57 protein-coding genes, 2 pseudogenes and 1 other annotated feature (1 of these 60 running past the window's edge) are annotated in these 55,054 nt (G+C 62.2%); of the genes and pseudogenes, 34 read left to right on the top strand and 25 right to left on the bottom strand.

The window, feature by feature from the left end:
• The first annotated feature begins 40 nt into the window (after positions 1-40).
• From RWK44_RS08315 to RWK44_RS08305, 3 genes are all read left to right on the top strand, one after another.
• A complete protein-coding gene (locus RWK44_RS08315; protein WP_020050471.1) occupies positions 41-382 on the top strand; it encodes a hypothetical protein in 342 nt (113 codons plus the stop codon).
• Positions 383-555: 173 nt separating this feature from the next.
• Positions 556-849, top strand: a complete 294-nt coding sequence (locus RWK44_RS08310; RefSeq protein ID WP_312883552.1) for a DUF982 domain-containing protein — start codon at positions 556-558, stop codon at positions 847-849.
• Positions 850-985: 136 nt separating this feature from the next.
• Positions 986-1,363: a hypothetical protein gene (locus tag RWK44_RS08305; RefSeq protein WP_316028652.1), complete on the top strand. Its 378-nt coding sequence runs from the start codon at positions 986-988 to the stop codon at positions 1,361-1,363.
• 97 nt (positions 1,364-1,460) lie between these two features.
• Here RWK44_RS08305 and RWK44_RS08300 read toward each other — a convergent pair whose 3' ends face one another.
• Together RWK44_RS08300 and RWK44_RS08295 are read right to left on the bottom strand one after the other, a co-directional pair.
• Entirely contained in the window at positions 1,461-1,934 is a 474-nt protein-coding gene (locus RWK44_RS08300; protein WP_206116898.1) for a DUF805 domain-containing protein, read from the bottom strand.
• A gap of 139 nt (positions 1,935-2,073) precedes the next feature.
• Positions 2,074-2,841 carry an adenylate/guanylate cyclase domain-containing protein gene (locus RWK44_RS08295; RefSeq protein ID WP_168284374.1) on the bottom strand — a complete coding sequence of 256 codons (768 nt, stop codon included), beginning with the start codon at positions 2,839-2,841 and terminating at the stop codon, positions 2,074-2,076.
• A 233-nt stretch (positions 2,842-3,074) separates the two neighbouring features.
• On the opposite strand from RWK44_RS08295, the gene RWK44_RS08290 reads away from it, so the two are divergent.
• Positions 3,075-5,291: an adenylate/guanylate cyclase domain-containing protein gene (locus RWK44_RS08290; protein WP_168284373.1), complete on the top strand. Its 2,217-nt coding sequence runs from the start codon at positions 3,075-3,077 to the stop codon at positions 5,289-5,291.
• 18 nt (positions 5,292-5,309) lie between these two features.
• On the opposite strand, the gene RWK44_RS08285 is transcribed toward RWK44_RS08290, so the two are convergent.
• Positions 5,310-5,801, bottom strand: coding sequence for a YHS domain-containing (seleno)protein (locus RWK44_RS08285; RefSeq protein WP_077978517.1), 492 nt, complete (start codon positions 5,799-5,801; stop codon positions 5,310-5,312).
• 77 nt (positions 5,802-5,878) lie between these two features.
• Positions 5,879-6,526: an ankyrin repeat domain-containing protein gene (locus RWK44_RS08280; RefSeq protein WP_170268656.1), complete on the bottom strand. Its 648-nt coding sequence runs from the start codon at positions 6,524-6,526 to the stop codon at positions 5,879-5,881.
• A 210-nt stretch (positions 6,527-6,736) separates the two neighbouring features.
• Between RWK44_RS08280 and RWK44_RS08275 the strand changes: the two genes are divergently transcribed.
• The 5 genes and pseudogenes from RWK44_RS08275 (at position 6,737) to RWK44_RS08255 (ending at position 12,171) form a co-directional block, all read left to right on the top strand.
• A complete protein-coding gene (locus RWK44_RS08275; protein ID WP_020050463.1) occupies positions 6,737-7,525 on the top strand; it encodes a DUF899 domain-containing protein in 789 nt (262 codons plus the stop codon).
• Between the two features lie 250 nt (positions 7,526-7,775).
• Positions 7,776-9,528, top strand: a pseudogene (locus RWK44_RS08270) (phospholipase D-like domain-containing protein).
• A 205-nt stretch (positions 9,529-9,733) separates the two neighbouring features.
• Positions 9,734-10,111, top strand: coding sequence for a response regulator (locus RWK44_RS08265; protein ID WP_131663618.1), 378 nt, complete (start codon positions 9,734-9,736; stop codon positions 10,109-10,111).
• Positions 10,112-10,188: 77 nt separating this feature from the next.
• Complete coding sequence (locus RWK44_RS08260; protein ID WP_131663617.1) at positions 10,189-10,440, top strand: hypothetical protein; 252 nt, start codon at positions 10,189-10,191, stop codon at positions 10,438-10,440.
• A 139-nt stretch (positions 10,441-10,579) separates the two neighbouring features.
• Positions 10,580-10,635: a sequence feature (sul1 is cis-regulatory element that is thought to sense ions involved in sulfur or methionine metabolism; They are found in Alphaproteobacteria), on the top strand.
• A 69-nt stretch (positions 10,636-10,704) separates the two neighbouring features.
• Complete coding sequence (locus RWK44_RS08255; RefSeq protein WP_131663616.1) at positions 10,705-12,171, top strand: SulP family inorganic anion transporter; 1,467 nt, start codon at positions 10,705-10,707, stop codon at positions 12,169-12,171.
• Between the two features lie 239 nt (positions 12,172-12,410).
• Here the strand turns inward: RWK44_RS08255 and RWK44_RS08250 are convergent, their stop codons facing one another.
• Positions 12,411-13,490: a GlxA family transcriptional regulator gene (locus tag RWK44_RS08250; protein WP_077978512.1), complete on the bottom strand. Its 1,080-nt coding sequence runs from the start codon at positions 13,488-13,490 to the stop codon at positions 12,411-12,413.
• A gap of 98 nt (positions 13,491-13,588) precedes the next feature.
• Between RWK44_RS08250 and RWK44_RS08245 the strand changes: the two genes are divergently transcribed.
• The 7 genes from RWK44_RS08245 to RWK44_RS08215 all read left to right on the top strand — a co-directional run bounded on the left by RWK44_RS08245 (position 13,589) and on the right by RWK44_RS08215 (position 22,103).
• On the top strand, positions 13,589-14,638 hold the full coding sequence (locus RWK44_RS08245) for a class I SAM-dependent methyltransferase (RefSeq protein WP_132609898.1): 1,050 nt from the start codon (positions 13,589-13,591) through the stop codon (positions 14,636-14,638).
• Between the two features lie 185 nt (positions 14,639-14,823).
• Positions 14,824-15,633, top strand: a complete 810-nt coding sequence (locus RWK44_RS08240) for a class I SAM-dependent methyltransferase (protein WP_131642564.1) — start codon at positions 14,824-14,826, stop codon at positions 15,631-15,633.
• A 434-nt stretch (positions 15,634-16,067) separates the two neighbouring features.
• A complete protein-coding gene (locus RWK44_RS08235; protein ID WP_131663613.1) occupies positions 16,068-17,318 on the top strand; it encodes an MFS transporter in 1,251 nt (416 codons plus the stop codon).
• 216 nt (positions 17,319-17,534) lie between these two features.
• Positions 17,535-18,722 (top strand): GGDEF domain-containing protein, encoded by a 1,188-nt coding sequence (locus RWK44_RS08230; protein ID WP_131663612.1) that lies wholly within the window; start codon positions 17,535-17,537, stop codon positions 18,720-18,722.
• A gap of 119 nt (positions 18,723-18,841) precedes the next feature.
• Positions 18,842-19,189, top strand: a complete 348-nt coding sequence (locus RWK44_RS08225) for a DMT family protein (RefSeq protein WP_017960930.1) — start codon at positions 18,842-18,844, stop codon at positions 19,187-19,189.
• A 218-nt stretch (positions 19,190-19,407) separates the two neighbouring features.
• Positions 19,408-20,919 (top strand): DUF1800 domain-containing protein, encoded by a 1,512-nt coding sequence (locus tag RWK44_RS08220; RefSeq protein ID WP_316028651.1) that lies wholly within the window; start codon positions 19,408-19,410, stop codon positions 20,917-20,919.
• Positions 20,920-20,930: 11 nt separating this feature from the next.
• Positions 20,931-22,103 carry a DUF1501 domain-containing protein gene (locus RWK44_RS08215; RefSeq protein WP_316028650.1) on the top strand — a complete coding sequence of 391 codons (1,173 nt, stop codon included), beginning with the start codon at positions 20,931-20,933 and terminating at the stop codon, positions 22,101-22,103.
• A 153-nt stretch (positions 22,104-22,256) separates the two neighbouring features.
• Here RWK44_RS08215 and RWK44_RS08210 read toward each other — a convergent pair whose 3' ends face one another.
• Together RWK44_RS08210 and RWK44_RS08205 are read right to left on the bottom strand one after the other, a co-directional pair.
• The gene (locus RWK44_RS08210; RefSeq protein ID WP_011652453.1) at positions 22,257-22,844 is read right to left on the bottom strand and encodes a hypothetical protein; all 588 of its coding nucleotides are present in this window, start codon (positions 22,842-22,844) and stop codon (positions 22,257-22,259) included.
• A gap of 19 nt (positions 22,845-22,863) precedes the next feature.
• The gene (locus RWK44_RS08205; RefSeq protein WP_131663609.1) at positions 22,864-23,250 is read right to left on the bottom strand and encodes an acyl-CoA thioesterase; all 387 of its coding nucleotides are present in this window, start codon (positions 23,248-23,250) and stop codon (positions 22,864-22,866) included.
• A gap of 290 nt (positions 23,251-23,540) precedes the next feature.
• Here RWK44_RS08205 and RWK44_RS08200 point away from each other — a divergent pair, with 290 nt between their 5' ends.
• The 3 genes from RWK44_RS08200 (at position 23,541) to RWK44_RS08190 (ending at position 27,282) form a co-directional block, all read left to right on the top strand.
• Positions 23,541-25,358, top strand: coding sequence for a methyl-accepting chemotaxis protein (locus tag RWK44_RS08200; RefSeq protein WP_316028649.1), 1,818 nt, complete (start codon positions 23,541-23,543; stop codon positions 25,356-25,358).
• A 151-nt stretch (positions 25,359-25,509) separates the two neighbouring features.
• A complete protein-coding gene (locus RWK44_RS08195) occupies positions 25,510-26,823 on the top strand; it encodes an extensin-like domain-containing protein (RefSeq protein ID WP_316028648.1) in 1,314 nt (437 codons plus the stop codon).
• A 111-nt stretch (positions 26,824-26,934) separates the two neighbouring features.
• The gene (locus RWK44_RS08190) at positions 26,935-27,282 is read left to right on the top strand and encodes a CAP-Gly domain protein (protein WP_316028647.1); all 348 of its coding nucleotides are present in this window, start codon (positions 26,935-26,937) and stop codon (positions 27,280-27,282) included.
• A 17-nt stretch (positions 27,283-27,299) separates the two neighbouring features.
• On the opposite strand, the gene RWK44_RS08185 is transcribed toward RWK44_RS08190, so the two are convergent.
• Positions 27,300-28,097, bottom strand: coding sequence for a class I SAM-dependent methyltransferase (locus RWK44_RS08185; RefSeq protein WP_131663606.1), 798 nt, complete (start codon positions 28,095-28,097; stop codon positions 27,300-27,302).
• 281 nt (positions 28,098-28,378) lie between these two features.
• On the opposite strand from RWK44_RS08185, the gene RWK44_RS08180 reads away from it, so the two are divergent.
• Positions 28,379-28,774: an Ohr family peroxiredoxin gene (locus RWK44_RS08180; RefSeq protein WP_025394996.1), complete on the top strand. Its 396-nt coding sequence runs from the start codon at positions 28,379-28,381 to the stop codon at positions 28,772-28,774.
• Positions 28,775-28,892: 118 nt separating this feature from the next.
• Positions 28,893-29,984, top strand: coding sequence for a DUF3095 family protein (locus tag RWK44_RS08175; protein WP_131642556.1), 1,092 nt, complete (start codon positions 28,893-28,895; stop codon positions 29,982-29,984).
• Here the strand turns inward: RWK44_RS08175 and RWK44_RS08170 are convergent.
• The 3 genes from RWK44_RS08170 to RWK44_RS08160 all read right to left on the bottom strand — a co-directional run bounded on the left by RWK44_RS08170 (position 29,981) and on the right by RWK44_RS08160 (position 32,102).
• Positions 29,981-30,397, bottom strand: a complete 417-nt coding sequence (locus RWK44_RS08170) for an NUDIX hydrolase (protein WP_025394994.1) — start codon at positions 30,395-30,397, stop codon at positions 29,981-29,983. The two genes, RWK44_RS08175 and RWK44_RS08170, sit on opposite strands and share 4 nt — an antisense overlap.
• A 32-nt stretch (positions 30,398-30,429) precedes the next feature.
• Positions 30,430-30,930: a MarR family winged helix-turn-helix transcriptional regulator gene (locus tag RWK44_RS08165; protein ID WP_131663603.1), complete on the bottom strand. Its 501-nt coding sequence runs from the start codon at positions 30,928-30,930 to the stop codon at positions 30,430-30,432.
• Between the two features lie 116 nt (positions 30,931-31,046).
• Positions 31,047-32,102 carry a GlxA family transcriptional regulator gene (locus RWK44_RS08160; protein ID WP_131663778.1) on the bottom strand — a complete coding sequence of 352 codons (1,056 nt, stop codon included), beginning with the start codon at positions 32,100-32,102 and terminating at the stop codon, positions 31,047-31,049.
• Between the two features lie 162 nt (positions 32,103-32,264).
• Between RWK44_RS08160 and RWK44_RS08155 the strand changes: the two genes are divergently transcribed.
• The 6 genes from RWK44_RS08155 (at position 32,265) to RWK44_RS08130 (ending at position 37,784) form a co-directional block, all read left to right on the top strand.
• Positions 32,265-33,143 carry an ABC transporter substrate-binding protein gene (locus RWK44_RS08155; RefSeq protein WP_168284361.1) on the top strand — a complete coding sequence of 293 codons (879 nt, stop codon included), beginning with the start codon at positions 32,265-32,267 and terminating at the stop codon, positions 33,141-33,143.
• 69 nt (positions 33,144-33,212) lie between these two features.
• Complete coding sequence (locus RWK44_RS08150) at positions 33,213-33,965, top strand: amino acid ABC transporter ATP-binding protein (RefSeq protein ID WP_131663601.1); 753 nt, start codon at positions 33,213-33,215, stop codon at positions 33,963-33,965.
• A gap of 7 nt (positions 33,966-33,972) precedes the next feature.
• A complete protein-coding gene (locus RWK44_RS08145) occupies positions 33,973-34,632 on the top strand; it encodes an amino acid ABC transporter permease (RefSeq protein ID WP_131663600.1) in 660 nt (219 codons plus the stop codon).
• Positions 34,629-35,291 (top strand): amino acid ABC transporter permease, encoded by a 663-nt coding sequence (locus tag RWK44_RS08140; protein WP_316028646.1) that lies wholly within the window; start codon positions 34,629-34,631, stop codon positions 35,289-35,291. The genes RWK44_RS08145 and RWK44_RS08140 overlap by 4 nt, the downstream gene beginning before the upstream one ends.
• 23 nt (positions 35,292-35,314) lie before the next feature.
• Positions 35,315-36,541: an Atu1372/SO_1960 family protein gene (locus tag RWK44_RS08135; RefSeq protein WP_316028645.1), complete on the top strand. Its 1,227-nt coding sequence runs from the start codon at positions 35,315-35,317 to the stop codon at positions 36,539-36,541.
• Position 36,542: 1 nt separating this feature from the next.
• Positions 36,543-37,784 (top strand): FAD-dependent oxidoreductase, encoded by a 1,242-nt coding sequence (locus RWK44_RS08130; protein ID WP_221943951.1) that lies wholly within the window; start codon positions 36,543-36,545, stop codon positions 37,782-37,784.
• A gap of 152 nt (positions 37,785-37,936) precedes the next feature.
• On the opposite strand, the gene RWK44_RS08125 is transcribed toward RWK44_RS08130, so the two are convergent.
• On the bottom strand, positions 37,937-38,707 hold the full coding sequence (locus RWK44_RS08125) for a siderophore-interacting protein (RefSeq protein ID WP_168284357.1): 771 nt from the start codon (positions 38,705-38,707) through the stop codon (positions 37,937-37,939).
• A gap of 262 nt (positions 38,708-38,969) precedes the next feature.
• Here RWK44_RS08125 and RWK44_RS08120 point away from each other — a divergent pair, with 262 nt between their 5' ends.
• Positions 38,970-39,587 (top strand): O-methyltransferase, encoded by a 618-nt coding sequence (locus RWK44_RS08120; protein ID WP_222011378.1) that lies wholly within the window; start codon positions 38,970-38,972, stop codon positions 39,585-39,587.
• Between the two features lie 114 nt (positions 39,588-39,701).
• Positions 39,702-40,097: a hypothetical protein gene (locus tag RWK44_RS08115; RefSeq protein ID WP_003540671.1), complete on the top strand. Its 396-nt coding sequence runs from the start codon at positions 39,702-39,704 to the stop codon at positions 40,095-40,097.
• A 5-nt stretch (positions 40,098-40,102) separates the two neighbouring features.
• Here RWK44_RS08115 and RWK44_RS08110 read toward each other — a convergent pair whose 3' ends face one another.
• The gene (locus RWK44_RS08110) at positions 40,103-40,795 is read right to left on the bottom strand and encodes a GntR family transcriptional regulator (protein WP_168284355.1); all 693 of its coding nucleotides are present in this window, start codon (positions 40,793-40,795) and stop codon (positions 40,103-40,105) included.
• Positions 40,796-41,162: 367 nt separating this feature from the next.
• Here RWK44_RS08110 and RWK44_RS08105 point away from each other — a divergent pair, with 367 nt between their 5' ends.
• A complete protein-coding gene (locus tag RWK44_RS08105) occupies positions 41,163-41,945 on the top strand; it encodes an alpha/beta fold hydrolase (RefSeq protein ID WP_222011377.1) in 783 nt (260 codons plus the stop codon).
• A gap of 128 nt (positions 41,946-42,073) precedes the next feature.
• On the opposite strand, the gene RWK44_RS08100 is transcribed toward RWK44_RS08105, so the two are convergent.
• Entirely contained in the window at positions 42,074-42,556 is a 483-nt protein-coding gene (locus RWK44_RS08100) for a methyltransferase family protein (protein ID WP_168284353.1), read from the bottom strand.
• Positions 42,557-42,775: 219 nt separating this feature from the next.
• Between RWK44_RS08100 and RWK44_RS08095 the strand changes: the two genes are divergently transcribed.
• Positions 42,776-43,168, top strand: a complete 393-nt coding sequence (locus RWK44_RS08095) for a VOC family protein (RefSeq protein ID WP_020050431.1) — start codon at positions 42,776-42,778, stop codon at positions 43,166-43,168.
• Positions 43,169-43,259: 91 nt separating this feature from the next.
• Here RWK44_RS08095 and RWK44_RS08090 read toward each other — a convergent pair whose 3' ends face one another.
• From RWK44_RS08090 to RWK44_RS08080, 3 genes and pseudogenes are all read right to left on the bottom strand, one after another.
• Positions 43,260-44,606 carry an epoxide hydrolase family protein gene (locus RWK44_RS08090; RefSeq protein WP_316028644.1) on the bottom strand — a complete coding sequence of 449 codons (1,347 nt, stop codon included), beginning with the start codon at positions 44,604-44,606 and terminating at the stop codon, positions 43,260-43,262.
• Positions 44,603-44,811, bottom strand: a pseudogene (locus RWK44_RS08085) (isochorismatase family protein); the annotation flags it as partial. The pseudogene RWK44_RS08085 and the gene RWK44_RS08090, both read right to left, overlap by 4 nt.
• Positions 44,812-44,820: 9 nt before the next feature.
• On the bottom strand, positions 44,821-45,492 hold the full coding sequence (locus tag RWK44_RS08080) for a TetR/AcrR family transcriptional regulator (RefSeq protein ID WP_316028643.1): 672 nt from the start codon (positions 45,490-45,492) through the stop codon (positions 44,821-44,823).
• A gap of 93 nt (positions 45,493-45,585) precedes the next feature.
• On the opposite strand from RWK44_RS08080, the gene RWK44_RS08075 reads away from it, so the two are divergent.
• The 3 genes from RWK44_RS08075 (at position 45,586) to RWK44_RS08065 (ending at position 47,974) form a co-directional block, all read left to right on the top strand.
• Complete coding sequence (locus RWK44_RS08075) at positions 45,586-46,206, top strand: NAD(P)H-dependent oxidoreductase (protein WP_168335973.1); 621 nt, start codon at positions 45,586-45,588, stop codon at positions 46,204-46,206.
• Between the two features lie 83 nt (positions 46,207-46,289).
• On the top strand, positions 46,290-47,249 hold the full coding sequence (locus tag RWK44_RS08070; protein ID WP_077978488.1) for an acetylxylan esterase: 960 nt from the start codon (positions 46,290-46,292) through the stop codon (positions 47,247-47,249).
• A complete protein-coding gene (locus RWK44_RS08065) occupies positions 47,246-47,974 on the top strand; it encodes an esterase family protein (RefSeq protein WP_168284350.1) in 729 nt (242 codons plus the stop codon). The genes RWK44_RS08070 and RWK44_RS08065 overlap by 4 nt, the downstream gene beginning before the upstream one ends.
• 19 nt (positions 47,975-47,993) lie before the next feature.
• On the opposite strand, the gene RWK44_RS08060 is transcribed toward RWK44_RS08065, so the two are convergent.
• The 8 genes in view from RWK44_RS08060 to RWK44_RS08025 are tightly spaced (at most 52 nt apart) and all read right to left on the bottom strand, a layout consistent with a single transcriptional unit that may run on beyond the window.
• Complete coding sequence (locus tag RWK44_RS08060; protein WP_316028642.1) at positions 47,994-48,986, bottom strand: dihydroxyacetone kinase subunit DhaK; 993 nt, start codon at positions 48,984-48,986, stop codon at positions 47,994-47,996.
• A 51-nt stretch (positions 48,987-49,037) separates the two neighbouring features.
• Positions 49,038-49,445: a hypothetical protein gene (locus tag RWK44_RS08055; protein ID WP_020050423.1), complete on the bottom strand. Its 408-nt coding sequence runs from the start codon at positions 49,443-49,445 to the stop codon at positions 49,038-49,040.
• 1 nt (position 49,446) lies between these two features.
• On the bottom strand, positions 49,447-51,051 hold the full coding sequence (locus RWK44_RS08050; protein WP_168284348.1) for a putative PEP-binding protein: 1,605 nt from the start codon (positions 51,049-51,051) through the stop codon (positions 49,447-49,449).
• Positions 51,035-51,391, bottom strand: a complete 357-nt coding sequence (locus RWK44_RS08045) for an HPr family phosphocarrier protein (protein WP_168284347.1) — start codon at positions 51,389-51,391, stop codon at positions 51,035-51,037. Before RWK44_RS08045 ends, RWK44_RS08050 begins: the two co-directional genes overlap by 17 nt.
• Positions 51,391-51,789, bottom strand: a complete 399-nt coding sequence (gene dhaM / locus RWK44_RS08040) for a dihydroxyacetone kinase phosphoryl donor subunit DhaM (RefSeq protein ID WP_168284346.1) — start codon at positions 51,787-51,789, stop codon at positions 51,391-51,393. The genes RWK44_RS08045 and dhaM overlap by 1 nt, the downstream gene beginning before the upstream one ends.
• Complete coding sequence (gene dhaL / locus RWK44_RS08035) at positions 51,786-52,400, bottom strand: dihydroxyacetone kinase subunit DhaL (RefSeq protein ID WP_168335978.1); 615 nt, start codon at positions 52,398-52,400, stop codon at positions 51,786-51,788. Before dhaL ends, dhaM begins: the two co-directional genes overlap by 4 nt.
• A 52-nt stretch (positions 52,401-52,452) precedes the next feature.
• Positions 52,453-54,093 (bottom strand): dihydroxyacetone kinase subunit DhaK, encoded by a 1,641-nt coding sequence (locus RWK44_RS08030; RefSeq protein ID WP_316028641.1) that lies wholly within the window; start codon positions 54,091-54,093, stop codon positions 52,453-52,455.
• Positions 54,094-54,144: 51 nt separating this feature from the next.
• Positions 54,145-55,054: the 3' portion of an ABC transporter ATP-binding protein gene (locus RWK44_RS08025; RefSeq protein ID WP_316028640.1), read on the bottom strand. Its footprint extends 98 nt past the window's final position; 910 of the gene's 1,008 nt are visible here — the last part of the coding sequence; its start codon lies beyond the right edge, outside the window; it ends in the stop codon at positions 54,145-54,147.

Here is a 55,054-nt window from a genome sequence, read left to right as displayed (position 1 = left end):
GCGGCGATGTTAAAGCTGCTACGGGAATTGGGGACCTTTCATGAACAAAATAATCATTGCATTCGCGGTGGCCGCGGCAGTGGCCGGCTGCGCCAAACGTCCTGACGCCATCGTCCAGGTCGATATTCCGATGGCCGCCTATACGAACCTCAGTTGCGAGGCGCTCGCAGTGGAACATAAGAAAGAGAAGGCCAAGCTCGACGACCTGTCCAAGCAGCAGATCAGCGCAGCGAACGGCGATGCTTTCGGTGTCTTCCTCGTCGGCGTCCCCATCGGCAGCGTCGCCGGGGGAGACAAGGAAGGCGAAATTGCTGCGTCCAAAGGCAAGGTTTCGGCCATGCAGTCCGCTGGAATGAGCAAGGGCTGCAAGCTGCCCGGCTGACAGCCGGGGGCAGCAACCATCGAAATCGGGCCGACCAAAAGTGAGCATTGGCCGGCGATCCCGCTTTCAATATCTATTCGGCGCCCGCAGCGATTGTCCGCACCCCCGTATCGGAACCGAAATCGGCCCTCCGCAGTTAGTTTCCTGTGACTTAAGCTTCAGGTGCAACTGCCATTAGCGACCATTCTGCCTTCTGGGAAACCCCCATCTCGATCGACCTTGATACCGGCGAGCGGCTGGTTCTGCGCTCACCGCAGGATGCGCTTTATGCACTCGTCTCCGACTGGCCAGTCAATGGCGGCGTCCACCAGCAGAGAGCGATCGATTTCTGCCGCGCCTGGCTTGCCGGGCGGATGCCGGCCGAGACGGTGCGGCAGGCTTTCATCCTGGCCGCGCTGGAAGCCGGCGTTACGATCAATGATGATGAAGACGGCGCAGAAGCCTCCGCCTTGAACCCTGCGGTATAGCTGGAGCGACGCCGGCTATATCCACGCGTCACGCGGCGTCAACATGTTCTTTTCATGTATTGCAAATATTATTCCCGCTATGTTTGTAGGAAATACGCCACGTTACGGCGCTCTGATTCTTTGGAGATTCATCTGAATGAAAATCAAATTCCTTGTTTGCGCTGTCCTGCTGGCACTGGTTGGCTGCCAGACTCCGGCGCCGCAGTCCGTTCTAGATTCCCAGCGGCCGCCTTCCAGCGCGGTTCGACGCGAGTACGTCGAGGCTCTGCGGGGAACCATCAAACCGGGGAACTTCGTAAAGGCCGAGATTTCCAGCGTGGTTCTGCTTAATCCGGAGAAGCAGATATATGCTTATTGTACGCGCACGACGGAACGTGCCAACCCGAACTGGTCCTATTTAGGCCTGGGCTTGCAATACAACATGATATTGTACCTGAAAAAGAACGACCATCGCTGCCACGACGAACGGCTGCGTTACTATGATTTTCCTGAATTGCGTAAGATGAAATACTGAGAGAGAGGCGAGGCGCCTGGCAGCCTCGCGATCACCTTCCGGACGTGGTCCTGCTCAAACCGTGAGAACCATTCCCACGCTCGCCGGCACACCATTCTCAAAAGACGGACGCACTGGAGTGATCCGCAGCCGGCGCTCTGCAATACCACACGATGACGGCAATCGTCCCAATGGGAAACAGAATCCCAAGAAGCTGGTGCCATCCGCTTCGGTTGATGTCGTGAAAACGCCGAGCGGCCATGGCGATTGAGGGAAGAAACGTCGCCAGCGACCAGATCCAGTTCAATGTTGCGGTTCGATCAACAAGGTACAAAGCGATGCTGACGAGAGCGACAAAGACCGCCGAAAACCAGAATTCCGATCGGCTGGCTCTGCCGGTGAAATCCACATATTTCTTGAAGTAGCTGCTGATCGCTTGGCCGAAACCCATTGCCTGCGGCAGGCCGCCGAAGCGGTTCGGGCCGGCGGGTGGTTTTCTGAAAATGAAGAACAATGGCACTGTTAGCGGGATCAAGACGACCAGCCAGTGAAAGAGAGAAAAACTGAGATACCCCAACGATTTGAATGGCATAGAGATAAGCAATGTTCGTTGCCGGAAGATTAATTGGCTTGCAATCTGACGCGTTCGGCAATCACAGCGTGAGAAACGGCGGCTGCCACGTTGAGGACAGTATAGACGCTTGGAAGAGGTTGGCAGCGCGGCTGGCAGCTCAGGGCTTGGCCAGCACCCGTGCCTGCACCGGCTGCTCGATGCCCTTGAGCACAAGCATGCGGGTTTCGGCGCCTGCGGCGAGATCGGCAGCCTTCGCCGCCGTTTCGGAGGAGATCAGGATCTCGCCGGCGGCGGCCTGGGATTCGAGCCTTGCGGCCTGATTGACGACGCCGCCGATGGCGGTGAAATCGCTGCGGAAGCTCGAGAATTCGCCGATCTGGACCTCACCGGAATGGATGCCGACGCCGACGCCGAGGGTGCGGCCGGGCAATGCCTCGAGCGTCAGGCCGTTCAGTGCTGTGGCGCAGTTTCGCTGGATCTCCTGCGCGGCCAGGATCGCGGCGCCGGCGTGATCCTTTCTGACGATCGGAAAATTGAAGATCGCCATCAGGCCGTCGCCCATCTGCTTGTTGACGATGCCGTCATGTGCCCAGATCGCCTGCGCGCAGCGATCCTGAAACAGGCTGACGATCTCGCTCAGCTGTACAGCCTCGATGCGCTCCGACAGATCCGTGAAGCCCCTGATATCGGCAAACAGGATGGTGGCGTCGACGGTGATCTGGCGCTGCTTCTTGACATATTGGAAAGAGCGCTCGCAGATCGTGCAGATATCGGGGTTCATCTTGCTGCGGGTGATGCCGAAGGCGCGGAAGGGCAAGGCGAGCGGGCCGCCGATCGGGATCGGCATGTGCATCTGGTCCCAGCAGCCGCGGCAGATCCGGGCGCTGCCGTGCCTGGTTGGCTCCGTAGAGGAGGCTGTCGTCATATCTCGCAATCCATCGCCTGATAGCAAAAAAATGAGCTTCCGATACTTGCCTGCTTTTGGCAACTCTGCCGACCGTCGAGGGTGACGATGGCTCGAACTATTTCGTCCAGGCCCCATTCTTCTGGGACACGTCGCCACTAAGTTGAATATCGCGCGGTACGGCGATAGCATCGCGGTGGGACATACTGTAGAATATTGTTAGTAATACATTCGCTCTCCAGGAAAGACCGGGGATGGAGCGCCGTCTTGCAGCAATCCTGATCGCTGATGTCGTCGGTTACAGTCGATTGAGCCAGATCGACGAAGAGGGCACCCGTGCGCGCTTTCAGGCGGACCAGAACGATGTCTTCGAGCCGGCGATCGAGCGTCACCACGGCCGGCTGGTCAAAACCATGGGCGATGGTCTGCTGGTCGAATTTCAGAGTGTCGTCGATGCCTTGCGCTGCGCGGTGGAGGTTCAGCAGCTGAAAGCCACGCAGAGTGCCGCGGCGCTGCCGGAGCATCGGCTCGAGTTCCGGATCGGCATCAATCTCGGCGATATCATCGTCGAGGGCGAAGACATCCAGGGCGACGGCGTCAATATCGCCGATCGAATACAGGCGCTGGCCGAACCGGGCGGTATCGCCATATCGGGCACGACATACGACCAGGTGAAATCGAAAGTCCCGGTCGGTTTCGCTTCGCTCGGCGAACAGCGATTGAAGAGCATCACCGAACCGATCCGGGTCTATCGCGTCCTGCTTGACCCGACTGCCGCCGGCAAAACCCTCAAGACCCGCAGGCGCCTACCGAGACGCCGGCTCGTCGCGGGCATCGCAGCGGCCGTCTTCCTCGCGCTTGCGGGCGCAGCACTCTGGTGGCAGCCATGGATGCCGGCAAAACCACCGGGGCCTGGCGAACGTTTCGCCTATCCTCTGCCGGACAGGCCCTCTGTCGCGGTTCTGCCCTTCATCAATGTCAGCGGCAACACCGAGCACGACCATCTCGCAGAGGGGTTGACGGACGATCTGATCACCGAGTTGTCCAAAGTATCGGGTCTTTTCGTCATCGCCCGCCACTCGGTCTTCGCCATCCGGGACTCCGTCGGCAAGATCCAGGACGTGGCCGCCGAACTCGGCGTCAAATATGTGCTCGAAGGAACCTTGCAGCGCGCCGGGCCGCGTCTGCGGATCAATGTCAAACTGATCGATGCGGTCACCGGCCTGTCGCTCTGGGCCGAGCGCTACGACCGCCAGTATGCCGACCTCTTTGCGGTGCAGGACGATGTGATCGGCAAGATCATCTTGGCCCTGTCGGTCAAGCTCAGCGCCCGCGAGCGCGACCAACTGGCCCGAATCCCGACCGAAAATCTCGAAGCCTATGATTATTACATGCGGGCCGAGCAGGAGGGCTTCATCTTGAGGGATGTCGACACCTATCGTCGGACGCTGTCCTTCTACCAGAAAGCGATCGATCTCGATCCGGGCTTTGCCAATGCCCATGCGGGAATCGCGCGCGTGGCCGTCGATGTCTGGCGCAACGACTATAATTACCTCTGGTCGGCCGCCGTCGCCCGCAAGATCGCCTATGACGCCGCTGGGCAAGCCCTGAAGCTCGATCCCAACAATGCCAGGGCGCACACGGTGCTTGCCCTGCTGCAATGGGTGGATGGACGCGAGACGGAGGCCAAAAATTCCGCCAACATGGCGGTTGCGATGGAGCCGAACGATGCTGAGGCCGCCGCCAACCTCGCTCTCATTCTGGTCCATACCGGAAGCAGCGGGCAGGCGATCACGGAGATGGAAAAGGCTTTGCGACTCGACCCTTCGCCGGCGTCGAGCTTTCAACTGCTGGCGGGGATCGTCTTTTATACCGCGGGCGATGATCAGCGCGCGATCTCGCTGATAGAGCCGACGCTCGACAGCCTGCCGAAGGTCGAGCCGGCACGCGAATACCTGGCGGCCGCCTATGCCGACCAGGGCAATGAGACCAAGGCTGCAGCGGAGACGGCAAAGCTGCTGGAGCTCTTCCCAGAAAGCAATCTCACCTATTACGGCTATCTCTATGATTACTGGCGGGACGGCGATCTGCAGCGCCATCTGGCCGCATTGCGAAAGGCCGGCATTCCCGAATGGCCCTTCGGTTTTACAGGCAGTCAGGCCGACAGGCTGGGCGAGGCAGACCTGCGCAATCTTGTCGATGGCAAGAGCTGGACCGGCAAGCACAAGAATGGCACGGATTTCACCCAATATTTCGACAAGGCTGGAAACACTGCCTATCGCAGCGCGAATACCAACATCACCGGTATCGTCGAGGTGCGAGGCGACAGTCTCTGCGAAAAATTCGACGGCTATTTCCTAGACAGGATGGTGTGCGGATATGTTTACCGCAACACGTCAGGTGAACAGCGCGACAGGCCATACGTCCATGTCACGCCGCGCGCCTTGACCTTCTTTTCACCCACACCCTGACGGGTGGGCGTTGCCGCTTCATTTCGTATCCGGTTGCTGCCAGACGGTATGCATCTTCTCCGAAATCAGCGTCTGCTGAACTTCGGACCAATGCTTCTTCGAGTCGGTCACCTTGGTCGGATTTTTCTCCATGCCTTCGGCTGCCCCGGGATCATAGCTCAGGTACAGTTTGCCATCGATGATCCGCCAGGCTTTCGGATCGATATTGGTGGTCACCGTCCCGAAAGACACGCCGTCGGCGCAATAGCCGCCATATTGCGGCGCATATTTGGATGGATCGCCCTTAAAGAGGTCGCGATTTTTAGCGCTGGCGAAATACCAAGTCGCGCCAAGCCAGTGGTGGGAATATGTCTCGGATCCTTCGACGGCCTGGTTTTCAGTGAAATAGGCGACCGGGTCGTAGCCCTTGATCGCGACATCGCCAAAATAGCCGGTATTGACGAGTTCCTCGGCCCCCGCAGGCTGAAGGAAGGAAAGCAACATCACCGCAGCGCCAACAGCCACGCCCATCCGCGTTCCGCATTTTTGCACATGATAAGACATAACAAGCTCCGTTCCCGGACGCGGTCCGTTACTCCAGCGAAATGCTATTGCCGTTTGGTGCATTCCTTGTAGAGCGGTTCGCCCACAAGCTCGGCTTTCTGGCAAACAGCACCGGCTTCCATGAGTAATTTGGCCGTATCCCAATGCGCCCGCCACCCGGCTTGAGTGAGAGGCGTGTACCCGTTTCTTTCCGTCGCTTCGACATCCGCGCTCTTCGTCAGCAGAAAAGCGACCACGTCGGTGCGGCCCTCTTCGGCGGCGCCGTGCAGCGGCGACATCTGATAGAAATTCTTCCTGTCGTTGACATCAGCTCCCTCGGCGACAAGCCGTTTCACCACCTCCAGATTTCCTGCATAGGCTGCTGCATGCAGCGCCGTCAGCCCACCCTTGTTGCGAATTTCGATGTCGGCGCCGCGATCCAGCAAAAGAACGACGACATCGGCATGGCCCGCCAATGACGCGATAATCAACGCCGGCTCGCCCGCCTCATCGAGCTCCGACAGATCGGAGCCCTGGTCCAGCAACTGTGTGACGCGGGCGATATCGCCGTCCTTGGCCGCCTGATGCAAAGGACCTGCCCATGCCGGCAGGACGCCAATGACAAGCGTAGCAACAGTCGCGATAAATATATTCACGGGCACGATCTCGGTTTGATCAGGGTTCGTATGCGCCGTTTTGTTGCGTTTTAGCACGTGTGCAATTCGTAAACAAGATTGCGCTAATGGACACGCTTCCGGCCAACCCCACTTGCGCGCTACGGCTGCGACCGGCGGTTTCAGGGAATACGGTCACACTTGTTACTCCCCCTGTTCGATTTCCGATGCGAAACTATCTCAAACCAATGCGCGATGAACGGGGCTTCCAAGCCCCGCGAAATCACCCCAATGAGGAGATTGAAAGCCATGACTGCTTCAGCCGAGAATGGAAAAAGCGGACAAGCCATGCACAAACCGCCGGTCGTGTCGCCGCAAGCCTGGGAAGCGGCCCGCGCGCAACTGCTCGTGAAGGAGAAGGCTGAGACGCGTGCCCGCGACGCGCTGGCCGCCGAGCGCCGGCGCATGCCGTGGATGGCGGTGGAGAAGGCCTATGCGTTTGAGGGCCCTCAGGGCAAGGTCAGCCTGCTCGACCTGTTCGAGGGCAGACACCAGCTCATCCTCTACCGCGCCTTCTATGAGCCCGGCGTGTTCGGCTGGCCCGAACATGCCTGCCGCGGCTGCTCGATGGTGGCCGATCAGGTTGCCCATGTCGCCCATCTCAACGCCCGCGACACGACGCTGGTCTTCGCCTCCCGCGCCCCGCAGGCCGACATTGCACGGCTGAAGGCGCGGATGGGCTGGACGATGCCGTGGGTGACGATCACCGACAGTTTTGACAAGGACTTCGGCGTCGACGAGTGGCACGGCACCAATGTCTTCTACCGCGACGGCGAGCGCATCTTCCGCACCTATTTCATCAACAACCGCGGCGACGAGCAGATGGGCGGCACCTGGAACTACCTCGACATCACGCCGCTCGGCCGCCAGGAAGTCTGGGAGGATTCGCCCGAGGGCTATCCGCAGACCCCGACCTACAAGTGGTGGAACTGGCACGACAGCTACGTGCCGGACGCCGAGCCCGACAAGAAATGGGTCGAGGTCTCCGACGCCGGCGAGGCGGCGTTCAGGGCCGAGAGCGCAAACGAGAAACCGTAGGTTCGGTCCGGCCGTATCCTCCGTCCCGCCGGGGCAGGAGGGTACGGCGGTCCGTCTGAAAGTCTGGCGAACTGGCGGTCGTCGACAATCGGGTCAATGATTGACGGCTGGGCGACGCGGCAGTGTCCCAGAACGCGCTTGCGCCGTAGCTTCGCCTCCCTGCACCTTCTGCGCGCAGAATTTCAGCGACATATCTCCTTACTGTCACGGAACCATGCTAGATTTCGCCCGATTTCCAGGGGAGGCGGGCATGGATACGGATTTTCGTGTGACCGGCAGGAATGCGGCTGCGCCTTTTGCGCTGACCATCCATCGCGGTGACGGCATGGTGCTGCTCGGCATGGATTGGAAGAATGGCCGGCCGCCGATCGATTTCGTCGGTTTCGCCATCCAGTATCGCGAGCCGGGTGCTGACTTCTTCAAGAACGTGCGCAACCGTATCGGCTTTCCCGGCCAGCCGGTTCCAGACGACGGCATCCGCACGACAGAGGCGCCGATCCAGAAATTCCGCTGGGTGCATTTTCCCTTCAATGCCGATCTGCCCGGCAAGTTTCTCTATCGAGTCACGCCGAAGTTCATGGATGCAGCCGGCGCGCTGACGGCGGGCGAGGCGCAGGAGGCGGAGCTGGCGCTGATGCGCGAGACCATTCCCGGCAAGCTCAACGTCGCCTTCACCCGCGGCTTCGTCTCGTCGCAGGCCTTCGTGCGCAATTTTGCCGCCGACGGACCCATCATCACGCTGGTGCCACCGGATGGCGACCAGGGGCTGGACTTCGTGCCGACCCATGCCGATGCCGAGCGGGCGCTCGCCTGGATGGGCTTCGAGGCGCGGGCCGAAACGCTCGATCTGCTCGACAAAGCGCGCGAGGCCGGCGCCGAGGTGCGCGCCATCGCCTATGACCTCAATCTGCCCGAGGTGGTCACCCGGCTGGAAGCGCTGGGGCCGAAGCTCAAGATCATCATCGACGACAGCGCCCGCACCAAGGGCCACGGCCGCCCGAATTCGCCGGAGACGAGGGCGGCGGAGCGGCTGATCGCCTCGGCGGGTGTTGCCAACGTCAAGCGCCAGCACATGGCCAACCTGCAGCATCAGAAGTCGATCGCGGTCCGCGGCGGCGGCATTTCGACCGTGCTTTACGGCTCGACCAATCTCAGCTGGCGCGGGCTCTATGTGCAGTCGAACAACAGCCTTGCCGTCCACAGCGACAAGGCGATCGAGGATTATTTCACCGCCTTCGAGAGTTATTTCACCGCCAAACGCGCCGAAGACTTCCGCGACTCGCCAAGTTCCGCCGGCTGGATCGATCTCGGCCTTGACGGCGTCGACGCCAAGGTCGCTTTCTCGCCACACAGCGATGCCAATGGCCGGCTCGACGAGATCGGCGCCGATATCGATACCGCCCATTCCAGCGTGCTGTTCTCGCTGGCTTTCCTCGGTCAGATGACCAGGGGAGCGATCGGTCCGGCGCTCGGCCGCGCGCTCGAACGCCCCCATGTGCATGTCATGGGTATCGCCGATGCCGAGGTGCGCGCCGGCAATCTCGGCCTCAACGTGCTGACGCCGGACAATCGCCGCAGGGTGGTGCGGGCGGCCGCGTTGACGGGCAACGTGCCGCCGCCCTTCCTGACGGAACCCTCAGGCCTGTCAGGCGTCGACGGCAACCAGCGCGGCACGCGCATGCACCATAAATTCGTCGTGCTCGACTTCGACAAACCGACGGCGCGCGTCTATCTCGGCTCCTACAATTTCTCGAACCCCGCCGATGACGAGAACGGCGAAAACCTCGTCGTCGTGCGCGACCGGACGGTTGCGACCAGCTACATGATCGAGGCGCTCCGGATGTACGACCACTACATCTTCCGCGTCGCCTCCGAAGCGAGCGACGGCCCGTCCGCTGGAGCTCAAACGCCCGCCTCAGCCCGGCGGCACGCCCTGGTTCGAACGCGACTGGACCGACCCCATCCGCGCCCGGGACCGGGAGTTGTTTGCCCGGGCGGAGTAATGTCGCTGGTCACGACCGCTGCGGCACAGGCCGGAGCGACCTCGCTATTGGCTGGTTCCTCCACAAGGATCGGTAGCGGGAAAACGCGGCGCTGCCCGTCGATCGCCAACATATTCTTCTCAAAGTGGAAACATTCCTGGGACGGTTGGCGTTGTAGCCGCTACCGGCAGTGCGCCTGACAGGCCGTCTATGAGGAGGCTTATCCATGAAGGTGATGATCGTTGAAGATGAGAATTTTATCGCTCTGGAACTTGAACGCATTGCGCAAGAGGCTGGACACCAGACCATCGGGCCGGTTTCGACGGTGGAGCAGGCACTCGCCCACGCTCAAAGAAGCGATGTTGCGCTCGTCGATCTCAGTCTCTCCGATGGGCTGAGCGGCGCCCAGCTGGCGCGCCGGCTGATCGACCGCCATGGCGTTGACGTCATCTTCGTGACCGGCAGTCCCGAAAATGTTGGCCACGGTATCGAAGGCGCGCTCGATGTGATCTCCAAGCCCTTCACCGACGAGAGGATCGCCGGCGCGCTCTCGCGGGCGGAGGCCCGACGCAACGACTTCAACAGCAGCAAAGCTGCGTTGTGAACAGCAGCAGCGCTGCGTGTTATAAGAAGGAAATCGACGTCGTCAGGCCGCTGCTGCCTGCCCGAGGAGAAGTCCGGATGAAACACGCGCTCATTGCCGTTCTCTTCGCTCTCTCGGCCTGCGCCAGCGCAGGGGATCCGCAGCCTCTTCCCGGCAGCCTCACCTATGGTGGAAAGGTTCTCCGTTCGCCCTATCGTCCGGGAACGGTGGTCAAGAATACCTTTCTTGGCGATTTCGGTTACCGTGTGTTCGAGACCTATGTCGTCCAGCCGGACGGGACGCTGAAGCTTACCTCACAGAGCACGGGGCCGGACTTCCTCTGGCAGTGAGGACTTCGGTTCCTCAGCGCCCAAGCGAAGGGGTGAGCAGCCGGCCGGCGAGAGGCGGACGGCGCGTGCGTTTTTGCTTTCGTCCTTCGCAATTGAATGTTGCGCTGCAGTAAAGATCGTCTATACCGCAGGCATTCACCACGGACCCGGTGAGATCCCGGGTGGCTCTTCTGGCCGCCGATCCGCCAGACAACGCAAAACCTGCATGCCATCACGCGACCACTCGACAGAGTGGTCCGGCCATGCTTTGCGAGAATCCATTATATGCTGCTTTCCTCCATCCGTCGTGATTGGTCCGCCAATCCCATGCGCGAAATGCTTGCCGGAGCGGTAGCGACCTTCGCTCTCATCCCGGAGGTGATCGCCTTTTCATTCGTGGCGGGGGTCGATCCCGAGGTCGGTCTGTTCGCCTCTTTCGTTATCGGCATCGTCATTGCGTTCACCGGCGGACGCGCGGCGATGATTTCGGCCGCCGCCGGATCGGTGGCGCTGGTCGCGGCACCGCTGGTGCATGCTCACGGCTTGCCCTATCTCTTTGCGGCCGGGCTGTTGGCGGGACTGCTGCAGATCACTTTCGGCCTGCTGCGGCTTGGCGTGCTGATGCGTTTCGTGTCGAAATCCGTCCGCACCGGCTTCGTCAATGCACTCGCCATCCTGATCTTTGCCGCGCAGATGCCACACATCATCGGCGCCGGCTGGATGGAATATGCCGTGCTGACCGCAGGGCTCGCGATCATCTATCTCACGCCGCGGATCACCACCGCAATCCCGTCGCCGCTGATCTGCATCCTGATCCTGACCGTCGCCTCGATTGCGCTTGGGCTTCCGGTTCTCACCGTCGCCGATCTCGGCAAGCTGCCGGATTCGCTGCCGGTGTTCGGCTGGCCGGCCGTGCCGCTGACGCTGGAAACGCTTCGGATCATTGCAGCACCTGCACTTGCCATTGCCATGGTCGGGCTGCTGGAATCGATGATGACGGCGAGCGTCGTCGACGATCTCACCGATACGCCGAGTTCGAAGAACCGCGAATGCACCGGTCTCGGCCTTGCCAACGCGGCCGCCAGCCTGTTCGGCGGCATCGCCGGCTGCGGCATGATCGGCCAGACGGTGAGCAATGTGAAATATGGCGGGCGCGGCCGGCTCTCGACGCTGTTTGCCGGCGCGTTTCTGCTGATCCTGATGGTGCTCCTGAAGCCGTGGGTCTCCGAGGTTCCAGTCGCCGCGCTGGTGGCGATCATGGTCATGGTGTCGATCGACACGTTCGACTGGTCGTCGCTGAGAGCGGTTATCGTCCATCCCCGGATGTCGAGCGCCGTCATGGTGGCAACCGTCCTCGTCACCGTCTTCACCGCCAACCTGGCGCTCGGGGTAACGGTCGGCGTGCTGCTCAGCGGCGTGTTCTTTACCTTCAAGGTCGCCCGCCTGCTGCGCGTCGACGTGGCGCCCGACCAAGCCGCCGGGCGGCTGATCTATCGCGTGTCCGGCCAGGTGTTCTTTGCCTCCGCGGACGTCTTCGTCGAAGCCTTCGACGTTCAGGACGCGGTCGGCAAGTCCGTGCTGATCGACGTGTCCGAAGCGCATTTCTGGGACATCACCGCCGTTGCCGCACTCGACAAGGTCGTGCATCGGTTCGGAGCGCACGGCATTGGCGTGGAGGTCGCGGGCCTCAACCAGGCCAGCGCGACCTTGATCGGAAGCCTTGACAGCAAGGTGGTGCTGAAAGAGGTGTGAGGGGCGGGAGAGCTACCGCGAGACGATCGCGAAATCCTCGCTGCCGCCGGTTCCCGTGGCGTTCAGCCGTCTGATGGCCAGTTAACCAAAGGCGGCACAGCTATACCGAATGAGCGAAGGGCTTCAACTGGAGTGCTCGACAAGACCGGATGAGTCGCAGCGAGGTCACCGAGTGGTGACATTCTGTGGAGGTGGCCGGTCGAGTCCGCTTCCCGATGTCGTCGAGCGAGGCATCGTGCTCAGGCACGCGCCGTCGGCGCCACTGCCTGTAGCGCCGCCTCGACATTGGCGGGCAGCCGGAAGCGGCGGCGATATTCGCCGGGCGTCAGGCCTGCCAGCTTGCGGAATAGGCGGCGGAACGAGGCGAGGTCGGAATAGCCGACTTCGAGCGCGATCTCCTCGATCGGTCCATCCTCCATCTCGAGCATCTGCTTGGCTTCCTCGACCCGGAGCCACTGGACATATTCGAGCGGCGAATAACCCGTCGCCTTCCTGAAGCGGCGGTCGAAGGACCGCTTCGGCAGCCCGGAAAGCCTGAGCAGCTCGGCGACGATATCCGCCGACTGGTAGTGCAGGGGGGCATATTCCTGGCATTTCTTCACCACGGCGTCGCCGTGATCGGCATTGGCGATCATCGAGGCGTAGGGCAGCTGGCCATCGCGATGCCATTGATAGAGGAAGATCTTCGATATGCGGATGGCTTCCGCCGTTCCGGCATGCCGGGCGATGAGAAAGAGCGTCAGGTCCTGCCAGGAGGATGCGCCGCCGGCGCAGACGATAGAATGACCAGCGCCGGCCTGGACCAGGATGCGCTCTTCCTTAAGCTCCACATTCGGAAACTGGCTGCGAAACAGCGGCGCATACATCCAGTGCGTCGTTGCCGACTGCCCTTCCAGCAGCCCCGCCTCGGCCAGCACGATCGAGCCGCCGCAGGCGGCCAGCAGGCGCGCGCCGCGCTGGTGCATCTCGACAATCCAGTTCAGCAGCCGCCGGTCGAGTGCCCTGATGGTTTCTGGCGTGTCGACAAGCACGTTCGGAACGAGGACGTAGTCAGTCTCTTCGATGTCATCGATCGTTTCCTGCGGCATGATCGTCACGCCTGTTATCAGCCTCAGCGGGCCGGGCTCGGCGGCGACCAGGCGCGGCGCGAACATCACCTCGCTCGTCGGCTCGTTCGAGCTGCTCTTCCAGTTGGCGCCTGCGATCCACAGCGTGTCGAAGATGCCGTACATGATCGAGGGGTCGCACTCCGGAAATGCGACGATGCTAACCCGCAAGGGGCGCTTCACATTGGCGGAATGTGGCTCTATCGGCTTCATAGCGGCCATCCTGCCTCTGCTGCCAACCATTAGCAACACGTAAAAGGCGCTTCGAAACGGGTGGCATGTCGCTGCCTGATGGAGAGGGTATCGCATCAATGGAACTGAATATCGAGAAGTTGCAGACGCTGCTCGGCGTCATGGTCAATGAGCTCGGGGCGGCGCAGAACTCCGCCCTTGTCATCATCGGCGAGGAGTTGGGTCTTTATCGCAAGATGGCGGAGAGGGGAGCGATCTCATCGATCGAACTTGCCGAAGCGACCGACACAAAAGAGCGCTACGTGAGGGAATGGCTCGCCGCCCAGGCAGCGTCGGGATTTGTCGACTATGACGCAGCGACCGGCAGGTTTACGCTTTCGCCTGAACAGGCGGCGGTCTTTGCCGTCGAGGACAGCCCGGTCAACATGATCGGCGGCTTTGTCGCCCTCGACGCCATCTATGCCGATCGCGCCAAGCTCACCCATGCCTTCCGCCATGGCGGCGGCGTGTCGTGGACGGATAGGTGCAACTGCATGTTCTGCGGCACCGATCGCTTCTTCCGGCCGGGCTACAAGGCCAATCTCGTCGAGAGCTGGCTTCCGTCGCTGGAAGGTGTCGTCGAGAAGCTGGAGCGCGGCGCGCAGGTCGCCGATATAGGCTGTGGCTTCGGCTCGTCGACCCTGCTGATGGCCAGGGCGTTTCCGAAGTCGCAGTTTACAGGCCTCGACTTCCACGCCCATTCGATCGAGCATGCGAGCCGCCACGCAAAGGGCATGAGCAATGTCCGGTTCGAAACCGCCCGGGCGCAGGATTTCGAAGGGGCGGGCTTCGACCTCGTCACCATCTTCGACGCGTTGCACGACATGGGAGATCCGGTCGGCGCCGTCAGACATATCGCCAGGGCCTTGAAGCCGGAAGGCACGCTGATGCTGGTCGAGCCGATGGCGGGCGACAGCCTGGCCGAAAACCTCAACCCCGTCGGCCGCGTCTTCTATGCCGCCTCGGCCAACACCTGCGTCCCGGCCTCGCTCGGCCAGGAAGTGGGTGCCGCCCTCGGCGCGCAGGCCGGCCAGGCAAAGCTGACTGAGGTGCTCAAGGCGGGTGGCTTTTCGAAGGTGCGGCGTGCAACGGAGACCCCGTTCAACATGGTGCTGGAGGCTCGGCTCTGACGTCAGCGGGGGGCAATTCGAGACGCGGGTGGCCGATGGCCACCCGCCGCCGACTGCACGCTCTCGTCTGTGCGGTCGGACGGATGACGATGTAGACTAAGCCTGGCACGGCTGTTCCGCTTGCGACCGTCGCCGTGACACCTTATTGTTTGGCGGCAGACCAGCGTTCTTGAGGGGAGGCTTCGATGCCGTCGAGTTTCAATGTCGAAAGTGCGGATGGTTACGAACGGCTGATGGGGCGGTGGAGCAGGAAGCTCGCGCCGATGCTGATCGATTTCGTCGGTCTTGCAGACGGCGATCGCGTGCTCGATGTCGGCTGCGGCACCGGTAGTCTGGCGTTCACGCTGGCGGAAACGCCGGGCCTGCAGGAGATCGCAGCCGTCGACTATTCGCCGGTCTTCGTCGAGGCGGCAACGCGGCGCAACACCGATCCGCGCGTATCGATCCGGCAGGCCGATGCCTGCGCGCTTCCCTTCGAGGATAACCGCTTCGACAGGGCGATGTCGCTGCTCGTGCTGCATTTCGTGCCGGAAGCGGGAAAGGCGGTATCCGAGATGCGCCGTGTGGTGCGCCCGGGCGGCACAGTCGCAGCAGCCGTCTGGGATCATTATGGCGGCATGTCCGGCATGCGGATGATGTGGGATACGGTGGTGATGCTTGATGAGGGCGCGCTGCCCCTGCGCCGCAAATATTGTTTCCAGCCGATGATGCGGCCGGGGGAAATGAAGGAGAGCTTCATCGCGCAGGGCTTTGCCGATGTCGAGGAAACCTCGCTGCTGATCCGGATGGAATACCTCTCCTTCGCGGACTACTGGGAGCCGATCGCCGCCGGCGAGGGACCGCTCGGCAAATATGTCGCGGGGCTAGATCCGGCGAAGCGAAAAGCGGTCGATGCCGCCGTCAGGGCCGCTTACGAGGCCGGCGAGTCGGATGGGCCGCGGTCGTTCGCATCGGTGGCATGGGCGTGCCGGGGCAGGGTGCCGGGCGGTGGATAGCGGTGTGTGATGCCGCCTACGGTTGATAGACAGCGAGTTTGCGCCACGCCCAAGAGAGCCTCATCCTGCGGCGCCCGAAGGGGCCTCGAAGGGCGGGGCGGCGCGCCGGCGTCAAATGGACGCGAGGAGCGGCGTTGCGACGTGTCCTTCGAGGCTTCGCCCCGTGGGCTACGCGCCTCAGGATGAGGGGCGTTGAAGGATGCCGCGCCAAGATTATGGCGCCGGGGAAAGTGCCATTCCTTCAATGGTGGCGCTGAGGGGCGTGCGGATCACGGCAATTGTGATGGAACACGGGCACCATTGCTGACGTTGTTGCCCGCTGACTCCGACTGCAAACGCTGCCGCAACAGCATCACTCGCCCGTTTCGGGCACCCCTTCCGACGGCATCCGGAATTGCCCGCCTCGCCGCCGCTTTCGGACGGAGGAATATCAGATGTCCGCTTTGGAAAGCCTGCGCCGGCTGACGCCGCAGCAGCGCAACACTGTCATCGCCAGCTATCTCGGCTGGACGCTCGACGCTTTCGATTTCTTCATTCTCGTCTTCGTTCTCAAATATATCGCCGAGGAATTCCATACCGACGTTCCCGCCGTCTCGGTGGCGATCTTCCTGACGCTTGCCATGCGGGCGCTCGGCGCGCTGGTCTTCGGGCTTGCCGCCGACCGCTACGGGCGGCGCATCACGCTGATGGCCGATGTGCTGCTCTATTCGATATTCGAATTTCTGACCGGCTTTTCCACCGGGCTCACCATGTTCCTTGTGCTCAGGGCGCTCTACGGCATCGCCATGGGCGGCGAATGGGGCGTCGGCGCCTCGCTGGTCATGGAGACGGTGCCGGAGCAGAGCCGCGGCATCGTTTCCGGCATCCTGCAGGCCGGCTATCCCTCGGGCTATCTGATCGCCTCGATCGTGTTCTTCCTGCTTTTTCCCGTCATCGGCTGGCGCGGCATGTTCTTTGTCGGCGCCGTGCCGGCTCTGCTGGTGCTCTACATCAGGCGCAACGTCGAGGAAAGTCCGGCCTTCCTGAAGCGGCAGGCCGAGGGGCGCCGGCCGTTCCTGACGGTCTTGCGCGAAAACATTCCGTTGTTCATCTGGGCGGTCCTCCTGATGACGGCGTTCAACTTCTTCAGCCATGGCACGCAGGATATCTACCCGACCTTCCTCGAGACCCAGCGCAACTATTCGAGCTATACGGTCGGCGCCATCGCCGTCGTCTACAATATCGGGGCGATCTGCGGCGGGCTGTTCTTCGGCGCACTGTCGCAGCGGATCGGCCGGAAGAAGGCAATCGTCATCGCCGCGCTGATCGCCGTGCCCGTCGCGCCGCTCTGGGCCTATGCGCCCGGGCCGGTGCTGCTCGCCATCGGCGCCTTCCTGATGCAGTTCTTCGTCCAGGGCGCCTGGGGCATCGTGCCGGTGCATCTGAACGAGCTGTCGCCGGACGAGGTGCGCGGCACATTCCCCGGCTTTGCCTATCAGCTCGGCAACCTGCTCGCCTCGGGCAATGCGACGCTGCAGGCCGGGTTTGCCGCTCGCTGGGACGGCGACTATGCCTATGCGCTCCTGATCGTCGCGGCAGTCGTAGCTCTCATCGTCGCGGCCCTTGCCGGCTTCGGCTACGAGAAAAAGGATGTCCGCTTCGGCTCGGAGGAGGCCGAGGAACCGCATGGCGCGATGCGAATCTAGCGCTGCCTGCGGCTATGAAGGCCGGCGGCTGACGTCGCCGGCCTTTCCTTGCGTCCTGCCGCGCCATCTGGCCTTGAATGCTAAATTCCGGTGCAATTTCTGTACCCCGCCGGTTTCTTTTTTTTAAGGTCGTTGTCTTAAGTGTTTAGTCCCGGGACTAAACACTTGGCCTATTCCTCGCGTGGGTCATGTCTTGCGTCTCGCAGCGAGGAGCGTATGGGTTCGACGGATAATTTCGCCTTCCTCTTGCCAGCAATCATGCTGATTTTCGGCTGCACCTTTTTGGTGGTCAGGCGGCAGGGTTTGCGCGACGCCGGTTATTGGGCGGCGGCCTATTTCCTCGGCGTGGCGGCCTTCTCGATGCCGCTGCTTTCAGACCTCGTTTCGGATTCCATCCTGTCGCCGATCGCCGACGCGCTGTTCGTTTCAGCCTTCTACTTCTATAGCGGCGCGCTGCTCTTCCGCTTCGGGCGGCCGGGTTTCGTGCGGGGACGGCTGGTCTTCTGCGGTCTCTCCGTCGCGGTGACCAGCTATGCGGCCCTTGTCGCGGGGAACCTGCCGGCCGAGCTCGTCATCAACGATCTCTCCTGTTCCGTGCTGCTCGCCTTCGCAGTTGCCCTGAGCATCAGGCACGCCCGTCATCTTGCCGACAGGCTACTGCTTGTCATCGCCGGGCTGATCGTGCTCGATACGGTCGGGCGCAATATCATGCTGGTCTTCGTGATGCCCTCCTATGGCGGCACGGCCGAAGGGTTCCTCTCGTCGAATTATGATTTCATGATGCAGGCGACCGCGTCGATCCTGTCGCTGCTCTTCGGGCTTTCGGCGCTCGGCGCGGTCGCGCTCGACCTCATCGCGCGTTATCGCGACGCCGCCGATCACGATCCGCTGACGGGCCTTCTCAACAGGCGCGGCTTCGACCGGGTGGTTGCCGATCGGGCGACCGGAGCGAAGGCTGCGACCGGCGCCGTCATCATCTGCGACATCGACGATTTCAAGCGGGTGAACGACAGGTTCGGCCATGCTTGCGGCGACCTGGTCATCCGCTGCCTTGCCGAGCAGCTTTCGGCGCGGCTGCCCAAGGGTGCTTTTGCGGCGCGCTTCGGCGGCGAGGAGTTCGTCGCCTTCCTGCCTGACGTGGGGATCGCGCAGGCGGCGGCCATCGCCAACGCCATTCGGCTGGACTTTGCAGCCACCGACCGCAGCGCGCTCGGCGCCGACCAGGCGATCACGGCAAGCTTCGGCGTTGCGGAGCACCGCCAGGGCGACCGGTCCTTGCACGAACAGATCGGCCGCGCCGATATCGCGCTCTATGCGGCAAAGGGGGCCGGCCGCAACAGGGTGATGCTGGAAGGCGAACCGCCGCGCGACCTGCCTGGTATCCGCATCGCCTCGGCGGTGTGAGGCTATCGCGACCGATCTCGGGCGTCGCAGGGCTTGCCGCCGAATGGCGGCGTGCTAGGTAAGGGCTGCCGGTATCTCCCTGCCGGATCGGTTCCTCCCTTCACAGCCCGAGTTACCCCATGTCCTTTTCCCCTGCGGCCGTCTGGCCTGTCGTCATGCTGTTTGCCTCCAACATCTTCATGACCTTTGCCTGGTATGGGCATCTCAAGCACAAGAGCAGCGCGATTTTCCTCGCCATCATCGTCAGCTGGGGCATCGCCTTCTTCGAATATTGCTTGGCGGTGCCGGCGAACCGCATCGGGTCGGCGGTCTATACGACGGCGCAGCTGAAGACGATGCAGGAGGTGATCACGCTGATCGTCTTTGCCGGCTTTTCGATCTTCTGGCTCGGCGAGAACCTGACCTGGAACCATGCGATCGGTTTCGCCCTGATTGCAATTGGTGCATCTTTCATCTTCCGTGCATAAACTTTAGCCTTTTCAATAGATTACAAATCGTCCATGTCTAGATATCGTCACATTTCCTACAGATTGGCGTCGCAATCGGCTGGCAGCCTGTCACCTCAAGCATTTCCGTTTTTTTCGAGTCACTAAATGCTCTGACTTTTTGTTTGCGCAATTCCGGACGCAAAACCGCGACGCACTTTTGCTGGGATTGCTTAGCAGTGATCAGGAGGTGACCGGCCATGAGCCTCTCTTTCCCGACGATGGCGGCGATCCGCTTCGGTTATGGCTTGCGGCCGGGCGAGGCGCCGCCGCAGAGCAAGGATGAGCTGATCGCCAAAATCGCCGAGGGCGTGGCGGAAACGCCGGATTTTCCCCTCGGCGGGCCCGACATGCGCCACCAGGCAATTCTCAGCCTGCAGGCGCAGTTGAAGCAGATCCGGCAGGACGCCAAGACGGTGACCGACGATACAACGCAGCGCGAGATACGCAAAGCGGTCCAGCGCCAGGCGCAGCAGCAGTTTCAACATGATGCGAACCTGCGGCTGATGCAGGCGGTGCTATCGCCGTACGGCTTCTACGAGAGGCTTTCGACCTTCTGGACCGATCACTTCTCCACCAGCGCCAACAAGAGCCTGCCGATGCGTCTCATCGTGCCGCTCTACGAGGCCGAGGCGATCCGGCCGTTCATATCAGGCAGGTTCGGCGATCTCTTGCGCAATGCCACCGCCCATCCGGCCATGCTGATCTATCTCGACCAGGCGGATTCGCTCGGGCCGGATTCGGCCGGCGGCATGAAGCGCAACAAGGGGCTGAACGAAAATCTCGGCCGCGAGCTGCTGGAGCTGCACACGCTCGGCGCCGGCAGCGGCTATAGCCAGGCGGATGTGACCGCGGCAGCCATGGTGCTGACGGGGCTCACCATCGACCGCAAGGAGATGGACATCGCCTTCCGGCCGAATATTTCGGAGCCCGGCGCACATGAGGTGCTCGGCGTCAGCTATGGCGGGCGCCGGCGTTCGCGCGACGATTATCTCGACATGCTCGACGATCTCGCCGTCCACCCAAAGACAGCGGCGCATATCAGCCGCAAGCTCGCGGTGCATTTCATCGCCGACCAGCCTGACGAGGGCATGGTGTCCGATATGGCCGAGGCCTGGAAGAAGACGGATGGCGATCTGACTGCCGTCTACACAGCCATGCTCGATCATCCCGCCGCCTGGCGCGACGAGGGCGCCAAGGCGCGCCAGCCCTTCGACTATGTCGTCGCCGGACTGAGGGCGTTGAATGCGGGACCGGTCAACGGCGTCGTCGGCAGTTTCCTGGCGGCGAACCAGCAGGGTACGGACGAGGGCGACATGGCGGCGAACACGCCTGGCATGGCAGGATCGCCAATGCCGACGGATCCCGCCGGCGAGGCGAGGGAGAAGCGCCTCAAAGCCTTCCGGACAGCGCGGGCGCTGGGGCAGGGGGCACTCAGGCGCATGGGGCAACCGACCTGGCTGCCGCCGAGCCCGGCCGGTTTCGAGGAAGGCTTCTCCGCCTGGATCACCGGCAGCCAGCTCGCCGAGCGGCTGGCCTGGGCAAGGCGGGCCGCAGCGCAGTTCGGCCGGGACGAGGATCCGCGCGAATTCCTGAAATCGACGCTTGCCGATGCCGCCCGCGACGAGACGATCCGCGTGGTGTCGCAGGCGCCGAACAAGGTCAGCGGGCTGACGCTGGTGCTGGCATCGCCCGAATTCAATCGCCGATAGGAGCCTCTGTCATGAACCAGATCTCGCTTTCCCGCCGCGGCTTCCTGACGTCGGCCTGCTGTCTCGCCGCCGCCCCCATCTTTACGCCTGTCACTTTCGCGGCGATGCCGGGGGACAACCGTTTCGTCACCATCGTGCTGCGCGGCGCGATGGACGGGCTGGATCTGGTGCAGCCCTATGGCGATGCCGGCTTTGCGGCGCTCAGGCCGACATTGGCGCTGACGCCCGATACCGGGCTTGTCGATCTCGACGGGCATTTCGGCCTCAATCCGGCGGCCGCCGAGATGCTGCCGCTCTGGAAGAGCCGCGAGCTCGCCTTCGTGAATGCGGTGTCGACGCCTTATCGCGACCAGCGCAGCCATTTCGACGGGCAGGACATGCTGGAATCCGGCGGCGAATATGTCGCCGAGGAAAAGACCGGATGGCTGAACCGGGCGCTCGCCGTCATTCCGCGCTCGGATGCGCGCAAGGCAATCGACATCAACACCTCGACGGAGCTGATCCTCTCCGGACCGAACAATGTCGACGTCTGGGCGTCGGATTCCAATCTGGCGCCGGCGCGCGACGAGATGCAGTTCCTGGCGCGGCTCTATGCCGGCGATCCGCCGTTCGCAGAGGCGATGGCCGAGGCGACACGGGCCAACAGCGCCTCGATGATGGTCGAGCCGGAGGGTCAGCGCGGCGCAAAGATCGCCGATGTGGCGGCGCTCGCGGCCAACATGCTGAAGGGCGATTATCGCATCGCCAGCTTCTCGATATCAGGCTGGGACACGCATATCGGCCAGGCCGGCCAGTTCAAGCGGCCAGTGCAGGACCTCGCCCAGGCGATCAATACGCTGAAGGCGACACTCGGGCCCGAGATCTGGTCGAAGACCGTGGTGCTTGCCATGACCGAATTCGGCCGCACCGTGCGTCAGAACGGTTCAGCCGGCACCGACCACGGCACCGGCGGCTGCGCGCTGCTATCAGGCGGCGCCATCAACGGCGGCCGCATCCTCGGCCGTTGGCCGGGCATCGGCGACGGCCAGCTGCTCGACGACCGCGACCTGATGCCGACCGCCGACGTGCGCGAGCTTGCCGCGGCGATGCTCTACCGGCAGTTCGATGTGTCTGCGGATGATTTGACGGGGAAGATCTTCCCGGGGCTGGGGTTCGACAAGGGATCGCAGTTTTTGAGGGGGTGAGCGAATGCACGAAGCGTAAGCGAAGGGCAAGAATAAGGTCGTCTCTTGGCTAGCCAGGGAGCTTGCCGCTACCCGGCCCTTCGCCTGGCTCAGGGCGTTCGACGTTGCAATCGATTCACTGGATCGATTGCTCCCGCTTCGCGGAACCGCGTCTCACCCCAACACATCATAAAGCCGGAAGATGAAGCTGATCTGGTAGATCAGGTTGGCGATGATGAAGGCTGTGTGGAAGCGGCGGTTGGGGGTCCAGGCAGCGATGGCGCAGAGGAGGATGTAGATGATGTTGCGAGCTGGGTATTCCCAGCCGAGCGAGAGGATGCGCTCATGGCCCTTGATCGCCGTGTCGAGAATATCGACGGCGTAGGTGAGGCCGAGGATGCCGAAGAACCATTTGCGCCGCGAGATGAAATATTCCTCGTAGCCGCCATATTCGTCGAGCGAGGCCGGAAAGAGTAGGGCGCAGAGCAGGAAGAACAGGCTGCAGAAGCAGATGAGGAAGAGATAGATGCCGAAGCCGATCGCCGGCACCGCCTGCAGGCGATATTCCCACCACCAGATATGGATGATGAACAGGAACATCGACAGCGCCCAGCCGAGATGGATGGGATAGACCTTGGCCTTGGCGGGATGCTGGACGATGCCGGCAAGGCCGGTGAGCACTCTCGCAAGTGAAAGGCTGATGACCATGCCCATCACCACCTTGATGTGAAGGAAGACCTCCGGCGAGCTGACCGTTTCCATGCTGTCGATCCTTAGGCTGTCACTCCTCGGGGACCTGCTTCGTTTTGCCCTCTTCGTCGAGCGCCACCATGATGAAGGTGCCAGCTGTGACCTTTTCCATCTTGGCGTAACGTGCGCGGTGCGCCCACGCTTCGACGCAGAGCGTGATCGAGGTGCGGCCGACACGGTCGATATCGGTATAGACGGAAAGCGTATCACCGATCTTGACCGGCAGCTCGAAGGCCATCTCCTTGACGGCGGCGGTGACGACGCGGCCCTTGGCGCGCTCTGCCGCGCGGATGCCGGAGGCAAGGTCCATCTGCGCCATAACCCAGCCGCCGAAGATATCGCCGGCCGGGTTGGCGTCTCCGGGCATGGCAAGCGTCCTCAGCGTCAATTCGCCTCTCGGCTTGGCGGCATCGGTCATCAAGTCTTCTCCATCTGGTGCGGGCCATGGGCCGGCGATTCACTGGAGAGCACCCTAGTGCAAAGGCCGAGGGCTGTAAAAGACGGCAAGACCAAGCGCTAGAGACGGCCGATGAGAAAAATGTTGCTGCCGTTGCCGGTTGAAATCTCATTTGATTTCAAATGGTTGAATTTTACAGCTTTCATCTGACCTTACGTTATTTAATTGTCTTCTAATTAAGCTTTACGCTCCAGTAATTCCGGCAATTCAGAATGCGATCGATCTCAAACATAAGAATCGCCGGGAACCTCATGCGCAACGTCAAGATTTCCACCCGACTTTACTGCCTCGTCGCATTCACGCTTGCCGTGCTCGCGGCGACGATGGTCTTCTTTCTGAACTATTCCTATTCCGAGCTGGAAGCGGAGCGGAAGGCGGGGCTGGCGCAGTTGGATGCGACGGCGCTCGGCATCTTCGACAAATATTACAAGATGGAGCAGGCGGGCACGATGACCCGCGAGCAGGCGCAGGCGGCGGCCAAGGATGTGATCGGCGCTATGCGCTACGGCGCCGACGGTTACTTCTGGATCAACGACATGCATCCCAAAATGGTGATGCACCCGATCAAGCCGGCGCTTGATGGCACCGATATCTCGCAGATGAAGGATCCGAACGGCAAGTTCCTGTTCATCGAGTTCGTCAACAAGGTGAAGAAGGACGGCAAGGGTTTCGTCGATTATTACTGGCCGAAGCCGGGTGCCGATGAGCCGGTGCTGAAATATTCCTATGTCGCCGGCTTCGAGCCCTGGGGCTGGATCGTCGGCACCGGTGTCTATGCGGATGACCTTGCCGCGCTCTATCGCCAGAACGCGATGTGGGCCGCACTGCTCTGCCTGCTTGGCGCCGCCGCCACGATTGCCATTGCCTATGCCATCGTGCGCAGCGTGACAGCGCCGATCGTCCGGCTGAAGGCGGCGATGAACGCGATTGCGGCCGAAGAAGCATCGGTGGAGATCGCCGGCAGCGACCGTCGCGACGAGATCGGCCAGATGGCCAAGGCGCTGCTGGTGCTGCGCGATTCCGTCGACGAGCGCAGCGCGCTGCGCGGGCGGGAAGACGAAAGACAGCAGCAGATCGAGGAAGAGCGCCGCGGCAACGAGGCAAGCCTGCGTTCCGCCTCCGAACGGCAGAACCGCGCGATGCAGGCGCTTGGCGTCGGCCTGGAGAAGCTTGCGGGCGGTGACTTGACGGTTGCGATCGGCGATATCGGAGAGGATTACGCCAAGCTGAGGGGCGATTTCAACGCCGCCGTCGACGCGCTGAACGGCGTCATCCATGCGATCGCCGAATCGAGCCGCGTCGTCAACGACAGCGCTTCCGACATCAGCGAGGCGACCGGCAATCTGTCGAAGCGGACGGAGCAGCAGGCAGCCGCACTCGAAGAAACGGCGGCAGCGCTCGACGAGATCACCGCGACGGTCAAGACGGCATCCGAACGGGCGAACGAGGCACGCGAGATGGTGGCCGAGACCAAGGCGAGTGCCGGAAAATCCGGCGAGATCGTCCGCAACGCGGTGACAGCGATGGGCCGGATTGAGGATTCGTCCAACCGCATCGGCCAGATCATCTCGGTCATCGACGAAATCGCCTTCCAGACGAACCTTCTGGCGCTGAATGCCGGCGTCGAGGCTGCGCGGGCGGGCGAGGCGGGCCGCGGCTTTGCGGTCGTCGCCCAGGAAGTGCGCGAACTTGCCCAGCGTTCCGCCAATGCGGCCAAGGAGATCAAGGAACTGATCAGCCGGTCCGCAACGGAGGTCCAGGGCGGGGTGGCGCTGGTGCGTTCGACGGGCGAGGCGCTGCTGGAAATCGAGGCACTGGTCAACCAGGTCAACGATCACGTCGCCTCGATCGCGACGGCGGCGCGCGAGCAGTCGACAGGGTTAAACGAGATCAACGGTTCCGTCAATCACATGGACCAGATGACCCAGCAGAATGCCGCGATGGTCGAGGAGACGACGGCGGCAAGCCGCACGCTCGCCGACGAGAGCACTCAGCTGAAGACGCTGCTTTCGAATTTCCGCCTGCGCGGGGAGCCGCCGCCGGTGACCCGATACACACGGGCAGCGTGAAGAAACGTAGAAATGAAAGGCCGGGAAACCGGCCTTTTTCCTTTCCGTCGCGTTCAGATTGTGCCGGTAAGTTTTCATTCACCGTTTTTAATTAAAATTGGAGTGAGTTTTTTCGGTCACTGCCCAGCCAGCCTGCGGAAGCGATAAGAGTATGGCGTTTGTTTCCTTTCCTCGGCGATCCCTTTTGCCCATGCTGCTCTCAGTGGCGCTGACGACCTGTTCGATCAGTGACGGGCTGGTGCCGCCGGCCAATGTCGACAACGGCACCAGGGTCAGTTCGATCTCGCCGTCGCGGGGGGCAGCGCGCATGGCGCCTGCCGTGCGCATGGCGCCGGTGGAGAGCCAGGCCTCCTATCCGGTTTCCAGCGCGCCCGTCGGCAATGGCCAGGGCTCCGTCGATTATCTCGATACGCCAAACCTTGCCGGCACCGGCCATGCCTCCCAAGCCGCGCCACAGGCGCGGCGGGGCAAGCTGCCGATGATCGACAGCGACGAGGCACTGGCGGCAGGCCAAACGAGCGGCAACTGGGGCGGCACGCAGGCGCTTGCGATCCCGTCCGGCGGCGTCAACATGGATGACGATCTCGGGGCGGAGCCGGTCGTCGGGCTGGCGCAGGAACAACAGCAGCAGATCGCCGAGGGCAACGCCACCGAGCCGGTTGTCGACGGCATCGGTACCGATAATCCAACGCAGCTCAACCAGCCCATGCGCCAGCCCGCGCAGCAGCCAATGCCGCAGCCGGCGGCCGAGGCACAGATGAGCCGGGCGCCCGCCTGGAACGACGGCAGCCCTGTGGTGGCGCCGACCCGTATTCCCGAAGAGGACGAGAGCGAAGAGGTCGCGATGCTGCGGCCGAACAATCCGATGATGAGCGAACCGGCAGCACCCGTCGATCCCAGCGTCATGCCGTCCTCCGAGCTTGCCTGCCGGCGTGAGCTGAAGCGCATGGGCGTCCTCTTCGACGACAAGCCGCCGATCTCGAACGGGCCGGCCTGCCAGGTGCCTTATCCGGTGTCGCTGAAGGGGCTTTCCGGCAATATCGGCGTGCGCCCGGCCGTGACGCTGAACTGCCAGGTGACGCTCGCTTTCGCCAAATGGGTGAAGAACGAGCTGGCACCGTCCGCTCGCTACCGTTACTGGTCCGGCATCAAGACGATCCAGCCGCTCGGCGGATATTCCTGCCGACGCATGAACAATAGCCGGCAGAAATACAATCCGATGTCGGAACACGCCCGTGGCAACGCCATCGACGTCGGCAAGTTCGTGCTGAAGAACGGCCATGAGATCGACGTGCGCAAGAAGGGCCTGTTCTCGCTGCGCGAGGGGCGGCTTTTGAAGGCGGTGCGCAGCGACAGCTGCCGCTATTTCAACACCGTGCTCGGCCCCGGCAGCAACCCGGAGCATTGGAACCACTTCCACTTCGATCTTCGCTCCCGCAAGAGCGGCAAGGCCTATTGCGATTAGGCCGGGAGCTGTAGCCGACGCAATCAAGCCCGAACGTCAAAAAAGGGTTCATCCGCGCGGCCGGGCGCGCTATAGATCGGCGCAGCGGATATGCGCCTAAGAGTTTGATCCATGAGCTATGATTTCCATGTCGGCCAGAAGGTCGTCTGCATCAACGACACCTTCAAGCATGTCAGCATCGACCAGCTGATCCGCAAGGGCGAGATCTATACGATCCGCTGGGTGGGTGAATATACCCATTATATCGACGGCACCTTCATCGGGGTGAAGCTCGTGGAGATCAACCGCGGCAATGATGACGGGCCGGAAGGTTACGGAGCGGCCGACATGCCCTATCGCGCCACGCGTTTCCGGCCACTGGTGAAGGACAAGATCTCGTCACTGCGCAAGCTGTTGGCGCCGACGCCCGATGCACCGGTCGAACCGAAGGAAAAAATCAGGAAGAAAGAGAAGGTCTGAACACCCCGAGACACCGATCAGGCCGTCTTTCTGCTCAGGAACAGCGCAGTCTCTTTGCGGACCTCAAGCACGCCGCTGCGTTGGCTGAACGCATCGGCAATGGCTTGACGGAAGCTGATGAGTTGAGTTTCGCCGGCGCCATCGCCGGGCGGATAGGAGGTGAGCGCCAGGAAGACATCCTCGGGCTCGGTGATCCGCAGGCTTGCCGGATGCTGCGACATGGTCACGTTTCCAAACTGCGACCGCATCGATCGTTCGGCAGCGTCATATCCGAAGGCTTCGGCAGCGGGATCGGAAGGGGCACTGCCGAATACGGTCGTCAGCGCGTAGATCTCCCGCATATTGCCGGCACCGTTGGTTGTGACCGCAAGTAAGCCGCCCGGCCTCAGCACTCTCGACATATCCGCGATACCCGCGGCTGGGTCTGGCAGGTGATAGAGCATATGCATCGCGACCACCGCATCGAAGGCGCCATCTTCGAAGGGGAGCGCGGCGGCGTCGGCCTGGCAGCCCCGGACGGAGCCGAATGGCAGTGCGCCGCAACGCGCCACTGCCTCGTCGACCATGCCGGGTGAAAGGTCGGCAAGCGTCAGGTCGAGGTCCGCCGGCAGCAGGCCTGCCGTTGCCGCCCAGAACCATGCCGGTCCGCAGCCGACGTCGAGGACACGATCGCCCGGTTTCAGGGACAATTGCGCTGCAACCCATGGAAACCAGGCCGTCTCGGCGATGGTGTATTGGCGATGCAGTCGAGCCCGGGCAGCGAGCTTCCGGCTGTCGCCATACTGCCCGGCATTGTCTGCTGTTATCGAGGACATATCATCTCTCTGGGTTTCTTCGCAGGATGCGCCCCGCCTCTAATTTGTCGGCAGAGCCTATAGATGGCCCCATTCCCGGACAAGACGTGACCTTGCGCAGCGGGCCTGCTTGTTCGCATAGCTGCCGCTGAGGGGTGCCCGGATATGGCGTGTTTCCGCCTATAGAAACAAATCGCATCCGATTAAATCGGAATGGTGTTGACATCGGTTTTGGCCGGACGTATTAAAGCGCAGCCGATTTAATCGGATGCGAATAAAACTTAAACCGAAAGGATATCACCATGACCGAGAAGCTTCTCTTTACCGGCAAAACCCACATCTCCGGCGGCCGCGACGGCTCTGCGCGCAGCAGCGACGGCACGATCGACATCAAACTGCCGCAGCCGCATCCGGCCGCCGAAAACCTGTTCGGCATCGCCTGGTCGGCCTGCTACATCGGCGCCATCGAACTTGCCGCTGCCCAGAGAAAGATCACGCTGCCTGATGGTCCCGAGGTCGATGCGGAAATTACTCTCAACGCCGACAACGGCTCCTTCTTCCTGAGGGCGCGGCTCAATGTCAGCCTGTCCGGCATTGATCGCGACATCGCGCAGGAACTGATCGAGGCAGCCCATGGCATCTGCCCTTATTCCAAGGCGACACACGGCAATATCGACGTCGAGACCAAGCTTGTCTGAGCGGGCGAGGGCAGACCTCATCGCCGGAGGATTTGATGCGGAGGGCCTGCCGGTCGGCCGGCAGACCTCTTTCTGAGGTAGCAGGCACGGGAAACCTTGCCGATCTGGAGAGCAAGCGATGATCAATAGCCACGGCCAGTCGCACCAGGCCTTTGACGAGTTTTCACATGTGCTCGACCCTGATGTCTATGAGCCGTTGCCCGATGACTGGCTGGTCGGCATCACTGATGTCGTCAACTCGACCACGGCGATCCGGTCGGGGCGCTATGAAGACGTCAACTATGCCGGCGCATCTGTTATCGCCGCCCTCGGCAATGCCTGGGGATCGTTCGATTTCCCCTTCGTGTTTCGCGGAGACGGGGCAGCATTCGCCTTGCCGCCGCAGGGCATCATGGCGGCGACATCGGCATTGCGGCAGGTCGCAGGCTTTGCAAGAGCCGATCTCGATCTAACCCTTCGTATCGGGCTGCTGACCGTACGCGAAATCCGCACCAGTGGGCGCGACGTCAGAATTGCCCGTTATGCCGCCTCCGAGAACGCGACCTATGCGATGTTTACAGGGGGCGGGCTCAAATGGGCGGAGCAGCAGATCAAGAACGGCCGGTATCTGGTCAAGCCGGGCCGCTACGCGACGAAGCCCGACCTGACCGGTCTCAGCTGTGACTGGACCCCGTTCCCAAGCCAGCGGGGCGAGATACTGTCGCTGCTGGTCGAGCCTCGCGATCATCTCAGTCCCGAGGTCTTTGCCGCCATGGCAAAACGCGTTCTTGCGGTTTTCGATGCCGCGCCGCGCCAATCTCATCCGCTTCCCGGTGGCATTCCCACCGATGGAGACAGCGGGAAGCAGGTCGATGCGAAAGGCTGGTCGGAGGTCGCCGCCAATTCGGATTTCCGCAAGTTCGATGATGGTTTGCGTTTGACGCTGGACTGTACGCGCGAACAGATCGACAAGGTCGAAGCGATCCTCGTTCCGGCGAGGGCGCGCGGTGAGATCAACTTCGGACTGCACCGCCAGTCGCATGCGCTGATGACCTGTCTTGTGCCATCGGACAGGCCGGATTCGCACCTGCATTTCCTCGATGGAATGGGCGGCGGCTATGCCAGCGCCGCCGAGAAGATGGAGGAAGGCGCGCTTGGCGATGTCGTCCGGCATCATGCGCCGTCGCTCAGGACCCAGCCGGCGCGGGATCATCGCCGCCAAGAGATCTAAGCGGGCTTCCCCGTTTCCCGGCTGACAAGGTTTGCGAGCATTTCGCCGAGCTGAGGCGGCGCCAGCTCGGCTTCACCTTCTATCGCGGCGAGGCTAAACCATCTAAGCTCGGTGTGTTCGTCATCGACCAGCTGCGGATAGCCATGCCACTGATCGATGCGATAGACATGGAAGGTGGCGGATGCCTCAGGCAGGCCCTCCGATGCGAACTTTCCCGCAAACTGCCAGCGCTGCGGCATCACGCCTATTTCTTCCATCAATTCCCGGCGCAATGCCGTCTCGGCGTCTTCGCCGTCTTCGATATGGCCGCCCGGCAGGCTCCAGCGATCCCGGTGCACCTTGCGCCTGGAACTGCGTCTGGCCAGGAGAACGGTCCCATTCTGAATCAAGGCGCCCATCGCGATCTCGGGCATCTCGTCTTCTCCGTTATGTCATGATGCCGGGATCACGATTTTTCCGGCTCGGGTTGCGTCGATCGCAGGAGGTTGTCGCGCAGCCGCGTCACCGATTTTTGCACGACGGGAAAGTCGTCGCCGAGCCCGGTGGCGGCAATCATGGGAGCGACGGGATCGCCGTCAAGAAGAGTGCGCCCTGCCGGCGTCAGGCTCACCCGCACCTGCCGCTCGTCTGCGGGATCGCGACGACGCGTGATGTAGCCAACCGATTCCAGCTTCTTGAGGATGGGCGTCAGCGTATTGGATTCGAGAAACATCTTTTCTCCCAACGCCCCGACCGTCTGATCGTCCTCTTCGGAAAGGGCGACGATGACGATATATTGGGTGTAGGTCAGGCCAAGCTGATCCAGGATCGGCTTATAGGCGCGGCCGAAGGCAAGATTGGCCGAATAGACCGCGAAGCAGAGGAAATTGGAAAGCTTGCGGCCGCCCTTGCCCGCCTGCGGAGAGGTGGGCATATTCGGCCCCTTAGCTGCTTTAGATGTCGGCATCGGTCCATCCTGTCCAAGCTTTCTGACAATAAGATCTATATAAATCGCATCCGATTAAATCGCAATAGTGTCGAAGTCGGTTTTCGATCCCGCCGTTTGTGGTGACTCGACAAAGATCAGCGGAAACTCCTGGGAGGCTTCCCATACTTCTTGCGAAAAGCGGTCGCGAAATGGGCGGAGTCGGAGAACCCGATTTCAAAGGCGATCGCCGTCATGGGCAGTGTGCTGTTTTCGACCAGAAACCGGCCATAGCGCAATCTCGTTTCAACGATAAAACGCTTCGGAGTCATGCCGATATTGTCCTGGAACAGACGCGCGAACTGACGTGGTGACAGGCCGACCAGAGAGGCCACCTGTTCCGGTGAGACATCGCGGCCTTTCCGACTCTCGATGAGAACGACGGCTCGCTGAATACGCGAATCTTCCGTGCGGCGAAATGTTGTGGCGCGGCCGTGATCGAAGGCGCTCATGTGCTTCTGCTCCGTGAGCGAAAGCTGGTGCACGGCTTTGGCCGCCCGATCCGGCCCGCAATGCGTGCGGATGAGCTCCGTCATCAGCGACAGGATCGATACGCCGCCAGGCACGGTAATGCGGCCGTTTTCGATCAGGAAGTCATCGCGCGTGGAGAAGGCAAGACGCGGGAAGGCAATGCGGAAATCCTCCGCGTGAAAGGGATGGACGCACGCCTTGCGCCCGGCAAGCAGGCCCTCCTGCGCCAAGACGAAGGCGCCCGTGCAAACGCCAATGACCGGGACACCCGCCGATGCCGCCACCCTGAGATAGTCGCGATGCTTGCTGGGTGCGGCGCGCAGATGTGGCAGGAGGCCACCGATAACCACGACGTAGTCGAAGTCGGTCGGGTTAATGTAGGGCGCATCGGCGTGAACCCGGATGCCGCAGCTGGCGACCGCCGCATGGCCCGGAGCCCCCATGATCGACCAGCGACAATGCAATGGACGGGAATTGTCGGCAAAGTCCGCCGCATGCCTGAGAGGCTCGACGATACCCGTCAGCGACATCATCGGGAATGTCGGCCAGAGGAGAATGCCGACGGAGAGATCGGCCTTTCGGTCGCGTGCGACCAGAAGCCGCTCGGCCCAAAGATCATCGAGCCAGCGCACATAGTCCGGCTCGTTGGCAGATATTTCGGACGGTTCCTCGGATGTGATCATGGTGTGTGGCGATGATAGAGTCATCATGTCCTTTTTTCAAAGAAAATGTCCGATTTATAAAATTCAGTAGCAGCCTTCAGTGTCAAGTTTCCTCTCGTCGAACGCGACATCCGGGGACAGAAACCACCGGACCGGGGAACCAACAAATCAAGGATCAGAACAATGGCACTTTCTCTTTCGAGAAGGATGGTGACGTGCGCTCTGCTGGCAGGCAGCTTCATGTCCCTTTCATCTATCGCCAATGCTTTCGAACTTGCCGAGCAGGGCAAGCTTACGGTTGCCTTCACCGGCGACATGCCCGGCTCCGGCTGGCAGGACGGGAAGCTGGTAGGCTATGACGGTGAAATCATGCAGCGCATTGCCGACAAGCTCGGCCTCAAGATTCAGCCTGCGCTCATGGAATGGTCGGGTACGATCGCCTCCGTTCAGTCAGGCCGCGTCGACGTCATGCTCGGCACCATGGGCTGGACCGAAAAGCGCACGAAGATCATGACGCTGTCCGAGCCGATCCACTACTTCAAGAACGGCATCATGCAATCGACGAAGACGAGCTGGGACAAGCTTTCTGATCTGGAAGGCAAGAAGATCGGCACGATCACCGGCTTTTCGTTCGTCCCGGAATTGAAGAGCGTCAAGGATCTCCAACTCTCGCTCTACGACACGTCCGACGCGGCCGTGCGCGATCTTATCGCCGGGCGCATCGACGCTGTCATCGGCGATCCGCCGGTGATCTCCTACGCCATCAAGCAGAACCCCGATTGGAATATGCACTTCCTCGCCTTCACCGATAACAGTCCGGATTTTCCGCTGCTGACCGGTCTCGGCCAGGTCGTCTATGGCCTCAACCAGAAGAACGACGATCTGCGCCAGAAGATGGACGCCATCATCGCCGACATGTGGAAGACTTGCGAGATGAAGGAAATCGGCGCCCGCTACGGATTGTCCTCGGATGTCTGGTTCAAGCCTGTGGGTCAAAATTTCCGCGCCGGCGTCGATCGCCCCGCAGATTACAAGCTGCCGTCCTGCGCAGCTGGCGGCTGAACGAGCGTGCGGACGGAAGCTGCAATCGGCGGCTTTTCGTCCACCCTCTAATCGCATAAGGAAACGGCGATGAATGCGCTTCTGAGCGTTGCGGGCCTGCGCAAGAGCTATGGTCCTATCGAAGTTCTCAAAGGCATCGATTTCGATGTCGCGCCAGGTGAGAAGATTGCCCTGATCGGCCCATCCGGGTCTGGGAAATCCACCTGTCTGCGCTGCATGAATTTTCTCGAAAAGCCCAGTGCCGGCGAGATCCACCTCGATGGCGAGCGGATCGGTGCGCGCAACGGCCGTATCATGAGCGATCGGCAACTTGCACCGCAGCGCGCCGAGATGGGCATGGTCTTCCAGCTCTTCAATCTCTGGCCGCATCTGTCGGTGACGGAAAACGTCGCGATCGCGGCGCGCAAGGTGCGCGGTCTGCCTGCCGCCGAGGCACGCGAACTGGCTTTGGAAATGCTGGCCAAAGTCCATATGACGCACCGCGCCGACGCCTCACCGCTCGAGCTGTCCGGCGGCCAGCAGCAGCGTGTCGCGATTGCGCGAGCGCTTGCCCAGAAGCCAAAGCTCATGCTGTTCGACGAACCGACATCCGCACTCGATCCCGAACTGGTCCAGGAGGTTCTGAAAGTGATGGAGGAGTTGGCAGCCGAAGGGCGCACGATGCTGATCGTCACGCACGAGATCGCGTTTGCGCGCGACATTGCCGATCGCGTCCTGTTTCTTGACGGCGGCACGATCGTGGAATCCGGCCCGGCACGCCAGGTCATAGCCGCTCCCCGCGAGGCGCGCACGCAAGCGTTTCTCAACAAGATCCGGCACTAGGCGTGTGATGATTGGATTTTCCGTATTCTTCTCGGTCGTCCAAGGGCTCGTCGCCGGGCTTGGCGTAACCGTTTTCGTCACGATCGCCTCGCTCGTGTTCGCAGCCGCCTTCGGGTTCCTTCTCGCTCTGCTCAGACAATTTGTCGGGATCAAGTTCATCAATCTCGCGATCGATGCCTGCTGCGAGATTCTCTGCAATGTGCCGGCCTTGACGCATCTGTTCATCCTCTACTTCGGGCTTGCCAGCCTCGGCGTGAAATTGACGTCAATCACGGCGGCCATCCTGGGCCTCGGGCTCATCGGGGCGGCGATCACCTGTGCAATCTTTCGCGCCGGTTTCGCCGCGCTGCCGAGCGGGCAGGCGGAGGCGGCTCTTGCTGCAGGGCTGACCCCACTCCAGACCATCTTTGAGATTCTGACGCCGCAGGCCATGCGGATAGCGCTTCCGGGGCTCGGAAACTACGCGGTGCAACTTCTCAAGGACACGTCCGTCGTCTCGGCCATTGCGGCGCCTGAAATCATGTTCTTCGCCCGTTCAATGGTGACGTCGTCCTTCCAGACAACAATGATCTATGCGACGGCGGCGGCACTCTACCTGTTGCTGAGCCTGCCATTGATGCAGGCAACGCAGTTCCTCGAAAGACGTTACGGGAGATTGAAAGGATGAGTGCTTTCCTGGCGCCCTATGGCGATTATGGTGCCGAATGGCTGCCTCTGCTGCTGCGGGCGATGGTGAATACGGCGCTGCTTTCCGTTTGTGCCTTTGCCCTGGCATTCGTTTTCGGCCTGCTGCTTTCGCTCTGCCAGAAATCCGGTTTCGCAGCGCTGCGGCATTTTGCGGCTCTTTATGTGACGATGGTGCGGGGCGTGCCGCTATTGGCGGTTCTGTTTCTGCTTTATTTCGGCTTGCCGGGCATCGGGGTCGTCTTCGATGCTTTCGGTGCGGCGATCGCCGGCCTGGCTTTGTGTTTCGCGGCCCAGGTCGCCGAGCTTTTCCGCGCCGGTCTGAAGGCTATACCGGCGGGGCAGAGCGAGGCAGCGCTGGCCGCGGGCTTCACTCCGGCCCAGAGCTTCGTCTGGATCATCCTGCCGCAGGTCGCGCGTGTCATCCTGGCGCCGATGATCGTCACCTTCGTCTCGCTGCTCAAGGATTCTTCGCTCGCTTCGCTGATTACCGTCGACGAACTGGTCCTCACCGGGCGGTCCATGGCGACGGAGTATTTCCTGCCCTTGCAAATCTACATTGCCGTCGGCCTCTGCTATTTCGCGATAGCCTGGCCGTTCTCGGTCCTCTCGCGCCGGCTAGCCCTTCCGGCCGCCCGCTAACTCGTCATCACAAGGCCAAGACCATGACCACTGAAACGACCGTTGCCACGGGCAACGCACGTCGGCATGCAACGCAATCGCATGAACCTCGTTGGCCGGTGATCCTCATGACGCCCGACGTCAGCGAGGCGCCCGATGCGCCGACCGAGACGGAGTATGTGGTGCGCGCCAACTATGCGGATGCCATAGCCGAGGCAGGGGGAATTCCTTTGATCCTGCCTTACAACACGCGGAACCTGGCATCGGCGTTGGCACTCGCCGATGGGATCGTTCTCACCGGTGCGCGGCCGGGGACCGAGGTGACAGGCGCGCGCAGACAGTTCGAAATTCAGCTGGTCGAACAGGTCTTGAAAACGGGCAAGCCGCTTCTCGGCATATGCCACGGCATGCAACTGATCGGTGAATACCTTGGGGGCGAATTTCAAAAGCTGCCGGCCGCCGCCGTATCCCACATCCCGCAACATATCCCCGACGTTTTGGCGCACGAGATCACGATCGAGCAAGACAGCGTGCTGATCGATTGGGTGGGGAAGGGGCCGGCACGCGTCAACAGCCTGCACCGGCATGCTTTGGCCGGCCAAGGACGCTTCCGTGTCGCCGCGCGGGCGCCGGACGGAACCATCGAAGCATTCGAAGGGGACACGGACGGCTTTTGCCTCGGCATCCAGTGGCACCCCGAATACCGGCTGAGCGAACTCGACAGGAATATCATGAGGGCCTTCGTCGACCGCAGCGCAGAAGCAGCAGTCCGTAAGGCACGCAGTGCTTCATCGGCTGGAAGCAATCGTGTGCGCGAACGGCTGGCACAGCTTGAGCTTGCTCTGCCTGAAGCATCCTCGCCGCCAGGCGCATTTTCGGGTGCTGTGCTGACCGGCAGTATCATCACCGTTTCAGGTCAGGTGCCATTGCAGGACGGTGTGGTGCTGCGGACGGGACATCTCGGAGCATGCGTCTCCATCGAAGAGGGGCGAGAATGCGCGCGCTGGGCGCTTCTCAATGCGCTTGCACAGCTGGAAGGGGCTGCGGGCGGCTTTGACAACATCCTGGGCTTCGTCCGGCTCGCGGGCTATGTCGCGGCGGATGCTGCTTTCGAGCGCCACGGCGCCGTCATCGATGGAGCTTCCGAATTGCTCCGAGAGCTCTTCCCGGATCGATGGGCGCATGCCCGCATCGCAATCGGCGTAACATCCCTGCCGCGCGGGGTTCCTGTTGAAGTCGAGTTGACGGCCGTCGTCGGCGACGAGGCTTGAGATGGCACGCGTTGCGGTGATCGGCGCCGGCGTCATAGGGGTATCGTCGGCCTATCTTCTGGCCCGGGCGGGGCATGATGTGACACTTATCGATGCGGCAAGCGAGCCTGGCATGGGGGCGAGCGCCGGCAACGCCGCGCAGCTGTCCTGGGCCTACGGTGACGCAATGGCATCACCAGCCCTGCTGAAGCATCTGCCAGCGATTGCGATGGGCCGCGATCCAGCCTTCCGAATCCACTGGCAACTCGATCGGGACTTTCTCTGCTGGGGGCTGAAATTCCTTGCCAATACACCGTTCAGACGTTGGTGGAGCAATACGCAGGAGATCCTGCGCCTTGCCGAGCAATCCCGTCACGAGCTCGCAATCCTGCTTAAGGAAACCGACATCGAATTCGACTATCGTGTCGCCGGAAAACTGCACCTCTATGCCGACCGGCAAAGTTTTGCTGCCGCCGATTCCAGTGTCGCGCGCAAGAATGCTCTCGGCTTCGAACAGCGCCTGCTGACGCGGGTGGAGGCGGAAGACGTCGAGCCTGCGCTCGCCGCATATCAGGGAGAGATTGCCGGGGCCGTTTACACTCCCGGTGATGCCCTTGGCGATGCGGCCGGATTTTGCCGCCAGCTCACCGCCTGGATGATCGAGCGCCGGCAGGTCTCGGTGCTCTTCGGCAAGAGGGTCTCGAGCTTCGTCCAAATGGGAGGCGTGCTGACAGGATTGAGGTTTGAAGACCGCGATGAGCTTCGCATCGACGCGGCCATCGTTGCGGCAGGACCGCAGATCCGTTCCCTTATATCCGATTTGCCCGAGGCTCGCGACATACGCCCCATCAGAGGCTATTCGTTCACCGTTCCAAGAACTGGCCTTGCACCAAGTATCAGCCTGACAGACGTCAAACGAAAGCTTGCCTTTGCGGCAATTGGCGACCGTTTTCGTGTCGCCGGACTGGCAGATATCGAGCGTCCAGGGGCCGGTTTTGATGCCAGACGTTTCGACACGCTCAAGCTGGCCGCGTCTGCAGTGCTGCCCGACCTTTTCGAGCGATCGAACGAACTGATGAGATGGTCGGGCGAGAGGCCTATGACACCGACCTCCAGGCCCGTTATCGCCGGTTCCCGACACATCAAAGGTCTCTACATCAATGCCGGTCACGGCATGCTGGGTTGGACACTCGCATTAGGCTCTGCCCGCCGCGTGGTCGATCTCGTTCAACAAGTCGGTGGCTGGCGCCGCCCGGTGCTATAGTAGCGGACGCCATTCCGCCTGTCGCAGTGTGGATTGACCTTAGAACAGGATGATTTTAGGCCGGGTCGGCCTAAAATCTGAATCCTGTTCTAAATTAAAGAGTTAGAGCATGATGTCGCCCGAAAACCGCTCACACTTTTCGGCATCATGCACTAGCCGAATTTCTCCGTCGTATCGGCCTTGCCGAACACCCAGTAGCCGGAAGCCTTGATCCAGCCGAGCGGGCAACCTCGTTCCAGCAGGTAGGCGCGGATATCGCGTGTCACCGAGGCTTCCGCCGCGACCCAGATGAAGGTTTCCGGTTTGATATCGACCGCACTCAAGAGTTTCAGCAGCGCTGCGGCATCGGTTGCCTGAGAGAGAGGCCGGTGCGCCCAGTTGAGGTGCAGCTCGGCTGATGTCTCGAAGGTCTGCTCTTCCAACGGGCCGGTGACGGCTGCGATTGTGGTGATAACGGTTCCGGCGCCGCTTTCCTCGATCCGGCGGCCGATCGCCGGCAGTGCTGTTTCGTCGCCGATCAGCAGCCATCGTTTGACAGTCTTCGACACTACGGCGGAGCCTCTAGGTCCGCCGATCTCGAGTTCGTCGCCTGGGCCGGCGTCGATCGCCCATTGCGTCACCGGACCTGCCTCATGCAAGGCAAAGTCGATGGTCAATCTCCGCTCGGCATTGTCATAGCGGCGCGGCGTGTAGTCACGGCGCTCTTTTCCACCGCCGGCAGTGGGAATGAAGATCTTGATGTGGTCGTCAGCACCGAGACTGATGAAATCGGCGAGATCGTCACCTGCCAATACGACCCGGCGCATGCTCGGAGTGATATCGACGACGCTTTCGACTGTCAGCAAGCGCCGCCGCGTGTCGTGGCGAATCCGCTCTATGCCAGGGATCGATGAAGCTTGATCTTTGAATTGATTGTTATCCATGTGTCCTTCCGGGGCTTCTGAAGCTCGATCCGCAGGACACAGTCGCGCAGATCGAAGCCGCAAAGCCGTTCGATCATACGCGTTGAGTGACGTTAACGCTTACGTGGCCGGGTGACCCGACCATTGACGGCATGATGTAGCCGACGGCGGCGGCATGTGCAACCGCAAGGTGGTCAACAAGGGCGATGATTGCCAAAGTTTAACTTTCCGGTGCCGTTCCGGTTGGGCAATGATCGGCCGATCAGCGGTTATGGAGAAGACGATGGACAGCAGAATCCAGGACGTGCTCGACATCTATCACGCGATGATCGAGACGGAGCATAACAGCCCGCGCGAGCTGCCTCACGGGGGGCGCGATGGAGGACAGGATCAGCGGCTGCGCGCGGTCGGGCCCGCGACCGGGCAGTTCATCAATATTCTCGCCAAGAGCCTCAAGAGCCCGACCATTCTCGAACTCGGCACCTCCTTCGGCTATTCCGGGATTTGGCTGGCGGAAGCCGCGCGCGCCTCGGGCGGCCGGCTGATCACCATGGAAATGCACGGCTACAAGTCGGCCTACGCATGCGACATGGCCGTCAAGGCAGGGCTCGCAGAGCATGTGGAATTCAAGGTGGGGGATGCGGTCCTGATGATCGGCGAGCTTTCCCAGGGCATCGACTTCGTTCTGGTGGATCTCGGGAAGGATCTCTACGTTCCCTGCCTCGAAGCCTTCTACCCCAAGCTCAATCCGGGCGCGATCATTGTCGCCGACAACATGCTGCGCCCGGGGGGCGATGATCTCAAACGCTACGGCGAGGCTGTCCGTGCCAAGCCAGGGATGTCAAGCGTGCTGCTGCCGGTCGGCAGCGGGCTTGAGGTCAGTCGGTTCGATGGAGGCTGAGGTGAGATCAGCGGCCATTTTGTTTTTAGTTGCAGCAAAAAAGATGACACGTTTGAAGCTAATTTCCGACACTTTCCCGATCAAAACTCCGCCATCGCGAGCTTTGGAGATGTGATGTCGGGCATTCTGATCGCCACCCTGTTGGCAACGGTTTCAGCAAAGATTCCTGCCGGATTTTCCAGCGGTGACCTGCTCTATTCTGACTGCGGCGGCTCCCGGCAGTTTGTCGTCGGATATGTCGCGGGTTGGTTGGACAAGTGGAACCGGGACGAGTATTTGGCCCGCCGTATTTTCACCGAAGTCGTTCCTGCGCCGAAAGCAATGGTGAACTCGGCGTATTTCGCCAACTCCGTTGGGGTAAACGTCTGTGTGCCGGTTGGAACGACCGCGGAAGCAATCGGCAATACGTTGTGTACATTCCTCGAAGAGAATCCCGGCATTCGCGAGGCCACCGGCGACGAGCTGATGACGACGTTGATTGCCTATAAATATCGCTGCCCCGTGCCGTAAGAACGTCAAACTCCCCCCGGCTTGTTGGTTTCGATGAAACGGCTGAGCGAGGTGGCGGCGTTCAGCATGTGGGCGCGCATGCGCCGGGATGCCATCTCACCGTCGCCTTCGGCGATCGCCTGCATGATTGCCTCGTGTTCGTCCCGGGATCGGCGGAGCCGTTCGCCCTGGCGCAACTGCGTGCGCCGGAAGGCATTCAGGCGGTTACGCACGGCGATTGCCTGTTCGGCAAGGAAGCTATTGTGGGTGGCGTGATAGATGGCTTCATGGAATTGGCGGTTGAGGCTGTCATAGGCATCGAAATTTCCGGCTTCGACGATCGGCTCTGAGAGGTCGTGCAGTTCGATCAGATGGCTGCGCTCCAGCGGCGTCATGCGGTAGGCGGCGAGCCTGACGCATACGGCCTCGATCTCGGCCACCGTCTCGAACATTTCCATGATGCGTTCCGGCGTCATACGGGCGACGACGCCGCCGCGCCGGGCGCGAAGCTCGACGAGGCCGCCCGCCGCCAGCTGACGCAGCGCTTCACGAACCGGCGTGCGGGAGGCGCCAAAACGATCGGCAAGCTGCTGTTCGTCCAACGCTGCGCCCGCCGCCAGCGTGCCGGTGGCGATCTCGTCGGTCAGGGCGTTGCGAATGCGGTCGGAGAGCAACCCACGATCATCGCCGTCATCCTCGGTTTCGAAACCATTCGCCATTCCGTTATCTCCGATCTGTTTCAACATCGACGGCTCGATCGATCGTGTATGCAAGTGCGGTTGATGCCCGCTCAGCGTATACACTTATGGCATCACGGAGGTGTTACGTATTCAATAATTGACTTTGTATCGGATGGGAATACATAAATCTCCAGCAAGCAGGCTTCTGCATACACGAAGCCGCTTCAAATACCGATTTGAATACGACGGGAGCCGCAACGCGGCGAAGGCCAACGCCTCGCGCCGGGCAAAGCAAACCGTGCCGACATGGCATCACAGACCAACCGATTTTGACTTGGCTTCGGGTCTTCGGTCCCGAGCACATGCTTTCGATCCTTCAATTCCTGGACGCACAAGGAACCAGATCATGATGATGAACAGACGGACTTTCTCGGCTGCCCTTGTTGCCGGCGCCGCCGCTTCTCTGCTTGCTACCCGCGGCATGGCCGCGACATCGGTGCCGGTGAAGGCACGTAACATCGTGCTGGCACACGGGCTCTTCGCCGACGGCTCGTGCTGGACCGAGGTGATCGCGCGCCTGCAGGCGGCCGGGCTCAATGCCACGGCGGTGCAGAACCCGCTGACGACGCTGCCCGAGGCGGTCGCTGCCGTGAAGCGGGTGCTCGACCGGCAGGATGGCCCGACGGTTCTGGTCGGGCATTCGTTTTCCGGCATGATGGTCACCGAGGCCGGCGTGCACCCTGATGTTTCGGCACTCGTCTATGTCGCCGCGCGCGCCCCGGATGCGGGCGAGGATTACACCGCACTCGCCAAGACCTTCCCAACGCCACCGGCATCTGCCGGCATCGTCTTCGACGGCGATGAGGGACGCCTCAGCGAGGCCGCCTTCCTGCGGGACTTTGCCGGCGACCTGCCGGAAGCCAAGGCAAAGGTGCTCTATGCCGTGCAGGAACCGTTCCAGAAGGCGTTGCTGACGGGCAAGACGACGCAGGCGGCCTGGCGTTCGAAGCCGAGCTGGTATGCCGTTTCCACCGAGGACAGGACGATCAACCCGGATCTCGAACGCTTCATGGCCAAGCGCATGGGGGCGAAGACGATAGCGGTGAAGGCCAGCCATTTGTCGCTGATCTCCCACCCTGACGAGATCGCCCGGCTGATCATCGAGGCGGCGGGCCAGAACACGAACTGATCTCAACGGCCGACGGAGCGGTATGCCGTTCGCCGGCTTGCTTTGGCGATGACCATGATGCCGCGAGGGTCGTGTCTCGACCCGTTTCCGTCATTCGTGTTTCAGCAGGTCGACGCTTCTTCGTTTCGCTACAGCCACCGCCTGATGCGGGCCTTGTAAGCGAGATAGACGTCACCGAATTTCCGCTCGAGATAGGCCTCCTCGCGGGCGACCACGCCGTAGCGGATGACGAGGTAGAACGGCACCAACAGGAAGATGAGCCATAGGCTGTCGAAAGCGATTGCGAGGCCGATGAGGCCGAGGAACATGCCGATATAGATCGGGTTGCGCGTGAAGCGATAGGGGCCTTCGTCGACGATCGTTGTCGTCGGCCGGCTGAGCTGGACATGCGTTCCCGCCCGGCGGAAGGTTGCTGCCGCCCAGATCAGCAGCGCCAGGCCGGCGAGAAACACGATGCCACCGAGCCCACCGGCAGGCATGGCCGCCGGCAGGAACGGCAGCGCATAAAGCCAGTCGAGCGCAAGCCCTGCGATGACCGTCAGCGCCCAGGCGATCGGCGGCCGCACCGCCGCGCCTGAACTGTCGCGCAAATTGCCGTTCGCGTTGTTCATGCCACCCCCTCCGGTCTCCCGGTCCCTGGAATTCCAGCGCATGGGGAGCGTGTTTCGTACCATTTGTCGCGGCCCCTCCACCGGTGGAGTCTACCTCGTTTCGAGAGAGATTTGAAGGCGGAGAGGCACGGTCGAAGTTCGGAACAAGAGGCGTCCGCGAGGGTTAACCGGCAAAGCTTCCATCGAGTTTGCAACTCCCTTCGTTTGCGAGAAACCACTATGGCCATCCACTTCAATCATACCATCCTGTCGGCTCACGACAGCAAGGCCTCGGCAGATTTCCTGGCCGATATGTTAGGGTTGCCGGCGCCGCGGCGCTGGGGGCCGTTCCACATGGTCACGACCGACAACGACGCCAATCTCGACTATATGGAAACGGAAGGTCAGATCGTCCGCCAACACTACGCCTTCCTGGTCGGGGACGCCGAATTCGAGGCGATATTCAATCGAATTCGCGAGCGGAACCTGCGCTACTGGGCCGACCCCGGCCAGCGGAAGCCTGATGAGACCAATGACCACGACGGTGGGCGCGGCGTCTATTTCGAAGATCCGAACGGCCATCTACTCGAAATCATCACGCGTCCCTATGGCAGCGGCGGCTGGAATCCGTGACCTTGGCGCCAAGGGAGGCGACCCCGGTGCCGATCATGGACAATGATACCAGACGGCAGCATCCCTGAGTGGCGAGGGGCCGCCGCTCCTCTCATATCGGTCGGCGCAGCGGCCTGAACGCTGCTCGAAGCTCGGCGGAGAAGAGCTCCGGCTGCTCCCAGGCGGCGAAGTGGCCGCCCTTGTCGACCTTGTGGAAATAGATAAGGTTGCGATAGGCGCGGCGGGCCCATGTCTCCGGGGCCTGATAGCTCTCCCCAGGAAAGACGGTGATGGCGACCGGAAGCGCGATCTTGGAGGTCTTCTCCCCGGCTGCAAGGACGGGACTGCGCCCGCCGCCATATTCCCAGTAGATCCGGGCCGAGGAAGCGGCGCTGTTGGTCAACCAGTAAAGCGTGATGTCGTCGAGCACCTCGTCGGGAGACTTTTCGGGATCGCTGCTGTCGTAGGTCCAGTGCGTGAAGCCTGGATGACCGAGCGTCCATGCCGCAAGGCCGGCCGGGGAATCCGATATGGCGTAGCCGATCGTCTGCGGCCTCGTGCCCATCATCGTGGCATAGGACCTGTTCCCCATCTTGGCTGCGGCGCTGAGGGCATCGAACGCCGCGCGTTCCTCGGTGGAGAGTCGCTGCGGCGCCGGCCCGCCCGCGGCGAGCACCGCGGCAACTTCGGGCGGCACGACAGCCGGCAGGTTGATGTGGATGCCGAGCAGACCTTGTGGCGCGAGCCGTGCCATCGCGCCGGAGACCGGCGAGCCCCAGTCGCCGCCCTGGGCGACGTAGCTGCTGTAAGCGAGGCGCTTCATCAGTTCCGCCCAGGCCCGCGCGATGCGGTCCGGCCCCCAGCCGGTGCCGGTAGGCTTGCCGGAGAAGCCATAGCCCGGCATCGACGGAATGACCACGTCGAACGCATCTTCGGCGCGTCCGCCATGAGCGGTCGGATCCGTGAGCGGGCCGATGATCTTGAGGTTTTCGAATACCGATCCCGGCCAGCCATGGGTGATGATAACGGGCAGGGCATTCGGATGTTTCGATTGGACGTGAATGAAGTGGATGTCTATGCCGTCGATCTCGGTGATGAATTGCGGCAGCGCGTTCAGCTTCGCTTCCGCCTTTCGCCAGTCGTAGCCGGTGCCCCAATAATCGACGAGCGGCTTGATCTTTTCGAGCTGTATGCCCTGCGACTGGTCGTCGACCGTCTCCCGTTCGGGCCAGCGTGTTGCCAGCACGCGCCGGCGAAGGTCGAGGAGGTCCGCCTCGGGAGTGTCGACGCGAAACGGGCGGATCGCATCTCCCGTGGCAGCCGATGCCGGATAGGACGTAAACAGGCTGGTCGCGCCCGCGGTGGCGATCCCGATCGCCGCGGTGGTCAGGAACCTGCGCCGGTCGCGGTTCAGGGATTCCGAGCCGGCACTTGTGAGCATTTTGAGGAGCATGGTCATGGCATTGTCTCCTTTGAAGCAGACGCCTTGGGCAAGACTTCGATGAGTTCGGCCGTCGTCAGAATAGCATGGGCGCAGGTCGGGCGTTCAGCTTGTGCGCAGCATGCATCATTAGGTGCGAGAAGGCGGCCATCGCGTCGCTCGCCAGGGTCGCGAAATAACCGAGTTCAATGGCGAAGCGGGCGGTGGATTCGATACAGGTATTCCCGCCGGGTCATCTCGATGCGAGGCCGACCGTATTGCGCAGGTGATCGGGATGCGTGCCGCCGCCCATACTTCTCGCCACCATCGCGACGATGGTTTCGAAGAGTTCGTTCTTTGCCTCGACGGCGGTGATGTCGCCCGACGCGGCGGCATAGGAGAGGGCTTCGGCGGCGCCGAGCATGGCCCAGAGCCCGGCTGCGGCGATCGTGCCGGCACCGGCAAAGGGCGAAAGCGCGATGCGGCATTTCTCGATGAAGGCCGCCTCATATTCGCGCTTGATCCTTTCGAGTTCCGGCGAGCCAGCGAGCGCGGCAATGACGCCGGGGATTTCGCGACCCTGGAGAAGCACGCAGTCGACATAGGAGGCGGCGATGACCGCGGCCCGGTCGGCGAGAGATGGCTGGCTTGCCGCAAGGGCTGCGTCCATCACTGTCGTCTGGCGGGCGTCGAATTCGCGGTAGAGCGCTGCGAGCAGGCCGGGGCGGGTTTCAAAATGATCGTAGACCACGGGTTTCGTCACGCCCGCCTGCTCGGAAAGCCGGCCAAGGGTCAGCGCTTCCGTTCCCTCGTCGCGGGCGATCTGCCAGGCGACGTCGAGAAGCTGGCGATGCCGGTCCTGCCGCGACAGGCGGCGGCGCCGCTGCGGATCGGTCGGCTGATCTGTCGTTCCAGAGCTTGACATCACTATATACCAAAAATAACTTACTGAAAGTAGCTTACCAAAGGTATACAGGCTGCGTCTTCCGTCCGCAATCATTCAGCAGGAGTTTTTGCCATGCACGCGCTCATCGTCGTCGCGCATCCCGATCCCCGGTCGCTCACCCATGGCGTCGCCGCGCATCTTTCCGAGGGTATCACGCTCTCCGACGCCGGCCATTCCGTCGAGATCGCCGATCTCGCGGCCGAGGGCTTCGATCCCCGGTTCACTGCGGCCGATATCGCCCTGCATCTGAGGGAAGGGGCGCTGCCCGCCGACGTTGCCGCCGAGCAGGCAAGGATCGACCGCGCCGATGCGCTGGTGCTCGTCTATCCCGTCTACTGGTGGTCGATGCCGGGGCTGCTCAAGGGATGGATCGACCGGGTGTTCACCAATGGCTGGGCTTACGACGATCGCGCGGATGCCGGGGTGGTGAAGCTGCTTGGCCGTCTGCCGGTGCATCTGGTCGGCATCGGCGGCGCCGATGCCGGGACCTATATGCGGCACGGCTATTTCGGCGCGATGAAGACGCAGATCGATCACGGGATCTTCGACTATTGCGGCGCCCGCGTCGTGACATCCGAGTTCATGCTCGAAGCCGGACCGGACCATGCGACCGCCCATCTCGATGCGGCGCGCGCCATCGGCCGCAGGCTCTTCGACATATCCGGGCAATGCGAGGCGACTGACGCCGCGTAAAGGTTTCCGGCATTCAAGCAAGGTTTATCGGCTGGCGCGGGCGAAGCCTTGCGCCGCCAGCTTTTTCACGAGACAAGCCTTGGATGAGCATTCCCAAGACACATCCCTTCGATTTCGACCCGACCTATGGCATGCAGCTCGATGAGCTTCTTGCGGTCAAGCCGCCCGAGGCGCCTGAAGGTTTCGACGATTTCTGGAGGGCGCGGTATCTCAAGGCGTTGGCGGTCGATCCGCAGCCAGTACTGCGTCGAAGCAAGATCGCCCATCCCGATTGGCATGTGCTCGATCTCGTTTATATCTCGACCGGTTCATACAGGATCGGCGGCTGGCTCATCCTGCCGCGTCAGGGGGAGGTGCGGCGCGGCCTCGTCGTCGGGCATGGTTATGGCGGGCGGGATCGGCCTGAATTCGATCTGCCGGTCGAGGAGACGGCGGTGCTCTTTCCCTGCTGCCGCGGTTTGTCGCTCAGTGCCCGTCCACCGATTTCTGAGAACCCCTCCTTTCATGTGCTCCACGATATCGACAAGCCTGATAGCTACATCATCGGCGGCTGCGTCGATGATATCTGGCTTGCCGTCTCGACGCTCACGGGTCTCTATCCTTGGCTCTCGGGGCATATCGGCTATAGCGGCATCAGCTTTGGCGGCGGCATCGGGGCGATGGCGATCGCTTACGACCAGCGCATCGATCGCGGCCATCTGGCGCTGCCGACCTTTGGGGATCAGCCGCTGCGACTGACGCTGCCGAGCGTCGGCAGCGCACAATCGGTGCAGGAATATCATAAGAAACACCCGGATGTGCTTGGGACGCTTCGCCTTTACGATGCGGCAAGTGCTGCTTCCCGGATCAAGGTGCCGATGCTGACGGCGGTTGCGCTGTTCGATCCTTCGGTCGCACCACCCGGCCAGTTCGCTGTCGCAAATGCGATACCGAAATTTAATGAAATCTTCATCCTGGATGCCGGGCATTTCGATTACCCTGGAAGTGTTGAGCAAGAAGCGGTTCTCCGCGAAAAGATCGGACAGTTTTTCAGGGTGCCATGAACCGCGAATATCTGCGCTGGTACAGTCAGCGCCTGCATCGAGTCATGGAGATGCTGGTGTTCGGCCATGCCGGCGCCAAGGTGCTGGTTTTTCCGACGCGGGACGGGCGTTTCTTCGAATATGAACAACTCGGCCTAGTCGCCAGCCTCGCCGACAAGATCGAGGCCGGCCAGCTTCAACTCTATTGCATCGAGGGGCTGGCAACCGAAACTTTCTATGCCTTCCACCACCATCCGGCAGAGCGCATCCGCCGCCATAGCGCCCTGGAGGAATATATCCTCAACGAAGTGCTGCCGCTGATGGCGGCGAAGAATTCGCATGACTGCACCATCGTGCACGGCTGCAGCCTCGGCGCCTTCCAGGCGGCGAGCCTGTTCTTTCGTCATCCGCATCTCTTCCGCAAGCTCGTCGCTTTTTCCGGCCGCTACGACCTGACGATGAAGGTGGAATCCTTCGGCGACCTGTTCGACGGCTATTACGATGACAGCGTCTATTTCCACACGCCGGCGCATTTTCTCCCAGGGCTCGGCAGCGACTGGCGGCTCGACAGGCTGCGCGAGAGCGATATCGTCCTCACCATCGGCGACGCCGACCCTTTCCTCGACAGCAACCGCTATCTGAGCCGCCTGCTCGGCGAGAAGAATATCGGCCATCAGTTGCATGTCTGGGATGGACGCGCCCACCGCGCCGGCGCCTGGCGGAAGATGGCAGCGCTTTACATCTGACTGACTTGTTGGGACGCGGTCACAGCCAATGCAGTGCTGCGGTCGCCACTGGCGCGTCCCAGAGGGCGATCTCCTCGTCGCTCAGCAAAGCAAGGGTGACCGACAGTCCCTGCATGTCGAGCGAGGTGACGTAGGTTCCCACAAGCGAGCGCTCGATCGGAATGCCGCTTTCCTCGATGAAGCGGCGGGCGCCGTTGTAGGCTAGGTAGAGTTCGGCCGGCGGCGTACCGCCGAGGCCGTTGACGAAGAGCAGTGCTTTTGCGTCCGGCGTCACTGCGATGTCGCCGGCGATGGTCTCGCAGAGATGGCCGATGATCGCATCGGCGGCGGCGAAGGGCTGCCTGGCATGGCCGGGCTCGCCATGGATGCCGACGCCCATTTCCATCTCGCCGGGTCCGAGCGCAAACGTCGTGCGCTCGGTCTGCGGCACCGTCACGCCGTTCAGCGCGACACCCATCGAGCGGATGCGGGTGTTCAATCCCTTGCCGAGCTGCTTCAATTCGGCAAGCGACATGCCGCGTTCGGCTGCAGCACCCAGGAGTTTTTCGACGATCAGCGTTCCGGCAACACCCCGCCGGCCATTGCCTTCGCCGGACCTTGACGTCTCGATATCGTCGCTGACGACGACCATGTCGAGGCTGTGGCGGTCGCCGGCCATCTCGATCGCCATTTCGAAATTCATCAGGTCGCCGTCGTAGTTCTTGACCACAAGCAGGCAGCCGGCGCCGGTATCGGCCTCTTCGATCGCGGCAATGATCTGGCTCGGTGTCGGCGAGGTGAAGATATGGCCGACGCAGGCGGCATCCAGCATGCCGTGGCCGACGAAGCCGATATGCATCGGTTCATGACCGGCGCCGCCGCCGGATATAAGCGCCACCTTGCCAGGGGTGAGATGGCGGCGGCGGATGCATCTGCGCTCTGGCCCGAACACCACGAAGGCCTCATGGGCGCGCACGAAGCCTTCGACGCTTTCGGCGACCATGGTTTCCGCAGTGTTCATGAACTTCTTCATCAAGCCTCTCCCAAGGCCAAAAGCGTTACGTTACGTTAAGCGGCCTGCTTGTCATTCCGCACCCGATATTGCGACGATCTTCTGCACCAGATCGGAGATCGCCTCTTCCAGCAGGCGGTTTTTCCTGTCGTCGCCGAAGTCGGGCACCATCAGCGACAGGTGACGCAATCTCTCGGAATGGCCGAGATCAGGCAGCTTGCCGGGATGGGCGGCCTGATAGGCTTCGAGAAAGCGCTCCTGTTCGGCGGCGCTGAAATGGCAGACACGGACGATCGTCGCGAGATGGCGCGCCGGCAGCGGCGTTGCATAGGTCGGGCTGGTGATCTGGGTGACGAAGCTGCGATGTTTTCCAAGCGCCGTCGCCAGGCGCTGGCGCGTGCCCGATGGCCTGTTGTCGATGATCTGCGCCAGAATGGACTTGTAGGCGATAATGGCGTCTTCGGTGTCTTCGCGCGCCATTTTACTCTCCGGCTGCCCTTGTGCCATCGGCGTTGAGGCCAATGATCGCCGATCTTATCGCGGGACGTCGGGCCGGCGCCACGGAAAAATGCCGAAGACCGGCGGCGAGCAAGCCCGGCAAATAGCTGGGATCGCCGGCCATGTCGCCGCAGATGCTGACCGGCTTGCCGGCGGTTAGCTTCACCGCCTGGGCAATCAGCCGGAGCACGGCGGGTGTCGCCTTGCCGGCATCGGCGTCGCTGCCGTCGCGGGCGGAGGCAGCGAGATATTGCGTGAGATCATTGGTGCCGAACGAGAAGAACGCCGCAGATGCAAAGGTGTCGAGCATCAACGCCGCGGCCGGCACTTCCACCATCATGCCGATCGGCGGCATCCGGTGAAGCAGGGCGCGGCGGCCGAGCTTTTCGGCTTCCTCGCGGAACAGCTCGCGCATCCTGTCGATCTCGTCGGGAAAGGTCACCATCGGCAGCATCACCGAAAGCCTGCCGAAGACGGCGGCGCGCAGCAGGGCGCGGGCCTGGACGCGGGCGATTTCTGGCCGGGCAAGCAGCAGCCGGATGCCGCGCAGGCCGGAGGCGAGAGCCGGCAGGTCTTCCAGGCCGGCGAGCGGCTTGTCGCCGCCGATATCGAGCATGCGGATCGTTACCGGCCTGTCGCCCGCCTGCTCCAGCACGCGGCGATAGATCGCCAGCTGCCGTTCCTCATTGGCGGCATCGGCGACCGAGGTGATTGAAAATTCCGAGCGCATCAGGCCGATGCCTGCCGTTGCCGGATCGAGTGCCTCGATCTCGGCGGGATCGTTGATGTTGACGGAGAGCAGGATCGGCACGCCATCCGCCGTGCGCAGCTCGCCGCCGGTGAGTTGCGTGTCGCCGGCGGGTTCTTGTGCAGGCACCAGGGGCGGGATCAGCATGCTGCCCGCCTGCAGGATGACCGCACCGGCGTTGCCATCCACGCTGACAGGATCTCCGTCTGCGGCTGAAAAGCGGCCTGTGCCGATCACCATCGGCACCGATTTCGCCCGGGCGAGCAGGGCGACATGGCCGGCAGTGCTGCCTGCGAACAGCGCGATGCCGCCGCCTTTCGACCAGTCATGGGCGAGAAAGCGGCTCGGCTCCATGTCCTTGCCGATAAAGACCGAGCCGGGCGGGAAATCGGCGATCGGGGTGCCGGCGAGCGCGCCCAGCACACGGTTCTTGATGTCGAGAATATCGACGGCGCGCGCCCGCATCGGCTCCTCGTCGGCCGCTTCGAGTTCGCCGATATAGGCATCGAGGGTGGCGACCCAAGCAAAGACGACGTTCTCGTCCGCTTCCATGCGCGCGCCGGTCGCCTCGGCGATAGAGGGATCGCGCAGCACCTCGATCTGGAAATCGATGATATCCCGGCTTTCGGCATCGGCTCCATCGGCAAGGTGCTCGAGTTCGCCGATCGAGATGTCGATCGCCTTCTCCAGCGCGCCGTATCCACCAACGGCTCGGGACGCAGGGGCAGCGTCCGGCCGCTCGGCAGCGGAAGGAGCCTTAGGCTCCTCCGCGAGAAAGGCCGGGCCGGATGCGATGCCCGGGGATGCGCTCTTCGCTTTCAGTCTAAGCGGTTCGGCCATGTTTCTTTTCCTCATCGAAGTTGCGCTCGATGAGTTCCTTCAGCGCGCGGATCGCCTCTTCGGCGAGGATGCCGTCGGCGCGGATCCGGAGGATCGACCCCTTGCGGATTCTCGCGCCCATGATCTTGATGATGCTCTTGCCGTTCAGCCAGACGTCGCTGCCGTTGACGGCGATTTCGATCGAACAGGGGAAGGACTTGGCAAGCCGCGTGAAGGTAACGGAGGGGCGGGCATGCAGCCCGACGCCGTGCTTGACTTCTACCTCCGTCTGGCAATTCACCTTAAATGGCTCGGGCAATGGACCGGGCTCCTGTTTTTCATTACGCAATCCGCTCGTCATCAGGGGGACAGTTCCTCGGCTGTGGCGACGACCTTGGCCAGCGACGCCCCCCCCGACGCCTCGGCGGCGGCGATGACGGCGCCTTCGACGAGCGGCGCGTTGCAGATGGAGACGAGGGCCGCGCGGGGAAGGCCCAGCATCTCGATCGCCATCTCGCTGTTGGTTTCGGCGCCGCCGAGATCGACGAAGACGGCGACGCCGGCATCGGACCAAGCCGCCTCCATCGCCCTCAGGATACCGGCGGCATCGGTGCCGAGTTCACCGTGGACGTTGCCGCCCGACCAGGCGAGCGGCACGCTGTCGCCCACCATCTGCCTAACCATGTCGGCGATTCCCCGTGCCACCAGCGGCGAGTGGGAGACGATCACGATACCCACATTTGCGGTCTTCCCATTCATTGCGGACGTTGCTCCCCGAGATAGCGGCAGATCGCCGTGGTCAGCAGCGCGCAGCTCGACGCGCCGGGATCGACGTGGCCGATCGAGCGGTCGCCGAGATAGGCGGCGCGCCCGCGCATTGCTTTCATCGCCGCAGTCCTGTTGGCGGAGCGTTCGGCCCTGCGGGCGACGTCACCGAGCGGCGACTGTTTGGCGAGTGCCGCATGCACGGGATAGAGTACGTCGAGCAGGGTCTTGTCGCCGGCATGCGCGCGCCCGCGTCTTGCCACAGCGTCGATCGCCTGTTTCAGCACGAGGGAAAAATCGGCCTTCTCCTCACTTTTGCGAAGCTCGCGACCGATTTCCATCAGCAACGTGCCATAGAGCGGCCCGGCCGCACCGCCGACATTCATCACTAGCGTCAGGCCGATCTTTTCCATGGCGTCGGGGAAGGGCAGGCTGGACAGGCTTTCGCCTTCGGCGCTCACTGCCTCGCAGCCGCGCCGCATATTGGTTCCGTGGTCACCATCGCCGATGGCGCGATCGAGCGCGCAGAGATGATCGCTGTTTTCAGCGATCGTCGCGCGGCACACTTCGATCAATCCTGCCAAAAGCACCGGTTCCGCCTGCACTGCCGTCCTCCCTGTCGCCGCGCCTCCCGCGGGCTTTCAAACTTTACTCCGGTCAGGCGAGGCTTGCCACCACGCCGAACGCGCCGGCAACCGCGACGGCACCCGGATCGGCAACGCCCGCCAGATCCCTTTCGCCGACATAGGAGGCGCGTCCGGCTCTGGCCTTCATCATCGTCTTCGTCGATTCGGCGCCGGCTGCCGCGGCCCTTGCCGCGGCGGCGACATCGCCGGATGCGAGCGCCTGCAGGGCCGGCGACAGCGCATCGACCATCGTCCGGTCGCCGACTGCGGCTCCACCATAGAACGTCATCCTGTCGAGCCCGGCAAGAAGGGCTGCTGATATATCGGCCTTGTCGGCCATCGCCTTTGCTGCAGCGGTGAAGAAGATCGACAGCAGCACGCCACTCGATCCGCCCATGCTGGTGCCGAGGATATCGCCGAGCGAGGCAAGCGTTGCCGCCGGCCGGTCGAGCGGCAGCGTGTCGAGGCGGGCCAGCACGCTGCGGGCGCCCGTCGCCACCGTCGAGCCGGTATCGCCATCGCCGACGCGGCCGTCCAGGCGGTTGAGTTCTGTTTCCTGCGAGATCAGATGCTCACAGAGCGCCGTGATCAGGCGCCGGTTGCGAAGGTTGTCTCCAGCAATAGCCGCGCCGTTCAATCCGGCTGATGTTCTCGGTGCGGCGATGATCTGGATCTCGTGGCGTTCGACGGCCGGCATCCAGGCATGCGGTTCGACCGCTGCCGTCAGCGCCGCCTCGCGAACGGCATCCAGCCGGATCAGCGACAGCGAGAAGCCGTTCATGTTGAGCGCGGTCATCATCGGCGAAGGTCCGATGATCAGCCGGATGCGATCGGCAAGTGCGGAGGACAGCACGGCCTTGGCAATGACGGTCATTTCGAGCGGCGGCACTGCGCCGAGATTGTTGATGAGGAGTGCATAATTTCCCCCTTCGCCCAGCGCAGGCGACAGGCGTGCCACCATGGTGGCGACGATATCGGCGACCGGCTGCAGCGTGATGCGCTCGACGCCGGGCTCGCCGTGGATGCCGAGGCCGAGTTCGCCTTCGTCTGCTCCGAGACGGTCCTCATGGGCCTGGCCGGGCACGCTGCAGGTGGATAGAGACATGCCGAGCGAGACGATGTCGTCGGCTGCTGCCGCGGCATGGGCTGCAATCGTCTTCAGATCCTCGCCCCTTTCGGCGTGATAGCCTGCGATCTTATGGACGAACAGCGTGCCGGCGACGCCGCGCGGCTGGTTGATGCCGGGGATGGCGATGTCGTCGGCGACGATGACCATCTCGACATCGAAGCCTTCGGCACGCGCCTTTTCGGCGGCAAGGCCGAAATTCAGCCGGTCGCCGGTGTAGTTCTTGACGATCAGCAGGGCGCCCTTTTCGCCGGCGACGGCGCGGATCGCCGTCAGCACGGCATCGACGCTCGGCGAGGCAAAGATTTCGCCGGACACGGCAGCGGTCAGCATGCCCTTGCCGACGAAGCCGGCATGGGAGGGCTCGTGGCCGGCGCCGCCGCCGGATATGATCGCCACCTTCGACTTGTCCCAGTCCGCGCGCAGGATGACCTTGATGTCGGGAAAGCTGTCGAGGCGAGCAAGACGGCCGCTGCTGCTCGTCAGAAGCAGACCGTCCAAGGCTTCGGTGACGATGTTTTCCCTGCGGTTGAAGAAGTGTTTCATCGATTGAGACCCGTCTATTTGTTTTTCATGCCATTCATGTCTGTTTGCCGGTCAGGAAAGGCGCTGTCCAGACGCATCGAAATAAAGCGGATCGCGCAGCGTCAGGCTGATCCGGTCGCCCGGCGCGATCGCCAGATATGGATCCGCAAGTGTGACGAGCTTGTGATTGCCGACCTTGATGTGCAGATGGTTCTGGTCGCCGAGGTGCTCGATCCAGTCGATTTCTGCATTGGCATCCTTGCCGACCAAGATATCGAGATGTTCGGTGCGCGCGCCGACGGTTTTCGTGCCGGGCGGCGGCCCGCCGCCCGGCAGGAGGTCCGCCGGCAGAAGATTGATGTGCGGCTGGCCGAGACGGGCGGCGACATGCAGGTTGGCGGGATTGCCGTAGATCTCGCGCGGCGTTCCGACCTGCATCAGCCGGCCCTCGGCAACGATGCCGATGCGATCGGCCATGGTCATGGCTTCCACCTGGTCGTGAGTGACATAAAGCAGCGTCGAGCCAAGTTCTTTCTGGATACGCTTCAGCTCCAGGCGCAGTTCGGCGCGCAGCTTGGCGTCGAGCGAGGACAGCGGCTCGTCCATCAGGTAGATTGCCGGCCGCCGTACCAGCGCCCGGCCGATCGCGACACGCTGCATCTCGCCGCCGGAAAGCCTGCTCGAGCGATTTTCCAGCTTGTGGTCGATCCGGACCATGCGCGCGACTTCGCGCACACGGCGGTCGATCTCCGCGGTGCTGAGTTTGCGGACCGGCGCCTTCAGCGGGAAGGCGAGGTTCTCGTAAACCGTCATATGCGGATAGAGCGAATATTGCTGGAAGACGAAGGCGACGTCGCGTTCGGCGGGGGCTTCGGCGGCGACATTGCGGCCGGCGATCTCGATGCCGCCGCTATCGGGCTTTTCGAGGCCGGCGATCAGCCGCAGCGTTGTCGTCTTGCCGGCGCCGGTGGGACCGAGCAGC

This window comes from Rhizobium sp. 25PS6 (assembly GCF_032464655.1).
GTDB classification, from domain to species: Bacteria; Pseudomonadota; Alphaproteobacteria; order Rhizobiales; family Rhizobiaceae; genus Rhizobium; species Rhizobium laguerreae.
This window is presented reverse-complemented; position numbering and strand designations above follow the sequence as displayed.

Coding starts and splice junctions, on each gene's coding strand:
- RWK44_RS08130 (WP_221943951.1), top strand. CDS start 36,543: ATGGCACGCGTTGCGGTGATCGGCGCCGGCGTCATAGGGGTATCGTCG.
- RWK44_RS08210 (WP_011652453.1), bottom strand. CDS start 22,844: ATGGAAACGGTCAGCTCGCCGGAGGTCTTCCTTCACATCAAGGTGGTG.
- RWK44_RS08045 (WP_168284347.1), bottom strand. CDS start 51,391: ATGACGAGCGGATTGCGTAATGAAAAACAGGAGCCCGGTCCATTGCCC.
- RWK44_RS08050 (WP_168284348.1), bottom strand. CDS start 51,051: ATGGCCGAACCGCTTAGACTGAAAGCGAAGAGCGCATCCCCGGGCATC.
- RWK44_RS08240 (WP_131642564.1), top strand. CDS start 14,824: ATGCCGTCGAGTTTCAATGTCGAAAGTGCGGATGGTTACGAACGGCTG.
- RWK44_RS08235 (WP_131663613.1), top strand. CDS start 16,068: ATGTCCGCTTTGGAAAGCCTGCGCCGGCTGACGCCGCAGCAGCGCAAC.
- RWK44_RS08060 (WP_316028642.1), bottom strand. CDS start 48,986: ATGAAGAAGTTCATGAACACTGCGGAAACCATGGTCGCCGAAAGCGTC.
- RWK44_RS08180 (WP_025394996.1), top strand. CDS start 28,379: ATGACCGAGAAGCTTCTCTTTACCGGCAAAACCCACATCTCCGGCGGC.
- RWK44_RS08220 (WP_316028651.1), top strand. CDS start 19,408: ATGAGCCTCTCTTTCCCGACGATGGCGGCGATCCGCTTCGGTTATGGC.
- RWK44_RS08090 (WP_316028644.1), bottom strand. CDS start 44,606: ATGACCATGCTCCTCAAAATGCTCACAAGTGCCGGCTCGGAATCCCTG.
- RWK44_RS08110 (WP_168284355.1), bottom strand. CDS start 40,795: ATGGCGAATGGTTTCGAAACCGAGGATGACGGCGATGATCGTGGGTTG.
- RWK44_RS08070 (WP_077978488.1), top strand. CDS start 46,290: ATGAGCATTCCCAAGACACATCCCTTCGATTTCGACCCGACCTATGGC.
- RWK44_RS08030 (WP_316028641.1), bottom strand. CDS start 54,093: ATGAAACACTTCTTCAACCGCAGGGAAAACATCGTCACCGAAGCCTTG.
- RWK44_RS08150 (WP_131663601.1), top strand. CDS start 33,213: ATGAATGCGCTTCTGAGCGTTGCGGGCCTGCGCAAGAGCTATGGTCCT.
- RWK44_RS08175 (WP_131642556.1), top strand. CDS start 28,893: ATGATCAATAGCCACGGCCAGTCGCACCAGGCCTTTGACGAGTTTTCA.
- RWK44_RS08300 (WP_206116898.1), bottom strand. CDS start 1,934: ATGCCATTCAAATCGTTGGGGTATCTCAGTTTTTCTCTCTTTCACTGG.
- RWK44_RS08100 (WP_168284353.1), bottom strand. CDS start 42,556: ATGAACAACGCGAACGGCAATTTGCGCGACAGTTCAGGCGCGGCGGTG.
- RWK44_RS08215 (WP_316028650.1), top strand. CDS start 20,931: ATGAACCAGATCTCGCTTTCCCGCCGCGGCTTCCTGACGTCGGCCTGC.
- RWK44_RS08115 (WP_003540671.1), top strand. CDS start 39,702: ATGTCGGGCATTCTGATCGCCACCCTGTTGGCAACGGTTTCAGCAAAG.
- RWK44_RS08120 (WP_222011378.1), top strand. CDS start 38,970: ATGGACAGCAGAATCCAGGACGTGCTCGACATCTATCACGCGATGATC.
- RWK44_RS08125 (WP_168284357.1), bottom strand. CDS start 38,707: ATGGATAACAATCAATTCAAAGATCAAGCTTCATCGATCCCTGGCATA.
- RWK44_RS08245 (WP_132609898.1), top strand. CDS start 13,589: ATGGAACTGAATATCGAGAAGTTGCAGACGCTGCTCGGCGTCATGGTC.
- RWK44_RS08260 (WP_131663617.1), top strand. CDS start 10,189: ATGAAACACGCGCTCATTGCCGTTCTCTTCGCTCTCTCGGCCTGCGCC.
- RWK44_RS08185 (WP_131663606.1), bottom strand. CDS start 28,097: ATGTCCTCGATAACAGCAGACAATGCCGGGCAGTATGGCGACAGCCGG.
- RWK44_RS08145 (WP_131663600.1), top strand. CDS start 33,973: ATGATTGGATTTTCCGTATTCTTCTCGGTCGTCCAAGGGCTCGTCGCC.
- RWK44_RS08165 (WP_131663603.1), bottom strand. CDS start 30,930: ATGCCGACATCTAAAGCAGCTAAGGGGCCGAATATGCCCACCTCTCCG.
- RWK44_RS08225 (WP_017960930.1), top strand. CDS start 18,842: ATGTCCTTTTCCCCTGCGGCCGTCTGGCCTGTCGTCATGCTGTTTGCC.
- RWK44_RS08160 (WP_131663778.1), bottom strand. CDS start 32,102: ATGATCACATCCGAGGAACCGTCCGAAATATCTGCCAACGAGCCGGAC.
- RWK44_RS08155 (WP_168284361.1), top strand. CDS start 32,265: ATGGCACTTTCTCTTTCGAGAAGGATGGTGACGTGCGCTCTGCTGGCA.
- RWK44_RS08205 (WP_131663609.1), bottom strand. CDS start 23,250: ATGACCGATGCCGCCAAGCCGAGAGGCGAATTGACGCTGAGGACGCTT.
- RWK44_RS08195 (WP_316028648.1), top strand. CDS start 25,510: ATGGCGTTTGTTTCCTTTCCTCGGCGATCCCTTTTGCCCATGCTGCTC.
- RWK44_RS08295 (WP_168284374.1), bottom strand. CDS start 2,841: ATGACGACAGCCTCCTCTACGGAGCCAACCAGGCACGGCAGCGCCCGG.
- RWK44_RS08285 (WP_077978517.1), bottom strand. CDS start 5,801: ATGGGCGTGGCTGTTGGCGCTGCGGTGATGTTGCTTTCCTTCCTTCAG.
- RWK44_RS08250 (WP_077978512.1), bottom strand. CDS start 13,490: ATGAAGCCGATAGAGCCACATTCCGCCAATGTGAAGCGCCCCTTGCGG.
- dhaM (WP_168284346.1), bottom strand. CDS start 51,789: ATGAATGGGAAGACCGCAAATGTGGGTATCGTGATCGTCTCCCACTCG.
- RWK44_RS08190 (WP_316028647.1), top strand. CDS start 26,935: ATGAGCTATGATTTCCATGTCGGCCAGAAGGTCGTCTGCATCAACGAC.
- RWK44_RS08135 (WP_316028645.1), top strand. CDS start 35,315: ATGACCACTGAAACGACCGTTGCCACGGGCAACGCACGTCGGCATGCA.
- RWK44_RS08290 (WP_168284373.1), top strand. CDS start 3,075: ATGGAGCGCCGTCTTGCAGCAATCCTGATCGCTGATGTCGTCGGTTAC.
- RWK44_RS08315 (WP_020050471.1), top strand. CDS start 41: ATGAACAAAATAATCATTGCATTCGCGGTGGCCGCGGCAGTGGCCGGC.
- RWK44_RS08055 (WP_020050423.1), bottom strand. CDS start 49,445: ATGGCGCGCGAAGACACCGAAGACGCCATTATCGCCTACAAGTCCATT.
- RWK44_RS08065 (WP_168284350.1), top strand. CDS start 47,246: ATGAACCGCGAATATCTGCGCTGGTACAGTCAGCGCCTGCATCGAGTC.
- RWK44_RS08275 (WP_020050463.1), top strand. CDS start 6,737: ATGACTGCTTCAGCCGAGAATGGAAAAAGCGGACAAGCCATGCACAAA.
- RWK44_RS08105 (WP_222011377.1), top strand. CDS start 41,163: ATGATGATGAACAGACGGACTTTCTCGGCTGCCCTTGTTGCCGGCGCC.
- RWK44_RS08255 (WP_131663616.1), top strand. CDS start 10,705: ATGCTGCTTTCCTCCATCCGTCGTGATTGGTCCGCCAATCCCATGCGC.
- RWK44_RS08170 (WP_025394994.1), bottom strand. CDS start 30,397: ATGCCCGAGATCGCGATGGGCGCCTTGATTCAGAATGGGACCGTTCTC.
- RWK44_RS08095 (WP_020050431.1), top strand. CDS start 42,776: ATGGCCATCCACTTCAATCATACCATCCTGTCGGCTCACGACAGCAAG.
- RWK44_RS08305 (WP_316028652.1), top strand. CDS start 986: ATGAAAATCAAATTCCTTGTTTGCGCTGTCCTGCTGGCACTGGTTGGC.
- RWK44_RS08265 (WP_131663618.1), top strand. CDS start 9,734: ATGAAGGTGATGATCGTTGAAGATGAGAATTTTATCGCTCTGGAACTT.
- RWK44_RS08140 (WP_316028646.1), top strand. CDS start 34,629: ATGAGTGCTTTCCTGGCGCCCTATGGCGATTATGGTGCCGAATGGCTG.
- RWK44_RS08075 (WP_168335973.1), top strand. CDS start 45,586: ATGCACGCGCTCATCGTCGTCGCGCATCCCGATCCCCGGTCGCTCACC.
- RWK44_RS08230 (WP_131663612.1), top strand. CDS start 17,535: ATGGGTTCGACGGATAATTTCGCCTTCCTCTTGCCAGCAATCATGCTG.
- RWK44_RS08200 (WP_316028649.1), top strand. CDS start 23,541: ATGCGCAACGTCAAGATTTCCACCCGACTTTACTGCCTCGTCGCATTC.
- RWK44_RS08080 (WP_316028643.1), bottom strand. CDS start 45,492: ATGTCAAGCTCTGGAACGACAGATCAGCCGACCGATCCGCAGCGGCGC.